General features: G+C 67.6%; 50 protein-coding genes (1 of these 50 cut by a window edge). 28 read left to right on the top strand and 22 right to left on the bottom strand.

Annotated features, from left to right (window positions below):
• On the bottom strand, positions 1 to 4,430 hold a 4,430-nt coding region (locus ACFFJ7_RS09800; RefSeq protein ID WP_377592043.1), incomplete at its 3' end, for a hypothetical protein.
• 153 nt (positions 4,431 to 4,583) lie between these two features.
• Between ACFFJ7_RS09800 and ACFFJ7_RS09795 the strand changes: the two genes are divergently transcribed.
• Both ACFFJ7_RS09795 and dld read left to right on the top strand, forming a co-directional pair.
• Positions 4,584 to 5,315: a UTRA domain-containing protein gene (locus ACFFJ7_RS09795; RefSeq protein WP_166953328.1), complete on the top strand. Its 732-nt coding sequence runs from the start codon at positions 4,584 to 4,586 to the stop codon at positions 5,313 to 5,315.
• Between the two features lie 172 nt (positions 5,316 to 5,487).
• Positions 5,488 to 7,215, top strand: a complete 1,728-nt coding sequence (gene dld, locus ACFFJ7_RS09790; protein ID WP_377592040.1) for a D-lactate dehydrogenase — start codon at positions 5,488 to 5,490, stop codon at positions 7,213 to 7,215.
• A gap of 42 nt (positions 7,216 to 7,257) precedes the next feature.
• On the opposite strand, the gene ACFFJ7_RS09785 is transcribed toward dld, so the two are convergent.
• Together ACFFJ7_RS09785 and ACFFJ7_RS09780 are read right to left on the bottom strand one after the other, a co-directional pair.
• Positions 7,258 to 7,971, bottom strand: coding sequence for an LrgB family protein (locus ACFFJ7_RS09785; protein ID WP_377592038.1), 714 nt, complete (start codon positions 7,969 to 7,971; stop codon positions 7,258 to 7,260).
• Complete coding sequence (locus ACFFJ7_RS09780; RefSeq protein ID WP_377592034.1) at positions 7,943 to 8,380, bottom strand: CidA/LrgA family protein; 438 nt, start codon at positions 8,378 to 8,380, stop codon at positions 7,943 to 7,945. Before ACFFJ7_RS09780 ends, ACFFJ7_RS09785 begins: the two co-directional genes overlap by 29 nt.
• A gap of 140 nt (positions 8,381 to 8,520) precedes the next feature.
• Between ACFFJ7_RS09780 and ACFFJ7_RS09775 the strand changes: the two genes are divergently transcribed.
• Positions 8,521 to 9,399, top strand: a complete 879-nt coding sequence (locus ACFFJ7_RS09775; protein WP_377592031.1) for a LysR family transcriptional regulator — start codon at positions 8,521 to 8,523, stop codon at positions 9,397 to 9,399.
• Positions 9,400 to 9,438: 39 nt separating this feature from the next.
• Here ACFFJ7_RS09775 and ACFFJ7_RS09770 read toward each other — a convergent pair whose 3' ends face one another.
• Entirely contained in the window at positions 9,439 to 10,404 is a 966-nt protein-coding gene (locus tag ACFFJ7_RS09770; RefSeq protein WP_166953318.1) for an AraC family transcriptional regulator, read from the bottom strand.
• 142 nt (positions 10,405 to 10,546) lie between these two features.
• Here ACFFJ7_RS09770 and ACFFJ7_RS09765 point away from each other — a divergent pair, with 142 nt between their 5' ends.
• Together ACFFJ7_RS09765 and ACFFJ7_RS09760 are read left to right on the top strand one after the other, a co-directional pair.
• Positions 10,547 to 11,764 (top strand): MFS transporter, encoded by a 1,218-nt coding sequence (locus ACFFJ7_RS09765; protein WP_377592028.1) that lies wholly within the window; start codon positions 10,547 to 10,549, stop codon positions 11,762 to 11,764.
• Positions 11,765 to 11,830: 66 nt separating this feature from the next.
• A complete protein-coding gene (locus tag ACFFJ7_RS09760; protein WP_377592026.1) occupies positions 11,831 to 12,232 on the top strand; it encodes a VOC family protein in 402 nt (133 codons plus the stop codon).
• Between the two features lie 31 nt (positions 12,233 to 12,263).
• Here ACFFJ7_RS09760 and ACFFJ7_RS09755 read toward each other — a convergent pair whose 3' ends face one another.
• Complete coding sequence (locus ACFFJ7_RS09755) at positions 12,264 to 14,540, bottom strand: mechanosensitive ion channel family protein (protein WP_377592024.1); 2,277 nt, start codon at positions 14,538 to 14,540, stop codon at positions 12,264 to 12,266.
• A 344-nt stretch (positions 14,541 to 14,884) separates the two neighbouring features.
• Here ACFFJ7_RS09755 and ACFFJ7_RS09750 point away from each other — a divergent pair, with 344 nt between their 5' ends.
• From ACFFJ7_RS09750 to msrA, 6 genes are all read left to right on the top strand, one after another.
• Positions 14,885 to 15,373, top strand: coding sequence for a hypothetical protein (locus tag ACFFJ7_RS09750; RefSeq protein WP_166953305.1), 489 nt, complete (start codon positions 14,885 to 14,887; stop codon positions 15,371 to 15,373).
• 16 nt (positions 15,374 to 15,389) lie between these two features.
• Positions 15,390 to 16,061, top strand: a complete 672-nt coding sequence (locus ACFFJ7_RS09745; RefSeq protein ID WP_377592021.1) for a L,D-transpeptidase — start codon at positions 15,390 to 15,392, stop codon at positions 16,059 to 16,061.
• 43 nt (positions 16,062 to 16,104) lie between these two features.
• Positions 16,105 to 17,154: an amino acid ABC transporter substrate-binding protein gene (locus ACFFJ7_RS09740; protein ID WP_377592019.1), complete on the top strand. Its 1,050-nt coding sequence runs from the start codon at positions 16,105 to 16,107 to the stop codon at positions 17,152 to 17,154.
• A gap of 104 nt (positions 17,155 to 17,258) precedes the next feature.
• Complete coding sequence (msrB, locus tag ACFFJ7_RS09735; protein ID WP_377592017.1) at positions 17,259 to 17,759, top strand: peptide-methionine (R)-S-oxide reductase MsrB; 501 nt, start codon at positions 17,259 to 17,261, stop codon at positions 17,757 to 17,759.
• A gap of 10 nt (positions 17,760 to 17,769) precedes the next feature.
• Positions 17,770 to 19,644 (top strand): cytochrome c biogenesis protein DipZ, encoded by a 1,875-nt coding sequence (locus ACFFJ7_RS09730; RefSeq protein ID WP_377592014.1) that lies wholly within the window; start codon positions 17,770 to 17,772, stop codon positions 19,642 to 19,644.
• A 14-nt stretch (positions 19,645 to 19,658) separates the two neighbouring features.
• Entirely contained in the window at positions 19,659 to 20,360 is a 702-nt protein-coding gene (gene msrA / locus ACFFJ7_RS09725; protein ID WP_377592010.1) for a peptide-methionine (S)-S-oxide reductase MsrA, read from the top strand.
• A gap of 4 nt (positions 20,361 to 20,364) precedes the next feature.
• Here msrA and ACFFJ7_RS09720 read toward each other — a convergent pair whose 3' ends face one another.
• The 3 genes from ACFFJ7_RS09720 to ACFFJ7_RS09710 are packed head-to-tail and all read right to left on the bottom strand — an operon-like array spanning position 20,365 to position 23,917.
• On the bottom strand, positions 20,365 to 21,297 hold the full coding sequence (locus ACFFJ7_RS09720; protein WP_377592006.1) for a putative B6 ABC transporter permease subunit 1: 933 nt from the start codon (positions 21,295 to 21,297) through the stop codon (positions 20,365 to 20,367).
• Between the two features lie 2 nt (positions 21,298 to 21,299).
• Entirely contained in the window at positions 21,300 to 22,355 is a 1,056-nt protein-coding gene (locus ACFFJ7_RS09715; RefSeq protein WP_377592004.1) for a putative B6 ABC transporter permease subunit 2, read from the bottom strand.
• The gene (locus tag ACFFJ7_RS09710) at positions 22,352 to 23,917 is read right to left on the bottom strand and encodes a putative B6 ABC transporter ATP-binding protein (protein WP_377592001.1); all 1,566 of its coding nucleotides are present in this window, start codon (positions 23,915 to 23,917) and stop codon (positions 22,352 to 22,354) included. The genes ACFFJ7_RS09715 and ACFFJ7_RS09710 overlap by 4 nt, the downstream gene beginning before the upstream one ends.
• Before the next feature lie 142 nt (positions 23,918 to 24,059).
• Between ACFFJ7_RS09710 and ACFFJ7_RS09705 the strand changes: the two genes are divergently transcribed.
• Positions 24,060 to 24,500, top strand: coding sequence for a hypothetical protein (locus ACFFJ7_RS09705; protein WP_377591999.1), 441 nt, complete (start codon positions 24,060 to 24,062; stop codon positions 24,498 to 24,500).
• Between the two features lie 17 nt (positions 24,501 to 24,517).
• Here ACFFJ7_RS09705 and pstB read toward each other — a convergent pair whose 3' ends face one another.
• From pstB to ACFFJ7_RS09680, 5 genes are all read right to left on the bottom strand, one after another.
• The gene (gene pstB / locus ACFFJ7_RS09700; protein ID WP_166953263.1) at positions 24,518 to 25,387 is read right to left on the bottom strand and encodes a phosphate ABC transporter ATP-binding protein PstB; all 870 of its coding nucleotides are present in this window, start codon (positions 25,385 to 25,387) and stop codon (positions 24,518 to 24,520) included.
• A complete protein-coding gene (pstA, locus tag ACFFJ7_RS09695) occupies positions 25,384 to 26,748 on the bottom strand; it encodes a phosphate ABC transporter permease PstA (RefSeq protein ID WP_377591996.1) in 1,365 nt (454 codons plus the stop codon). The genes pstB and pstA overlap by 4 nt, the downstream gene beginning before the upstream one ends.
• A gap of 1 nt (position 26,749) precedes the next feature.
• The gene (gene pstC, locus ACFFJ7_RS09690; RefSeq protein WP_377592126.1) at positions 26,750 to 28,120 is read right to left on the bottom strand and encodes a phosphate ABC transporter permease subunit PstC; all 1,371 of its coding nucleotides are present in this window, start codon (positions 28,118 to 28,120) and stop codon (positions 26,750 to 26,752) included.
• Positions 28,121 to 28,200: 80 nt separating this feature from the next.
• Positions 28,201 to 29,232, bottom strand: a complete 1,032-nt coding sequence (locus ACFFJ7_RS09685) for a substrate-binding domain-containing protein (RefSeq protein ID WP_377591994.1) — start codon at positions 29,230 to 29,232, stop codon at positions 28,201 to 28,203.
• Between the two features lie 433 nt (positions 29,233 to 29,665).
• Positions 29,666 to 30,229 carry a cysteine hydrolase family protein gene (locus ACFFJ7_RS09680; RefSeq protein ID WP_166953256.1) on the bottom strand — a complete coding sequence of 188 codons (564 nt, stop codon included), beginning with the start codon at positions 30,227 to 30,229 and terminating at the stop codon, positions 29,666 to 29,668.
• 113 nt (positions 30,230 to 30,342) lie between these two features.
• Here ACFFJ7_RS09680 and ACFFJ7_RS09675 point away from each other — a divergent pair, with 113 nt between their 5' ends.
• Together ACFFJ7_RS09675 and ACFFJ7_RS09670 are read left to right on the top strand one after the other, a co-directional pair.
• Complete coding sequence (locus ACFFJ7_RS09675) at positions 30,343 to 31,476, top strand: GlxA family transcriptional regulator (protein WP_377591990.1); 1,134 nt, start codon at positions 30,343 to 30,345, stop codon at positions 31,474 to 31,476.
• Complete coding sequence (locus ACFFJ7_RS09670; RefSeq protein WP_377591988.1) at positions 31,473 to 31,967, top strand: cupin domain-containing protein; 495 nt, start codon at positions 31,473 to 31,475, stop codon at positions 31,965 to 31,967. The genes ACFFJ7_RS09675 and ACFFJ7_RS09670 overlap by 4 nt, the downstream gene beginning before the upstream one ends.
• A gap of 10 nt (positions 31,968 to 31,977) precedes the next feature.
• Here ACFFJ7_RS09670 and pdxR read toward each other — a convergent pair whose 3' ends face one another.
• Positions 31,978 to 33,426: a MocR-like pyridoxine biosynthesis transcription factor PdxR gene (gene pdxR / locus ACFFJ7_RS09665; protein ID WP_377591986.1), complete on the bottom strand. Its 1,449-nt coding sequence runs from the start codon at positions 33,424 to 33,426 to the stop codon at positions 31,978 to 31,980.
• A 126-nt stretch (positions 33,427 to 33,552) separates the two neighbouring features.
• Between pdxR and ACFFJ7_RS09660 the strand changes: the two genes are divergently transcribed.
• Positions 33,553 to 34,257 (top strand): glutamine amidotransferase, encoded by a 705-nt coding sequence (locus tag ACFFJ7_RS09660; protein ID WP_377591984.1) that lies wholly within the window; start codon positions 33,553 to 33,555, stop codon positions 34,255 to 34,257.
• A gap of 11 nt (positions 34,258 to 34,268) precedes the next feature.
• Positions 34,269 to 35,015, top strand: coding sequence for a YggS family pyridoxal phosphate-dependent enzyme (locus ACFFJ7_RS09655; RefSeq protein WP_377591982.1), 747 nt, complete (start codon positions 34,269 to 34,271; stop codon positions 35,013 to 35,015).
• Here ACFFJ7_RS09655 and bioB read toward each other — a convergent pair.
• The 4 genes from bioB to ACFFJ7_RS09635 all read right to left on the bottom strand — a co-directional run bounded on the left by bioB (position 34,985) and on the right by ACFFJ7_RS09635 (position 37,990).
• Complete coding sequence (gene bioB / locus ACFFJ7_RS09650; protein WP_377591980.1) at positions 34,985 to 36,025, bottom strand: biotin synthase BioB; 1,041 nt, start codon at positions 36,023 to 36,025, stop codon at positions 34,985 to 34,987. The two genes, ACFFJ7_RS09655 and bioB, sit on opposite strands and share 31 nt — an antisense overlap.
• Positions 36,022 to 36,588, bottom strand: a complete 567-nt coding sequence (locus ACFFJ7_RS09645; RefSeq protein WP_377591978.1) for a biotin transporter BioY — start codon at positions 36,586 to 36,588, stop codon at positions 36,022 to 36,024. Before ACFFJ7_RS09645 ends, bioB begins: the two co-directional genes overlap by 4 nt.
• Before the next feature lie 94 nt (positions 36,589 to 36,682).
• On the bottom strand, positions 36,683 to 37,366 hold the full coding sequence (locus ACFFJ7_RS09640) for a GntR family transcriptional regulator (protein ID WP_166953240.1): 684 nt from the start codon (positions 37,364 to 37,366) through the stop codon (positions 36,683 to 36,685).
• A gap of 3 nt (positions 37,367 to 37,369) precedes the next feature.
• A complete protein-coding gene (locus tag ACFFJ7_RS09635; protein WP_377591974.1) occupies positions 37,370 to 37,990 on the bottom strand; it encodes a TetR/AcrR family transcriptional regulator in 621 nt (206 codons plus the stop codon).
• Between the two features lie 76 nt (positions 37,991 to 38,066).
• Here ACFFJ7_RS09635 and ACFFJ7_RS09630 point away from each other — a divergent pair, with 76 nt between their 5' ends.
• The 3 genes from ACFFJ7_RS09630 to ACFFJ7_RS09620 are packed head-to-tail and all read left to right on the top strand — an operon-like array spanning position 38,067 to position 40,544.
• Positions 38,067 to 38,990 carry an alpha/beta hydrolase family protein gene (locus ACFFJ7_RS09630; protein WP_377591972.1) on the top strand — a complete coding sequence of 308 codons (924 nt, stop codon included), beginning with the start codon at positions 38,067 to 38,069 and terminating at the stop codon, positions 38,988 to 38,990.
• Between the two features lie 25 nt (positions 38,991 to 39,015).
• On the top strand, positions 39,016 to 39,663 hold the full coding sequence (locus ACFFJ7_RS09625; RefSeq protein WP_377591970.1) for a glutathione S-transferase family protein: 648 nt from the start codon (positions 39,016 to 39,018) through the stop codon (positions 39,661 to 39,663).
• The gene (locus tag ACFFJ7_RS09620; protein WP_377591968.1) at positions 39,660 to 40,544 is read left to right on the top strand and encodes a DMT family transporter; all 885 of its coding nucleotides are present in this window, start codon (positions 39,660 to 39,662) and stop codon (positions 40,542 to 40,544) included. Before ACFFJ7_RS09625 ends, ACFFJ7_RS09620 begins: the two co-directional genes overlap by 4 nt.
• A 104-nt stretch (positions 40,545 to 40,648) precedes the next feature.
• Here ACFFJ7_RS09620 and ACFFJ7_RS09615 read toward each other — a convergent pair whose 3' ends face one another.
• Positions 40,649 to 41,563 carry a LysR family transcriptional regulator gene (locus ACFFJ7_RS09615; protein ID WP_377592125.1) on the bottom strand — a complete coding sequence of 305 codons (915 nt, stop codon included), beginning with the start codon at positions 41,561 to 41,563 and terminating at the stop codon, positions 40,649 to 40,651.
• Positions 41,564 to 41,663: 100 nt separating this feature from the next.
• Between ACFFJ7_RS09615 and ACFFJ7_RS09610 the strand changes: the two genes are divergently transcribed.
• From ACFFJ7_RS09610 to ACFFJ7_RS09575, 8 genes are all read left to right on the top strand, one after another.
• Positions 41,664 to 42,416 carry a sulfite exporter TauE/SafE family protein gene (locus ACFFJ7_RS09610; RefSeq protein ID WP_377591967.1) on the top strand — a complete coding sequence of 251 codons (753 nt, stop codon included), beginning with the start codon at positions 41,664 to 41,666 and terminating at the stop codon, positions 42,414 to 42,416.
• Between the two features lie 255 nt (positions 42,417 to 42,671).
• Positions 42,672 to 42,980, top strand: coding sequence for a DUF485 domain-containing protein (locus ACFFJ7_RS09605; RefSeq protein ID WP_166953228.1), 309 nt, complete (start codon positions 42,672 to 42,674; stop codon positions 42,978 to 42,980).
• Positions 42,977 to 44,704, top strand: coding sequence for a cation acetate symporter (locus tag ACFFJ7_RS09600; RefSeq protein ID WP_166953226.1), 1,728 nt, complete (start codon positions 42,977 to 42,979; stop codon positions 44,702 to 44,704). Before ACFFJ7_RS09605 ends, ACFFJ7_RS09600 begins: the two co-directional genes overlap by 4 nt.
• Positions 44,679 to 46,208, top strand: coding sequence for a putative nucleotidyltransferase substrate binding domain-containing protein (locus ACFFJ7_RS09595; RefSeq protein ID WP_377591966.1), 1,530 nt, complete (start codon positions 44,679 to 44,681; stop codon positions 46,206 to 46,208). Before ACFFJ7_RS09600 ends, ACFFJ7_RS09595 begins: the two co-directional genes overlap by 26 nt.
• Before the next feature lie 8 nt (positions 46,209 to 46,216).
• The gene (locus ACFFJ7_RS09590; protein ID WP_166953222.1) at positions 46,217 to 46,426 is read left to right on the top strand and encodes a hypothetical protein; all 210 of its coding nucleotides are present in this window, start codon (positions 46,217 to 46,219) and stop codon (positions 46,424 to 46,426) included.
• 5 nt (positions 46,427 to 46,431) lie between these two features.
• Positions 46,432 to 49,113 (top strand): ATP-binding protein, encoded by a 2,682-nt coding sequence (locus ACFFJ7_RS09585; RefSeq protein ID WP_377591965.1) that lies wholly within the window; start codon positions 46,432 to 46,434, stop codon positions 49,111 to 49,113.
• Entirely contained in the window at positions 49,110 to 49,475 is a 366-nt protein-coding gene (locus ACFFJ7_RS09580) for a response regulator transcription factor (protein WP_166953218.1), read from the top strand. Before ACFFJ7_RS09585 ends, ACFFJ7_RS09580 begins: the two co-directional genes overlap by 4 nt.
• Positions 49,472 to 51,574 carry a 3'-5' exonuclease gene (locus tag ACFFJ7_RS09575; RefSeq protein WP_377591963.1) on the top strand — a complete coding sequence of 701 codons (2,103 nt, stop codon included), beginning with the start codon at positions 49,472 to 49,474 and terminating at the stop codon, positions 51,572 to 51,574. The genes ACFFJ7_RS09580 and ACFFJ7_RS09575 overlap by 4 nt, the downstream gene beginning before the upstream one ends.
• Positions 51,575 to 51,600: 26 nt before the next feature.
• Here ACFFJ7_RS09575 and ACFFJ7_RS09570 read toward each other — a convergent pair whose 3' ends face one another.
• The 3 genes from ACFFJ7_RS09570 to ACFFJ7_RS09560 form a co-directional block, all read right to left on the bottom strand.
• Entirely contained in the window at positions 51,601 to 53,109 is a 1,509-nt protein-coding gene (locus ACFFJ7_RS09570; RefSeq protein ID WP_377591962.1) for an L-aspartate oxidase, read from the bottom strand.
• Positions 53,110 to 53,122: 13 nt separating this feature from the next.
• On the bottom strand, positions 53,123 to 54,175 hold the full coding sequence (gene nadA, locus ACFFJ7_RS09565; protein WP_377591961.1) for a quinolinate synthase NadA: 1,053 nt from the start codon (positions 54,173 to 54,175) through the stop codon (positions 53,123 to 53,125).
• A 260-nt stretch (positions 54,176 to 54,435) separates the two neighbouring features.
• Positions 54,436 to 55,407 (bottom strand): NUDIX hydrolase, encoded by a 972-nt coding sequence (locus ACFFJ7_RS09560; protein WP_377591960.1) that lies wholly within the window; start codon positions 55,405 to 55,407, stop codon positions 54,436 to 54,438.
• Between the two features lie 108 nt (positions 55,408 to 55,515).
• On the opposite strand from ACFFJ7_RS09560, the gene ACFFJ7_RS09555 reads away from it, so the two are divergent.
• A protein-coding gene (locus ACFFJ7_RS09555) for an aldo/keto reductase (RefSeq protein WP_377591959.1) crosses the window boundary here: on the top strand, positions 55,516 to 55,828 show its start. The gene runs 524 nt beyond the window's last position; only the first 313 of its 837 coding nucleotides appear in the window; its start codon is at positions 55,516 to 55,518; its stop codon lies beyond the right edge, outside the window.

The following is a 55,828-nucleotide window of genomic DNA, read 5'->3' as shown; positions in this document are numbered from 1 at the left end:
ATGTTGAAGTCGGTGACGAGGTCGATCTGGCGCGCGCCGGACTGGTCGGCGGCATCGAACAGGAAGGTATCGGCGCCCTTGCCGCCGGTCATGACGTCGCGGCCGGCACCACCCCGGATGACGTTGTCGAAGGCGTTGCCGGTGAGCGTGTTGTCGCCCGCGCCGCCGAAGAGGCTGCTGTCCTTCGCGGCGTCGAGGAGGGTGCCCTGCTCGATGTTGTCGGGCAGGACGACGGTGGCCTTCTCGCCGTCGTAGAACACGCGGTCGATGGCGTTCGTGCCGAGGTCGGCAACCAGTGCGTCGGCATCGTAGAGGTAGATGTCGTTGCCGCCGAACTGGTTCTTGACGATCTCATAAGGCGACAGGACCTGATGCGCGGCCGAGACGTCCGACCAGGCAAGGGCGTTGCCGGCGGCGTCGGTGATGGCGACGTCCTGCGCAAGAGCGAGCGCGAGCGAACCGCGGCCGACGACGCCGGTGACGGTGACGGTCCAGGTGCTGCCCTCGCCCTCGACCTTGTCGATGGCGTAGCCGTCCTTGAGGCCGGTGGCGATGAGCGCGAAGTCGGCCGCGTCGACGTCCTTCACGGCCTCGTCGAAGGTGACCTCGAACACCACCGTGTCCGCACCCACGTCATCGGTGAGCGCGCGGATGCCGGCAATCGTCGGCGGCGTCGTGTCGACCGGGACGTCCTTGAGGCTGACGACCTTGACGTCGTCATAGGACAGCCCGTTCGCCGCGCCCCAGTTGTAGAGGGCGATGGTACCGTGGTCGAGGGAGCGATCCTCGATCACGTTGGCGAAGATCTTCTCGCCGTCGATGGTGACGGTGATGACGTGATCCTCGATATCGACCCGCACCAGCGTATCCTGCTGCCGGGAGATATGACCGCCCGTCCGGCCGAGGATGGTTTCGATACCGTCCACGAGCCGGGTGATCTGGATGAGCTGGTTTTCCTTGTTGATGTCGAGCTTGTAGTAGTTGTTTTCATCCTGATAGTAGAACAGGACACCGGTCGACTTGCCCTGACCGACGTTCAGCAGCGTTTCGACGGAGTAGTCCTGCCACTGGCTCGCACCCGCGCCCTCGTAGACCGCGTACGTGCCCTTGCGCAGGATGTAGTCGCCGTCGCCCAGCGGGCTCCAGCCACGATCCCAGAGGTTGGAGGAGGTGGCGTTCCAGCCGCTGGTCAACTGGCGGGAGTACACGTTCGCGTCCTGCACCAGCTCGCCGTTCGTCACGCGCCAGTTGGCGTCCGCATTGTACTCGCCCTCGTCGACGAAGCGCCAACCGGCCGTGCCGGCGCTGAAGTCTTCCTGAAGCAGGATATCCTTCTGCGCGGCGATGTCGACCAGGACCTTGTCGCTCGCCCAGTTTCCGGCGGCGTCGCGGACCTCAAGCGTGATGTCGGCGGCATTGACGGGCAACGTGACGACAGCGTTCTTGCCGGTGGCGACGACCTTGTCACCAAGCACCCAGCGATACTCGACGATTTCGCGCGGGCCAAAGCTGGAGACCGCCGAAACGGACACCTGCACGTTGCCGTCGCCATCCGAGTCGAGCACGCGCGCGCCGGTCTCGCCATGTGCCGTGAGAGCGACCTTGTTGACGAGAACGTTGTCGAACGACGCCGTGTCCTGCGCGGAGGAGTAGACGCCAACGGTGCCGCCGGCCAGCGGCGCGCTGTCCGTGACGGGGCCGCCGAAGATGTCGTGGTTGTCGAGCAGCACGCGGATCTCGTTGCCGATGACCGCCACGCGCAGCTCGGCGTCGGCATCCATGACGATGCCCTTCTCGACCTGCGCCAGAACAGTCGTCTGGCCGTTCTGCACCTTGACGAGCGAGCGGGCGTTGCCGTTGATGTCGAACGTGACGCGGTAGTAGTTGCTCTGGTCCTGATAGCGGAAGACGACGCCGATCTGGCCGGAGTTGTCGTTCGTCCTCAGCGTGAGGTCGTAGACGTAGTCATTCCACTGCTTCGCCTCGACGTTGTTCCACACCAGGATGTTGGTGCCGCCGTTGGTGAGGTCCTTCAGGGTGCCCTCGCCGTCGGTCTCGCCGGACTTGACCGTACCCACGACCTTCAGCGGAGAGCTGACGACGACGTCCGGAACGTTCAGCGTGCCGGTGCCGAAGGTGGCGCTGAGCTTGCCGTTCGTGAAGTCGAACTGCGTCGCGCCGGCAATGGCCTGGGAGGAGATGCCGCCGGCTGAAGCCTTGCCGAAGGAGGTGATTTCCTGCTGGCTCAGCGCGTGGTCGGCGAACAGGAAGCTGTTGATATAGCCGCCGGTGGTGTCCGAGTCGTCATCGGTGAACAGCAGCACGCCCTTGGTGGGGTCGATATCGAAGCGCCCGCCACGGTAGCTGTCGGTCTGCTGGCCGACGTACTGGCCCTCGATATACTTCTTGATGATGTAGCTGCTGTCCGTCTGCTTCTCGAAAGTGAAGGCAACGCGCTGCCAGGAGCCGTATTTGAAATCGCCCTGATAGACGCTGCTGATGCCGAGGCTGCCCGTGCCGTCGTTGTCGTTGCGCAGGTAGAATTCGGCGTCGGAGTTGTTCGTGACGTCAGTCTGGAACAGCGACCACCAGCCGCCGGAGTTGGTGGGCAGCAGGACGTCGAACGCGAAGGTGTAGGACGTCACGAGGCCGTTTGCCGGCACGTTCGCCAGTTCCGGCTTGAACAGCAGGTGTTGTTGCTTCGTGTACTTGGGGAACTTCAGGATCTCGGCCTCGCCGCCGGTCATTTCGGGCAGGCCGAAATCGGACGGGGCGCCCAGTTCCGCGAGCTTGATGTCGGTCGGCGCGGACCAGCCGTTGGTGTTGCCGTCGTTGAAGTTGTCGGAGAGCAGCGTGTTCTTGCCGATGACCGTGACGCGGACGTCGTCGGCGCTGGTGTAGCCGTTCGCGTCCGTCACCTCAAGGGTCAGGACGCGCGAGCCGGCTTCCTGATAGATGAAGGGGTTGCGGCCGGTGGCGACGACGGTGCCCTCGGAGTCCTTCCACACGTAGCTGACATCGGCGTCGGCGGGCAGGATCGTCTGGGAGGCATCGAGCCTGAAGTGGGCGACATCGCCGGTGGCTTCGACGAAGAGGTCCTTGCCGGCCTTGGCGACGGGCACGTCCAGCGGCGTGGACAGGTCGACACCCGTGAAGGTTTCCTGGTGGCCGGCGTAATACCCCGTCAGGCCGTCGCGATCCAGCTCCGGCTTGCCGCGGTAGCCATCGAGATAGTCGTCGAATTCCGTGAAGTAGGTCTCGGTGTAGACGGCGTCGTTCTCGGGGTCGATGGTGATCAGGCGGATGGCGCCATTGCCGCCGTTGCTGCCATTGGCCTCGTTACCGTTGCCGGTGGTCTCCGCCGCGACGCCGTTCTGGTAGTTGACCATCATCTGGAAGACGGGCTGGCCGCCGGCGCCGTAGCTGATCTGCGTCTGCGCGCCGTCGATGAAGTTGTGGCCGGAGAACGTGAAGGCGACGTTCGGATACTTGCTGACGAGCTTCTCCCAGATGCCGTCGCCGTCCGAGGAGCCGCGCTCGTCGTTGCCGACGCCATAGGCCGGGCCGGCGTTCTCGCCGGTGAGCTGGGGCGTCATGGAGCCGACGCGCTCGTCGCCCGCCATGTAGCCATGCGTCGTGACGATGACGCGGTGGTCGAGATGCCCTTCGATGACCTCGGCCGCCCAGCGCAGCACGTCATCGCGGGGGCCGAATTCGAGCGACAGGTTGAGCCACTTCGTGCCGTCCGGGGCGGTGAAGGTGTGGTAGCTGTTCCAGAAGCTCTCCGGCTCCTTGTCATAGACGCCGCCGAAACCCGGGAGCTTCGACTGTTCCGCGACCGTGAAGTACTTGCTGAGGTTGTCCAGCGTGCGCGAACCCGCGCTGCCGCCGGAGGCGAGGTCGTGGTTGCCGGGCAGGATGGAGTAGGGGAGCTTGCCGTCCAGGATGCGCAGGGACTCCTCCGCGCGCTGCCATTCCGCGTCCGTGTTGTGATAGGTCACGTCGCCGACGTGGGTCACGAACTGGATGTTGAGGCTTTCCTTGTTGTCGACCAGCCACTGCGTCATCCGGCTGAAGATCGACGGGGAAGCGTAGTTGGCGGTGTAGTCCTGCGTGTCGGGAATCACCGCGATGGTGTAGGCGTTCTCGCCCGCAACGCGGACGCGGAAATCGTCGACAATCGCCGAGCCGTCGGAGGCGGTCGCGGTGATGCGGATGTCGGAATGGCCGTAATCGCCGAACGAAAGCTTCAGGAGGCCGTTGGCGTCGACGGTGGCCGCCACGCTATCGCCGTTCGACGTCTGGACGGAAAAAGTGTAGCCGGTGCCAAACTTTCCGTTCAGATCGATAACTTGCGGTTCTTCGCCCTTCCTGACAAGGAAGGCGTTCACGGGCGTCGCGATTGCGGCGTCTTGAGGGGATGCTGCCATGATTGAACACTCCAGCAGGGGGTCGTTAGCGATATGAAATTTAACTTATTGATATGATTGACATATTTTTATGTGGACTAGTCCACCTGCAGACTATAGTCGTGCTCTTTGAATGCCGGATGACAAGTCGTCGTTTTCCTGCCGGAGTTGCTGATGAGCAGAGTTGGGGTGAGGGGTGAAATCCGCGGCCGTCTCGGGGCCGTACAGCTTGAAGTTCGTAAGCGCATTCAGAAGCAGCTCTACGGACCGGGGCAGCGTCTGCCTTCCGAGCGGGAGTTGAGCAACGAGTTCGAGATGCCGCGCGTGTCGTTGCACGAATGTCTCGTGCAACTGGAGGCGGAGGGCCTGATCTACCGGGAGACGAACCGGGGATGGTACGTGTCGCCGCCGCGCTTTCTCTATAACCCGCAGTCACGGGGGCATTTCACACAGTCCGCCGTGGAGCAGGGGCGGCGGCCCAGCACGCGGGTCATCGACAAGCGCCTCACGCCCGCGCCTCAGCAGGTGTCGGAACTGCTGGAGCTTGCAGCGGAAACGGAACTCGCCTGCATCCGCCGCGTGCGCTCCATCGACGGCCGGCCGGTGCTTTACGTCGAGCACTATTTCAGCCCCACCGTGTTTCCCGATCTGTTCGAGCAGGATCTGTCGGGCTCGCTGACGGAGCTGTACCGCGACAGATACGGCTTCCACTACGGGCGCATGCGGTATCAGATCATTCCGACGGCGGTGCGGAACGATGCCGCCAAGGTGCTCCGCCTCGCGAACGGTGGCCCAGCGCTGCTGGTGCGGCGCGTCAACCACGAAGCAAGCGGCCGCGCGAAGGACTGCGACCTAGAATACTGGCGCCACGACGCAGTTCTGGTGGAAGTCGAGGTCGAGAACTGACGGGAGCGGATCCAGGCACGGTTCCCGGCCTTGCCTGAAAACGTTCCAATGTTGCCGCGGGCGTGTGGCCAAGCCGGCCGGGCTGTGCCAGAAAGATGAAACGTTGCCGGACGCCGGGCCTGAGCCGCGCCGGCGCCTCGCGTGCCGGAAGGGCGATACAGGACAAGGTCTCATGAGCACATCCGCCGTCAGCAACCAGGCGCTTCTGGAAAAGTTCGGGAGCATCGTCGGCAGCAGCAACGTCCTCACCGGCGCGCGGCAGACGCGGCGCTTCCGCAAGGGCTACCGCTTCGGCGAGGGCGATGTCCTCGCGGTGGTGCGACCCGGCACGCTCGTCGAGCAGTGGCGCGTCCTGCAGGCGGCGGTCGCGGCCGGCAAGATCGTCCTCATGCAGGCAGCCAATACGGGCCTGACCGGCGGCTCCACGCCGGACGGCAACACCTATGACCGCGAGATCGTGCTGATCAGCACCCAGCGGCTTACCGGGATTCAGGTGATCGACGAGGGGCGGCAGGTCATCTGCCTGCCTGGCGCGACTCTTGACAACCTGGAAAAGACACTGAAGCCGCTGGGACGCGAGCCGCATTCTGTCATTGGCTCGTCGTGCATCGGTGCGTCGGTTCTGGGCGGCGTGTGCAACAATTCGGGCGGCGCGCTGGTGCGGCGCGGCCCCGCCTTCACGCAACTCGCGCTCTATGCGCGGGTGGACGAGAGCGGCGCGCTCGGCCTCGTCAACCATCTCGGCGTGGCGCTCGGCGACGCGCCGGAGGAAATCCTCGAACGGCTGGAGAAGGGCGATTACCGCCCGGAAGATATCGTTCACGACGACGGGCTCGCCGCATCCGACCACGGTTACGGCGATCACGTGCGGCAGGTCGATGCCGACACGCCGGCGCGCTTCAATGCCGATCCCGGCCGGCTTTTCGAGGCTTCCGGCTCGGCCGGGAAGCTCGCGCTGCTCGCCGTGCGGCTCGATACGTTTCCGATGGAGAAGAGCCGGGTCTTCTACATCGGCGCCAACGACACACGCAGCCTCACCGGCGTGCGCCGCCACATGCTGACGGCCTTCTCGACGCTGCCGGTCTCCGGCGAGTACATCCACCGCGACGCCTTCGACATCGGCGAGACCTACGGCAAGGACATCTTCCTGATCATCGACCGGTTGGGGACGGAATACATGCCACGCGCCTTCGCGCTGAAAAGCCGGATGGACGCCTTCTTCGAGGGCATCGGCCTGCGCGGCTTCACCGACAAGGTCCTGCAGGCGGCGGTGTCGCTGCTGCCCGGCCATCTGCCGGCGCGGATGAAGGAATTCCGCGACCGCTACGAACACCACCTGCTGCTCCGGGTCTCGCTGGACACTGCCGACGGGACGCGGGACTTTCTGAAAACCTTCTTCGCCACAAACGACGGCGACTTCTTCGAGTGCGACGACAGTGAGGGCCGCAAGGCGTTCCTGCACCGCTTCGCCGTGGCGAGCGCCGCGATCCGCTATCGCGAAACGCACAGGAGCACGGTCGAGGATATCGTCGCACTCGACATCGCCCTGCGGCGCAACGACCAGGACTGGTTCGAACAACTTCCCGCGGACATCGAGGACAAGCTCGTCAGCAAACTCTATTACGGGCACTTCTTCTGCCACGTCTTCCATCAGGACTACATCGTCCGGAAGGGGCACGATCCGCTGCAGATCGAGCACGGGATGTGGAAGCTGCTCGACGGGCGCGGCGCAGAATACCCGGCGGAGCACAACGTCGGGCATCTCTATCACGCGAAGCCGGCGCTGAAGGCGTTCTACCGCGGCCTCGACCCCTGCAACGTCTTCAACCCCGGCATCGGCCACACTTCGAAGTTCTTCTGCTGGGCCGAGGACGCGCAGACGGCGGAAGCAGGGCGCTGACGCCAGGCGCCGAAAGAAAGGGAGGCCGCGTCGGCCTCCCGATCACTGGAACGCATGGACGAGAACCGGCGCGATGAGGACGTTGAGCAGGCCCACCAGCACCATGATGAGGCCGGCGACGGCACCTTCCTCCGCGCCGACCTCGTAGGCCCTCGCTGTTCCCGCGCCGTGCGCACCCATGCCGAACAGAGAGCCGCGCGCGATGCTCGACCGCAGCGGCAGCCATGACAGCAGGACGCCGCCGATGGCCGCCCCCGCCACGCCGGTCGCGACGACGAACACCGCCGTCAGGTCCGGGATGCCGCCGATCTCGCTCGACACCGTCATGGCGAATGGCGTGCTGATGGAGCGCGGCAGCAGGCTGAGCCGCAGGGCGCCGTCAAGCCCCAACACCGTGGCGATGGCCCACGACGACGCCAGCGCCGTCATGCTGCCCACGACCATGCCGAGCGCCAGCACGGGCCAGTGACGCCTGATCAGCGCCCGACGCTGGTAGATCGGCACCGCGAAAGCGACGACCGTCGGGCCGAGCAGAGCCATGAGCCAGTGCGTGCCGCGAATGTAGTCGGCATAGCTGGCGTCGAGCAGAAGCATGGCGACGACGAGCAGCGCCGGCGTGGAGCCCATCGGCAGCAGCCACCAGCGTGGCCAGCGGCGATAGAGCGCTTTCGTGAACAGGTAGAAGACGATGGTCGTCACAGACCAGAACGCCGCCCGGGCGAGGGGATCACTCCACAACTGCGTCGCGATGTTCATGGCGGGAAATCCAGCGGTAGGACAGGTCCACGGTCAGCGCGGTCACGATCATCACGGTCACGGTGCTGGCGAGGATGACGACAAGCACCTTCACGCCGAGCAGGCTCAGGAACTCGCGGTGATCCATGATGGCGAGCACGGCCGGCACGAAGAACAGAAGCATGTCCGACAGGAAGCACTCCGCCCCGCGCTGCACGCGCGACAGCCGCAGCCAGCCGGTCGACAGCAGCACGAGCAGCGCCGTGAGACCGAGAAGACTGCCCGGCAGCGGTATCGGCAGCAGGCGGACGGCGCCTTCCCCCGCCAGCCAGAAGGCAACGAGAACGGCCGCCTGCGCCCACCTGTTTTCAGGCAGGCCGCGGCGCACGAAGGACATGGCGTTGCTGGCGGCGGCGTTGAAGGCGGACATAATGGACACTCGACCGGGGAAATGCGAAACGGAATGAAACGGCTGCTTGACAGAAGGTAGGTGACGGCAAATCATTCTTCAAATGAATTAAAGGACTTCTGGAAATTCCAACCCGGAATGAAGAGAGCTGAAAGCGCACCATGGAACTGCGTGTCCTGCATGCATTCGTCGAGGTCGTCCGGCAAGGTGGCTTTTCCCGGGCGGCAAAGACGGTCTTTTCCACGCAGTCGACGGTCAGCAAGGCCGTGCGGCGGCTGGAGGACGAAGTCGGCGCGCCGCTCTTCGACCGCGTCGGCCATCGCAGCGTGCTGACGGAGACGGGCGAGATCGTCTATCGCCGCGCCCAGCGCATTCTGGCGGAGCGGGACGACATGTTCGCCGAGATCGGCGAACTGCGCGGGCTGAACAGCGGCACCCTGCGGCTCGGCCTGCCGCGCATCGGCAGCAGCATCCTGTTCGCGCCGCTTTTCGCCCGCTATCGCCAGCTCTATCCGGGGATCGACATCAGGCTTGTCGAGCAAGGCAGCGACAGGCTTGAGGAAATCCTGCTCTCGGGCGAGATCGATCTGGCGGCATCCCTGTTGCCTGTTTCCGACGATTTCGAATGGCAGAGCGTGCGGATCGAGCCGCTGATGGCCCTTGTCCCCGCGAACCATGAACTCGCACGATCGCCTGCGATCGATGTCGACATCCTGCGTCGGCAGTCGTTCATCCTGTTCGAAAGCGGTTTCGGCCTGAACCGCATCATCATGGACTTCTTCAAGCGCAACGACATCGCGCCCACCATCGCGGCGCGCAGCAGCCAGATAGACTTCATCGTCGGCCTCGTCGCCGCCGGTCTCGGCGTCGCCTTCCTGCCGCGCATGATCGCCGGCCAGCGCCCCCATGCGCAGGTCAAGGCGGTGCCGCTGCAGGACCCGCTGACGGACTGGCACATGGCCCTGATCTGGCGGCACGGCGCCTATCTCTCCCACAGCTCGCGGGCATGGCTTGAGATCGCGCGGCAGGAAGCCGCGTGAGGCGTTCCCGCCCGGCGGCGATGCGCCGGCATGGCGGCCTCAGGACGGGACGGCGGATCGTTCCTCTTCGAGCGCCGGGTCGCCGGCGCGCCGCAACTGCCCGGGCGAGGTGCCGGTCGCCCGTTTGTAGGCCCGGCTGAATGCGGCGCGCGAGCCGTAGCCGAGACGCCGCGCGGCGCCATCGATCGACAGGCCGTCGTTACCGATCCACCGGGCGGCGAGGCGCATCCGCAGCGCGAGCAGGTAGCGGGACGGCGTGGTCCCGGTGACGGCGACGAACCGCTCCGCGAACACCGAGCGCGAACTGCCCATCTCCGCAGCCATTTCCTCGATCGTCCAGTCATGGCCGGGCTTGCGGTGCAGCGCCGCGATCACGCGGCCGAGGCGCGGATCGCGCAGCGCCTCGACCCAGCCCGTGGCATCGCCGCAACCGCCCTCGACCCAACCGCGGACGATGCTCGCCGCCACCACATCCGCGAGCCGCGCCAGAATGCCCGCAGCGCCGGCGCGCTCGGCCGCCATCTCCCGCTCCATCGCCGCGAGCAGGGGGTGGAGTTCCGGCTGGCGGCCCGTCAGCGCACGCACCGACAGAACCTGCGGCATCAGGCTGACCAGCGGATGCAGCGTATCCAGCTCGAACTGCATCCGGCCGGAGAAGATCAGCGTCTCGCCGTTCTCGCACGCCTTTTGCGCGAGATCGTCGATCATGCAGATGTTGCTGCAGAGGGGAACGGTCTCGTAGCTGTCGAAGGGGCGAACCCTCGCGCCCGGCGCCGAAACGAGGGCGTGTGCATCGCCGCGCGGCAGCAGCACGGCGTCGCCGCAGCTCAGACCGGTCATCTCGCCGTCCGCCGGGCGCAAGCGGAGCGTACCGGTCGCAACGAAGTGGAAATGCGCGTCGTCCGTGGGTGCGAAGCCGATGCCGAAGGGCGGCGCCAGCCGCAGCTTGCTGTAGCTCGCGCCGCGAAGGCGCATGCCCGACAGCAGCTCGCTCACAAGATCCATGGGGTGGGGCTCCTCCTCGCGACTTCCGGAGTATAGGTTACATAGTCCGGCGAAAATGGCATAGATCGTCCGGAAGCGCCACCCACATGCTCCCCATTCACTCCTCAAGCAAGGGAGCCCGAATGTGGGCAACGCTACAGCAATGAACGACAGTCGCACACCCGAGCCCGAGTACGAGTCCGAGCCGGAGCTTCAGTCCGAACCCGCTTGGGCGGCTGTGGTCTCGATGGGCCTTGGCGTATTCGGCCTCGTGGGGGCCGAGTTCCTCCCGGCGAGCGTGCTGACGCCGATGGCGAGGGACCTCGGGATCACCGAGGGAATGGCCGGGCAGGCCGTGACGGCGACGGCGGTCACCGCCGTCCTCAGCAGCCTGCTGATCGCGGTGCTGACGCGCCGGCTGGACCGGCGCATCGTGCTCATGGGATTTTCGATCCTGCTGATTATTTCGAACCTTGTCGTCGCGCTGTCTCCCAACCTGCCATTGCTGCTTGCGGGGCGCGTCCTGCTCGGCGTGGCGCTGGGCGGTTTCTGGGCGCTGTCGACAGCCACGGTCATGCGGCTGGTGCCGGAGCACCATGTGCCGCGTGCGCTCGCGATGGTCGTGTCCGGCGTCTCCGCGGCCACAATATTCGCCGCGCCGCTGGGCAGCTATTTCGGCGATCTTTGGGGATGGCGGTCCGTGTTCCTCGCGGCGGCGGTTCTCGGCCTCGTCACCGTGATCGTCCAGTTCGCGAGTCTGCCGGCGATGCCTTCGCGCAGCCTCTCGCGATTCGGAACGTTGGGCGAGCTGCTGTCCCGCCGCCACATCGCCATCGCGCTGGTCGCCGCGCTGCTCGTGTTCGGCGGCCATATGGCGATGTTCACCTATGTCAGGCCGTTCCTCGAATCGGTCACCAATACCGACGTGACCGGCATCTCGATCATGCTGTTCGCATTCGGCATCGCGAGCTTCCTCGGCAATTATCTCGGCGGGTGGCTGCTGCAGCACTCCATGCGCCTGACGCTTGCCGCGACGCCGCTCGTCATCGGAGCGCTGGCGTTCACGCTCGTCGGGTACGGCGGCCATGTCGAGACGGACGCGGCGATCATCGCGCTGTGGGGCCTGGCCTTCGGCACGATTCCCGTCGGATGGTCCGCCTGGATCGCCCGCGCGGTGCCCGACGAGGCGGAAACGGCGGGCGGCCTTCTCGTCGCCGCGATCAATCTGGCGATCACCACGGGTGCGGCGGTCGGCGGGCTGATCGTCGACGCGACGGGCGTCGGCACCGTCTTCATGCTGAGCGGCGTCGTGCTCTGCCTGGCGTCGATGACCGTCTTCGCCGGCGTCCGGACAAAGTTCGCCGTGCGCGCGGCCGTGTGACGGTGGCGTTTCCGGCCGGGATGGGGTAAGTGTGCGCCGTTCTCATCCCTGCCGGAGACGATACCTGTGCTGGACCATATCAGTATCATCGTTTCTGATTTCGCCCGCAGCAAACGGTTCTATGAAGCCGTCCTGCATCCGCTCGGCTACCGGTTGATGACCGAACTGCCGGAAGCGGCGGGCTTCGGCGTGTCGGACGGGGAGGGGAAGTCCGGCGATCCCGGCGGGGATTTCTGGATTGCCCAGGGCAAGCCGGTTCCGCCGCTCGTCCATGTGGCATTCAACGCCGCCAGCAGCGACGCCGTGGATGCCTTCCACGCAGCGGCGCTGGCGGCCGGCGGCAGGGACAACGGCGCGCCGGGGCTAAGACCTCAGTATCATGCCCGCTACTACGCGGCTTTCGTTTTCGACCCGGACGGCTACAACATCGAAGCCGTCTGCCACGCCGGCGCATCCCGGAGCGAATGAACCCGGCGCGCGTCGGGATGCCGCGCGCGGGTCAAGCCTCGCGTTCCCGCGCGGCGGCGAGGCTGTCGCGTATCTGCCCCGCAGCGGCCGTGGCCGCATCGCCGTTACCGGCCGGGCCGTTGCCGGCCACGTGCACCTGCGGCAGCGCGAAGCGGATGCCGGCCTCATCGAAAGCCTGCTTGATCTGTCGCAGCGCCATGCGGCGGATCATGAACTGCTCGCCCGGCCGCGTCATGATCTTGCATTTGATCTGAATGCCGTATTCGCCGAACTGCTCGACACCCTGCATCTTGAGCGGCTGCAGGATGTTGGCCGCGTGCTCCGGATCTTCCGCGAGCTGCTGGCCGATGTTCTTGATGATCTTGCGCGCCTTTTCCAGATCGGTGTCGTAGGCGACATTGATGGTGAACTTGTCCATCACCCAGTCGCGGCTCATGTTTTGCACCGCGCCGAGCTGGCCGAAGGGCACGGTGTAGACGGGACCGCGATGGTGGCGCAGCTTGACGGAGCGCAGCGAGAAGGACTCGACCGTGCCCTTGTAGCTGCCGCTCTGGATGTATTCGCCGACCCTGAAGGCATCGTCGAGCAGGTAGAAGATGCCGCTGATCACGTCCTTGACCAGCGTTTGCGAGCCGAAGCCGACGGCGACGCCTACGACGCCCGCGCCCGCTATCAGCGGCCCGATCTCGATGCCGAGCCCGGAGAGCGCCATCAGAATGGCGATCACCGCGATAACCACCAGCAGGATATTGCGGAAGATCGGCAGCAGCGTGCGCAGGCGCGCCTGCCGCACAGGATCGTCGCCATGGCCGATGCCGGTCTCGCCCGCGGCAACCAGCGCATCCTCGCCATGCGCACCCGGCGGCCCCGCCTGCGCCAACCGCGCATCGATGGCCGCCTTGATCAGCTGCCACAGGAAATCCGCAAGGAAGAGCGTGATGACGGCGTTCAGGATGCCCCGCATCAGCCGTTTCAGGGGCGTGGTCTGGTCGGTGAGGGCGATGAGATCGATGTGCCACACCTGGGACATCCAGTAGACCGCGCCGACCACCAGCACCAGCCGCGCGCCGCGATTGAGGCAGACTTCGAGCACGCCGGCATACCCCGCCTGGACGCCGCCCGCCGGGCGAAGCAGGCGCTTGACGCGCCAGTCTATGGCCTTGATCGTGACCGGCAGCACGACGGCGAAGGTCAGCAGCCAGAACAGCCCGCTGAACCTCACCGCCGAAAGCCACCACAAAACGACACCCAGCACGGTCAGCAGGATGTTGACGGTGCGCTTTCCAAGCTGTTTCCTGACTTCGCCCGCCGGACGCCGCCAGACGGCCTCCAGACCGATCGCCAGCTGGACAAGGCCGAGCAGATAGGCGCACGCCTGCACCGAAACACGCGGCACTTCCAGCACGTCCAGGGTTTCGATGGTGGCGGCGGCGAGCACGAACCAGCCGATGAACAGCACCAGCCGGCGATGCCAGAACACAGCCTTCGCCAGCTCACCGTTGACCGGCCCGGCCATTGCCGGAGCGGCGAGGGCGGCTTCCTCGCCGCTACCGGCCTCGGCCGCCGGCTGCGGTTGCGGCGCCGGATTGATGAGCAGCACCCGCAGCACGTGATAGGCGAGCAGAATGGCGACGACCGCGAGCGCATAGGCGATCACGACGGTCTTCAGCACCGGCGGCCATTCGAACAGCATGAGCGCGATCAGGACGCCCGCCGTGAAGGCCAGGGCGGGCAGGGCGGCGATCAGCAGCCGCAGGCCGAGCCGCCCAAGCCGGATCAGGGGATCGGGATGGGCTTGCTGCCACGCGCGCGTCGCGTTGCTCCCCAGTCTGCGCGTGGCGAACGCGCCTGCCGCGCCGAGGGCGAACGCCAGCAACGCAAGTTCGCCGCCGTGCTCGGTGTCGCTGCCGTGGACAGCCTCGGCCAGCCGGTCGCCGGCCTCCGCCATCCGCGCCGGCAGATGCGGCAGCGCCGCCACGATCTCCCGTACGTGCGCACGGGAGCGGGCAATGCGCTCCGCAAGGCTGGCGGACGTGCTGATGCTGGCGGGCGGGTTCTGCCGCGGTTCGGCAACCGCCGCCGGTGCCGCCGGCGCGGCCGTTTCCCGGGCCTGCCGCAGCCAGTCCTGCACCGCAGGGTCGGCCAGCAGGTCAAGCAACGCGCGCACCTGCACCGGCTGGCCTGCGGCCTCATGCGCCGGCGCGGCCGGCGGCGTCCCGCCTTGCGCGACGGCGTGGCCGCAGAACATCAGCAATAGCAGCAGCAACCCGGCGATTCTGGCGACACCTGCAGACACAGCCTCCACCATGACCAAGCCCCTTCGACCAAGTCCTCTCGACCAAGTTCCCTCGACCATGTCTCTTCCGGCTTCTTGCCGGATGCCGACAGTTTCATCTCTCTGTATGAGGCGGTGCCGTCACGGCGTCAACGGCGCGCAGGCGATGCACGCTGCTATTGCAGGCGCGAAGAACGGCAGTCTAGCCGCTCTCTTTGTTGCACGGAATTTATATTTAATCTGTACAACCGTGTTCAGGACTGGTCCGGCGCGTTGACACGACGCAACTCGACTATATAGTCGCCGGTGCCGGATGCGGATGGGAGGCGCTGCGCAGCGCCCTGCCGCACAAGAATGCCAACGATGCGGGAGGGGCGATGGGAGACGCAGTTTTGTGGCGTGGAACGCAAGGGCATCTCGGCAAGGCGGCCATGGCCGCGGGATGTCTGGTTTCGCTCCTGCTCGCCGGTTGCGGTGGCGGCTCGATGTCGCGGAACACGGGGCCGGCTCCGGCCCAGTTGCCGCGTGAGGCGATCGTCGGCAGCTGGGGCATCGCCTCCTTCCACAACGAGAAGGACCGCAAGCGGACCGAGGCAGAGGCGCGTGCGCAGTGCCGCCAGCCCTACGTCATCAGCCTGGGACCGACCGACGGCGTGATGATGCATGTCGCGGACGACGCCAAGATCTATGAGCTGCGGCTGAAGGCCGGTGCCGACGGCACGACCTATATCGGCTTCGAGGCGCCCGCCGGCGATCCGCAGGACCGGCAGATCCTTTCAGCCACCGATACCGAGCTGATCATGCGCTTCGTCGATCCGGACGCGCACCGGCGCTACGGCACCTTCGTCTTTATCCGCTGCAGCTAAACGAGACCGAACAGGCATGACCGCGACCTGCAAGACTTTCCCATGGACGGCGTTTTCGAGGACGGCATTCGCGGGGGCTGCATGCCTCGGCGTGGCGCTGACGCTCGCCGTCGCCGCCACGGGCGCCGCGCGCGCCCAGCCGGCGGCGGCCGCGCAGCCGCCGTTCGAGGAAACAATGGACATCAGCGACGAGCCGGGCCGCGTCTCGACGGAGGAAGTCATCATCACGGAAGGGCCGTATGCCCGCCAGATGGTGTTGTTCCGCTCCAGCGAGGCGCCGGGCACGGTCGTCATCCATACGTCGGAGCGCTTCCTCTACGTGGTGCAGGGCAACAACCGCGCCCTGCGTTACGGCATCGGTGTCGGCCGCGACGGCTTTCAGTGGTCGGGGCTCGTCAAGGTCAGCCGCAAGTCCGAGTGGCCGGACTGGCGTCCGCCGCCGGAAATGCTGCAGCGCCAGCCCTATCTGCCGCGTTTCATGGCCGGCGGCCCAGGCAATCCAATGGGTGCGCGCGCACTTTATCTCGGCTCCACGGTGTTCCGCATACACGGCACCAACCAGCCGGAGACGATCGGAGAGGCCATCTCGTCCGGTTGCTTCCGCCTCGCCAACGGCGATGTGATCGATCTTTACGAGCGCGTTCCTGTCGGAACGAAGGTCATCATCCGGCACAAGGCGACGCTGTAAAAGCGACCGCAGGCCGCACTTCGAAACAGGGAGCCCGAGGGGCATGAACGAGACCGCCGGAAACCGCCTTCGCCGCCCGCACAGCCGCCTTGCCTTCGGGCTGGCCGGCGTCCTTTCCCTTGCGCTCGCGGCGCCGGCACTGGCCGGCACGCTCGACACCGTGAAGCAACGCGGCACGCTCAACTGCGGCGTCAGTGAAGGGATCAGCGGCTTTTCCGATCAGGATACGCAGGGGCACTGGTCGGGCTTTGACGTCGATTTCTGCCGCGCCGTCGCGGCCGCCACCCTCGGCGATCCGGAAAAGGTCGCGTTCACGCCGCTTTCGGCGAGCGCGCGCTTCGAGGCGCTGAAGAGCGGCAAGGTCGATCTGCTGTCGCGCAACTCGACGTGGACTCTCGGCCGCGAGGCGGAACTCGGGCTCGCCTTCGCCGGCATCACCTACCACGACGGGCAGGGATTCCTGGCGAACCGCGCGCTCGGCGTCGACGGTGCGCTCGAACTCGACAAGGCGAAAATCTGCGTCGAGAGCGGCACGACGACGCAACTCAACCTGGCCGACTTCTTCCGCGCCAATTCGATCACGTATGAGGAGAAAGCCTTCCCCAACGCGGCAGAGGCTTTCGCCGCGTTCGAGTCCGGCACCTGCGACGTGCTCACCCGCGACCAGTCGGCCCTCTACGGCGAGCGCCTGCGTCTCGCGCGGCCGGCGGACGCGGTGGTGCTGCCGGACGTGATCTCGAAGGAGCCGCTCGGCCCCGTCGTACGCAACGACGATTTTGCCTGGTTCAACGTCGTCAAGTGGGTGAACTTCGCGCTGGTCAACGCAGAGGAACTCGGCATCTCCTCGGCGGACATCGACGAGGCGCTGAAGTCGCAGAAGCCCGACGTGCGCCGCTTCACGGGGGCGGAGGGCGATTTCGGCAAGGCGCTCGGCCTCGCTCCGGACTGGGCCATCCGCGCCGTGAAGGCCACCGGCAACTATGCGGAAATCTACGAACGCAACCTCGGCACGGGCTCGAAGCTCGCCATTCCGCGCGGCCTCAACCAACTCTGGAACATGGGCGGCATCCTCTACGTTCCCGCCGTGCGCTGAGGCACGCCATCGACACGGACTTGTTACAATTTGCCTGAGGACTTCCGGACCCGCCCATGCCAACATCTGCGCGGGTTCGGGAGGCGGGCCTCAGGAGTCGGGTCATGGCCATTTCCAGAAGGTATCTCCTCGGAGCGGCGGCGGTCCTCGGCGGAGCGGCGGTTTCATGGCGCCTGACGGCGCCGACCGTCGCGCGAACGCCAGAGGAAGCCTTTCCTTTCAGTCTGCCGGACGCGCAGTGGCGCGCCCGCCTGTCGGCGGCGCAGTATAGCATCCTGCGCGGGCATGGCACCGAACAGGCCTTCACCAGCCCGCTCAACGACGAGCATCGGGAAGGCGCGTTCAATTGCGCGGGTTGCGATGTGCCGCTTTTTTCCTCCACGACGAAATTCGACAGCCACACCGGCTGGCCGAGCTTCTGGCAGCCGCTGGAGCAGGCGGTTGGCACGCGCCTCGACACCAGCTACGGCATGGTGCGCACGGAGGTGCACTGCCGGCGATGCGGTGGCCATCTGGGCCATGTCTTCAACGACGGCCCGCCGCCCACCGGCCTGCGCTACTGCATCAACGGCCTCGCGCTGACGTTCGCCCCCGCCGGGGCGTGAGGAGAGCCGCATGCTGGTTCTGTTGTCGTATCTCGGCGGTGTCCTCACCATCGCGAGCCCCTGCATCCTGCCCGTGCTGCCTTTCGTGTTCGCGGGAACGGGGCGTTCCTTCGCGCGGTTCCAGTTGCCGATGCTCGCGGGCATGGCGCTGGCCTTCGCCGCCGTCGCGTCGCTCGCCGCCGTCGCCGGCGGATGGGCGGTGGAGGCGAATACCTGGGGCCGGCGGATCGCGCTGCTTCTGATGGCGCTGTTCGGGCTCGCGCTACTCGTTCCGTCGCTGGGCGATCGGCTGATGGCTCCCTTCGTGGCCGCCGGCGACCGGCTGAACCGGCGCGCGGGGCAGGGCGACAGCATCGGCGGCGCGCTCCTGCTCGGCGTGGCGACGGGCCTGCTGTGGGCGCCCTGCGCGGGGCCTATCCTGGGGCTCATCCTCACCGGCGCGGCCCTTCAGGGCGCGAACGCGCAGACCTCGCTGCTGCTCGTCGCCTATGCGGCTGGCGCTGCGACTTCCCTCGCTGTGGCGCTGCTTGCGGGCGGGCGCCTTCTGGCGGCGCTCCGGGCGCGCATGGGCACGCTGGAAGGGCTGCGGCGCGGCGCGGGCGTCGCCGTGCTCGTGGCCGTCGCCGCAATCTCGATGGGGCTCGACACCGGCGTTCTCGCCCGCGTCTCGACGGCCAGCACGACGCGCATCGAGGAAGCGCTGATGAACGGCCTCGGCCTCGGCGGGCGCGGAGAAGGGGACACGGCGTCAGCGCCCGGCAACGCCATGATGCAAGGCGGTGCAATGATGCAGGGCAACGCCATGATGGCGGGCGGCGCGATGATGCAGGGCGGGGCGATGATGGCGGCCTCCGGCAGCGCCATGATGGCGGCACCCGGCGCCATGCAGCCTCAGGGCCGCGAGGCTTCCGGCCTGCCGGTGGAAGGGCGCATTCCCTCGTTCTCCGGCGCTGTCGCTTGGCTGAACAGCGAACCGCTGACGCCGCTGCAACTGCGCGGCAAGGTGGTGTTGCTGGACGTCTGGACCTATTCCTGCATCAACTGCCTGCGCACGCTGCCCTACGTGAAGGCGTGGGAGGAGAAGTACCGGGACCGCGGGCTCGTCGTCATCGGCATCCACGCGCCGGAGTTCGCCTTCGAGAAGGACATCGGCAACGTCCGCGCGGCGGTGCGCCAGCTCGGCATCGCCTATCCCGTGGCCATCGACAACGACTACGCCATCTGGCGCGCGCTGGAGAACCGCTACTGGCCCGCCCATTATTTCATCGACGGGCAAGGCAACATTCGCCACCATCACTTCGGTGAGGGCGATTATGCGAAGTCGGAGGAGGTTATCCGGCAACTGCTGGCCGAAACAGGCACCGTGCCGCCGGCGCAGGACGCGACTGTGTCGCCGGCGCAGGGCGGAGTGATGCAGGCGGCGGACTGGAGCAATATCCGCTCGCCTGAAACCTATCTCGGCTACGCACGCATGGATCATTTCGCCTCGGCCGAGCCGGTGGCGAGGGACGGCAGCGCCGCCTACACGAAGCCGGGCCAGCTCGCCCTCAACCAGTGGGCGCTGGACGGACGCTGGACAGTGGGGCCAGAGGCCGCGCAGACCGGGGCGCCCGGCGGACGGATCGTATTCCGCTTCCATGCACGCGATCTCAACCTCGTGCTCGGCAGCGAGGGCGACGATCGGCCCGTGCAGTTCCGGGTGCGCGTCGACGGCAACCCGCCTGGCGCCGACCACGGCCTCGACGTCGACGACGAGGGCAACGGCACCGTGCGCCAGCAGCGGCTTTACCAACTCGTGCGCACAACGGGCGAGGTTCGCGAACGCACGTTCGAGATCGAGTTTCTGGCACCGGGCGCGAGCGCCTACGCATTCACCTTCGGATGAGGGAGGAGAGGACCATGGCAAGCAGGAAAGCAGGCAGGAAGTGGCCGGCGCTGGCAGCGCTGGGGTTCCTGCTCCTCGCGGGGCCGGCGCTGGCGGCGGAGCAGGCCTTCCGGATCGACCCGCCGGCGCAGGACCTGCCGGCAGCGGAGATGCAGTCCGCGAGCATCGTGCTCGCGGGAGGCTGCTTCTGGGGTGTGCAGGGCGTGTTCCAGCACGTGAAGGGTGTGACATCCGCCGTGTCGGGATACGCGGGCGGCAATGCCCGGACGGCGAGCTACACGCTGGTGTCGACCGGGCAGACCGAACACGCCGAAGCCGTCGAGGTGACCTACGATCCCCGCCAGATCAGCCTCGGGCGCATCCTGCAGATCTTCTTCTCCGTCGCGCACGATCCCACCCAGCTCATGCGCCAGGGGCCGGACGTGGGTCCGCAGTACCGTTCCGCCATCTTCCCCGCCAACGAGGCCCAGCGCAAGGTCGTGGCGGCCTATATCGCGCAGCTCGACGCCTCGGGCGCGTACAGGAAGCCCGTCGCGACGAAGGTGGAAGCCCTGAACGGATTTTTCCCCGCCGAGGACTATCATCAGGATTACATGACGCGAAACCCGCGCCAGCCCTATATCGTCATCAACGACGCACCGAAGGTCGACAACCTGTCGAAGCTGTTTTCCGACCTGTACCGGGAGAAGCCCGTGCTCGTCTTCGCAGGCGGGTAAACCGTCAGCGCGCGCCGCGTTCGTAACTCGACCCGAGCGCCGGCGGCAGGCTGGCGCGGCGGCCGGCGACGACCAGCACGAGCATTACCGTGGCGAAGGGCAGCATCTGGATGACGTCCGTCGGCACGTCGACGCCAGCCACCTGCAGCGCCGTCGTCAGGGACAGGCAGACGCCGAACAGCAGCGCCCCGCCCAGCACCCGCAGCGGCCTGCCGCGCGCCAGCATGGCGAGCACGATGCCGATGAAGCCGTTTCCATGCGTCATGAAGGGAACGAAGACGCCGCTGGCGACGATGGACATGAAGGCGCCGGCAAGCCCGGCGAACAGGCCCGTGCACAGAACGGCGACGGTGCGCGTGCCGACGACATCGACACCGGCGGCATCGAGCGCGGCAGGCCTGTCGCCCGCCGCCTGAAGCGCGATGCCGAGATAGGTGCACCGGTAGACGTAGATCATGATGCCGACGAGCAGCACCGTCAGATAGACGACCGCCGGCCGGTCGAAAAGCGCCGGGCCGACCACGGGAATGCGCGACAGCACGGGGATTGCCAGCGTCTCCGGCGCATCGAGCCGCGGATAGGTTGTCGCGAACCGCACATTGTGCAGAAGCGCCGTGATGCCCTCGGCGCCCAGCGTCAGCGCGATGCCGATAACGATCTGGTTGAGGCCGAGGCGGACGCACAGCACCGCCATGAGGGCCGCCACGGCCATGCCGCCCGCCGCGCCGGCGAGGAAGCCGGACGCCGCCGATCCCGTCTCGTAGGCCAGCACGAAGCCGGCATAGGCTCCGATCAGCATCATGCCTTCGAGGCCGATGTTGAGAACGCCGGCCTTCTCCGACAATTGCTCCCCAAGCCCCGCAAGCAGCAGGGGAACGCCCGCGACGACAGCGCCGAGCACGAGCGAGGCGACGAAGGCTTCGGTGAACAGGCCCATGCTCAGTCCTCCGCCTTCCGCTGGCGGCGCTGGTCGAGATACTCGGCGAGGCCCAGCACGACCAGCAGGATCGCGACGATGACAAGGGAGAAGTAGCCCGGCACGCCGAGCCGCCGCGCCGCGCTCTCGCCGCCGATCGACAGCACGGAAAACAGGAAGACGAAGGCGATGGTGCCGAAGCCGTTGAAACGCGCCAGAAAGACGAGGGGTACCACGGTCAGGCTGTAGGCGGGATTCCAGTCTGCCCGCACATTGCCCTGCGTGCCGAGGACGTCGACAGCGCCCGCGAGGCCGGCGAGGGCGGCGGAAATGCCGAAAACGACAACGGTGAGCATGGGCACCGGCAGGCCCGCGTGCAACGCCGCGCCCGGATTGGCGCCGACGGTGCGCAGCTTCAGCCCGAATGCCGTACGGGTCATGACGAGATGCACCGCCACGACGGCGACAAGGCCGATCAGCAGGCCGGAGGAGACGGTGGTGTCGAACAGGCGCGGCAGCCTGTCCGCCACCGGCAGCGTGCGCGTCTGCGGCACGGTCGTCGCGGGATCGCGGAAAACGAGCTTGATGAGGACATTGGCGAGCGACACGCCAAGGAACGTCATCATCAGCGTGGTGATGATCTCGTTGATTCCCTGAAAGGCGCGCAGCAGCGCCGGCAGCAGGGACCAGAGCGCCGCCACGGCGGCGCCCAGCACCAGGCAGGCGGGCAGCACGAGCCAGACCGGCGCATGAGCCGCCAGCGCAGGCGCGGCGGCGGCAGCCGACACGGCGGCGAGCAGGAACTGTCCGTCTCCACCGAGATTCCAGATGCCCGCCCGGAAGGCGACGATCAGGCTCGCCGCGATCAACAGCAGCGGCCCCATGCGCATGAGCGTCGCCTGCAGGCCAGAGGGGGAAAGCAGTCCACGGCCAGCCACATAGCCGTAGTAGGCCAGCGGATCGACGCCCATGGCGAGCAGCAGCAGAGCGCCGGCGAGAAGCGCCACAGCGACCGGCCCGAGCGCGAACAACGCCGCGCGCGCCCATGCGGCGGATCGGGTCGTCCGTTCCACGTTCATTGCGCCGTCCCGCTCATGAGTTCGCCGATCCTGCGGCGCGCGTCCGCGTCGTTGTCGACCGTGCCGACGATGCGGCCCCGGGACATGACGGCGATCCGGTCGGCCAGTTCGAGCAGTTCCCCGATGTCGGTCGAGATGAGCAGCACGGCGCATCCGGCCTCAGCCGCCCCGCGAATGCGTCCGCGGGTGGCGTGGGTGTTCCGCACGTCGAGGCCGTAGGTCGGCTTGGCGAAAACAACGGCCTCCGCCGTGCCCGACAGCTCCCGGGCGAGAAGCACCTTCTGGATGTTGCCGCCCGACAGCCGCGCCACCGGCGTGCCGACGCCGGGCGTGCGCACGTCGAACGCGCCGACGCGGCGGCGGGCGTGATCGGCAATCGCGGCTGGCTGCTCGACACCCTTGCGCCAGAAGGGCGCCTCGCCGATCTGCTTCAGCACCAGATTGGTGGCGACGGAAAACGGACCGACCGTGCCTTCGCCCAACCGGTCGTCAGTGACGTAGCGCAAACCGAGGGCGCGGCGCTCGCCGACGCCGGCCCTGTCGATGGGACGGCCGTTCAGGGTGAGGGAGCCGGCGCGAATCGGCCGCTGGCCGGCGAGCGCCTCGGCGAGCTGCTTCTGCCCGTTGCCATCGATGCCAGCGATGCCGAGGATTTCTCCCGCCCGGATCGTGAAGCCGACGCCGGAGACCGGCACGGCATCGTCATCGATGGCGAGATCGCCGGCCGCCAGCACGACGGGCCCCGCGGGCGTCGCGCGCCGCCGGCCTTCCGGGCCGCGCCTCCCGTCGGCCGCGTCGGCGCCGAACATGGTGCGGACGAGCCCGGCGGTGACAGCCGCGACATCCCCCGCCTTCAGGTCCTCCGGCCCCAGGGAAGCGACGTTGCGGCCACGCCGCAGGACCGATATCCTGTCGCCCCAGGCAATTGCCTCGTCGAGCTTGTGCGTGATGAAGACGACGGCAAGGCCGCCTGCCGCAAGACGGCGCATCAGCGCGCCAAGCTGCTCGGCGTCGCGCGGGGTCAGCATGGCCGTCGCCTCGTCGAGAATCAGGCAGCGGTTGCCGCGCATGAGCGCGCGGACGATCTCCGCCTGCTGCCGCTCGCCCAGCGAGAGCGAGCCCGCGAGTGCGAACGGATCGAGCCGCACCCCGATGCTCTCGGCCCGCACGCGCATACGCTCCGCCGCGCCGGCGCGGTCCGGCCGCTTCCACCATGGGCCACCGAGGATGAAGTTGTCGACGAGCGACAGCGAGGGCACCAGCATGGAATGCTGGAACACCGTGCCGATGCCGAGATCGAGCGCCTTGCGCGGCGAGGAGATGTCGATCGGCTCGCCACCGACGACGATACCGCCCTCGTCCGGCCGCTGCAGGCCGGCGAGCATGGCAACGAGCGTTGACTTGCCCGCGCCGTTCTCGCCGAGCAGGACGTGAACCTCACCCGGCCGGAAATCGATGCTGACGCGATCGTTCGCCACGACGCCGGGAAAACGCTTCGTCACCCCGCGCAGGGAAACGACCGCCTCCCGCGCCGTGGCGCCTGAAACGGAACTGCCCACCATACCCCTCGAACTCTGTATCCTGCCCGGAAAGCGCTCAAAATAAAGAATCTAGAACCTGTCCTTTTTCAACGTAAACAGGACAGGTTCTAGGTGAATCGTCGGACAGAAGATAAGAAATTTTCTGTTTTTCCGGAGGTGTCGGATGCAGTTTTCTCCCGTTCCGCCGCTTGCGGCCGCGTTTGCAGTCATGCTTGCGGGCGGGGCCGTTGCAGAGGAAGGTCGCCCGGCGCCTCGCGGCCGCGAGGGGCTCACGCGCGTGCCGATGACATTCGCCAACGCCGGCCCGGCCTCCATGGCCTGCGCGAGCGCCATCGCGCACTGGCATTCGCTCGATCTCGGCCGGGCGGAGACAGGCGGCAGCATCGCCTTCGATCTCTGGGCGGATACGGCGAGCGGCGCGATCTTCCTGCTGAACGGCAGCGAGGACCGCATGCCCGTGGAGTCGCTGTGGTGCGGCATCGCCGGCAGGTCGTGGGAGACGCGCGCGACCATCGCACTGGCGCGACGGGCAGGCGTATTGCCGCCGCCGGGTGACTTCCTCTGCCGGCAGGCGGAAGATCGCGTCATCTGCGAGGCGCGCTGAGGCAGGCGCGCGATTCCTCACCCGATGCGGCCGGTTATGTAGTCCTGCGTCTTCTTCGCCTGCGGATGCCGGAGGATCACTTCGGTCGGACCTTCCTCGACCAGCCGCCCGAGATGGAAGAACGCCGTCCGCTGGCTGACGCGCGCCGCCTGCTGCATGGAGTGGGTGACGATGATGATGGTGTACAGCAGGCGCAGTTCGTCGATCAGCTCCTCGATCACGGCGGTTGCGATCGGGTCGAGCGCCGAGCAGGGCTCGTCCATCAGGATCACCTCCGGGCTGACGGCGATGGCCCGCGCGATGCACAGGCGCTGCTGCTGCCCGCCGGAAAGGCCGGTGCCGGGCTCGCGCAGGCGGTCCTTGACCTCCTCCCACAGCCCGGCTCTCCTGAGGCTCGCGACGACGATATCCTCAAGCTCGGCCCGGGAGCGCGCCAGTCCGTGAATGCGGGGACCGTAGGCGACGTTCTCGTAGACCGATTTCGGGAACGGATTGGGCTTCTGGAACACCATGCCGACGCGGGAGCGCAACTCGACGACGTCGAGGGACGGGTCGTAGATGTTCTGGCCGTCCAGTGTGATCTCGCCGGTGACACGGCAATCCTCGATGGTGTCGTTCATACGGTTGACGCAGCGCAGGAAGGTCGTCTTCCCGCAGCCGGAAGGGCCGATCAGCGAGGTGACGGCCTTTTCCGGAATGTCCAGCGAGACATCGAACAGCGCCTGCTTGTCGCCGTAGAAGACGTCGACGTGCCGGGCCCGGAGCCGGACGTCGCGCGGCACGGTGTCCGGTGTGCGCACGGTCTCGCCGTATGCCGGCCCTGCCGCGCTCGCGGAAACCGGCGCGTGGGGCGCGCCGGTGTTGTCAGGCGGAATCGAAACGGTCATACGCGACGCTCCAGTCGTGTGCGCAGGAAGATGGCGAGCGCGTTCAGGGTGATCATCAGGCCGAGGAGCACCATGATGGCCGCCGAGGTGCGGGCCTCGAAGAAATTGCGGTTCTCGTTGCCCTGCCACAGATAAATCTGCGCCGGCAGGGCGCTGGACTGGTCGAACGGCGTCGCCGGAATGGAGGCCACGAAGGCGTTCATGCCGATCAGGAGCAGCGGCGCCGTCTCGCCCAGCGCCTGCGCCACGCCGATGATGGCGGAGGTGAGGATCGCCGGGAAGGTGACCGGCAGCACATGGTGAAACACCGTCTGCGTGGGCGACGCGCCGACAGCGAGCGCCGCCTGCCGCAGGGAGAGCGGCACGGCCCGCAGCGCCGAGCGGGTGGCGATGATGATGGTGGGCAGCGTCATCAGCGTCAGCACCAGCCCGCCGACGACGGGCGCGGACATGGGCAGGCCGAAGTAGCGGATGAACACCGCCGCGCCCAGCAGACCGAAGACGATGGAGGGGACCGCGGCCAGATTGTTGATGTTGACCTCGATGAGATCGGTGACGCGGTGCCGGAGCGCGAATTCCTCAAGGTAGATGGCGCTCGCGACGCCGATCGGCACGGCGAGGGCGATGACGATCAGCATCATGTAGAGCGAGCCGACGAACGCCCCCGCAAGCCCGGCCGCCGCCGGCGCGGAACGCGAATCCGTGTTGGTGAAGAGGTGCCACGCGAACGCGAAGCGGATCTTGCCTTCCGCGAGCAGGGTGTCGGCGAGCGTGCGCGTCTGCCGGGAAAGCTGCTGGCGCGAGTCCGGCAACGCCCGGTTGATGGTGCCCTTGAGCCAGTTGTCCGTATTGGCGGAGGCCAGCATGTCGACCCGCACCGTCTGTCCGAGCAGGCCGGGATCGGCCACGAACATGTCGCGCAGCCGGTGTCGCTCGTTGGTCTCGACCAGCGCGAGCGCGCCTCGCCTGTCGATCTCGAAGCCCGGAGGCGCGGCGTTGCGCACGGCAGTCTCGACGATGGCGCTCCAGTTCGCGAGCGTCACCTGCCGCTGCCAGACGAGCATGGCGGCCCGATAGTCGGCCTCGGATTGCCCGGCAGCGCGCGCGGGAGGCGGCGCGACGGTGATGACCGCGGGATCGAAGGTGACGTCGAGCGACAGCGTGGCCTGCATGAAGGCGGGCGCGCCCTTGGAGGCCATCATCCCGAAAAGGGTCGCCACGAGGCCCAGCGCGATGACGATGGCGGTGAGGCCCCCGGCCCGGAACAGGCGCTCGATGAGATGCCGGCGGGAAAGGCTGGCCCTGACGCACAGGCGCCGGCGGTTGGCCAGCTCGGCTATATCGACGGCGATATCGGCCATTTTACTCGTATTGCTCCCGGAAACGGCGGACGATGTAAAGAGCGACCATGTTGAGCAGCAGCGTCATCACGAAGAGGGTGAGGCCGAGCGCGAAGGCGACAAGCGACTGCGGACCGGCGAAATCGGCGTCGCCCGTCAACTGGTTGACGATCGTGACGGTGATGGTGGAAACCGGCTCCGCCGGATTGAAACGCAGGACCGGGCTGTTGCCGGCCGCGAGCACGACGATCATCGTCTCGCCGATAGCCCGGCTGATCGCCAGAAGCAGCGCCCCGACGATACCGGGAAGCGCAGCGGGCAGCAACACCCGGCGGATGGTTTCTGATTCCGTTGCGCCAAGCCCCAGCGAGCCGTCGCGCAGCGACAGCGGCACCTGGCGCATGATGTCGTCCGACAGCGAAGAGACGAAGGGGATGATCATGATCCCCATCACGAGCCCCGCTGTCAGGGCGCTGGTAGCGCGGATGTCGAGGCCGATGGCGGCGCCCGTGTCAGACAGGAACGGCCCCACCGTCACCAGCGCAAAAAAGCCGTAGACGATGGTGGGGATGCCCGCGAGCACCTCGACGATCGGCTTCGCCACGTTCCGCAGGCGGGTGGAGGCATATTGCGACAGGTAGATTGCCGTCATGAGCCCGACGGGGATGGCGACGAGCATGGCGATGATCGCGATCATCACCGTGCCCCACAGCAGCGGCAGCAGGCCGTATTCCCCGATCGCCGCCGTGCCGGTAGTGGCAAAGCCCGGATTCCAGACCGTGCCGAAGAAGAAATCCGCCGGCGCGACGAAACTGAAGAAGCGGAACGCCTCGTTGAAGAGCGAAACCACGATGCCGACCGTGGTGAGGATCGCGAGGGCGGAACAGGCGAGCAGCAGCACCCTGACCACGGACTCGACCTTGTTGCGCGCCCGCAGCGTGGGCGAAATGCGCCGCAGCGCCGCCAGCAGGCCGAGAATGCCGACGCCGGCAGCGGCGGCCATGACGACCAGAAGCGCGAAGGTATGGAACCGGCGCACCGCCTCGCCGGCTGCCGCCTCATACGGCTGCACCTGCCCGGCGACGCCGAAGCCCGAGGCAATGGCCTCGATACGCCGGACAGCGGTGAGGAATGCGGGCTCGTCCAGGGCCGCGACGTCCGGCGGTAGTTGCGCGACGATGAAGGCGCGCGTCATCCCCGGCCCGAACAGCACCCACAGCCCGAGGACGAGGAGCGCGGGCAGGAGACACCGAATGGCGACGAGGGAGCCGTGGTAGGCGGGGCGCGAATGCAGACGCACGCCCGTCGCGGCGATCGCCCGGCTGCGCGAGAAGCCCTGCGTGTAGGCGATACCCATGAGAACGAGAAGCAGCGCGGCGACGAGGAGGGGGATCACGTTCTTGTCTTTTCGTTCTTGTCTTTTCGTGCGCGGTGGGAAGGCGGCGGAGGATATCCGCCGCCTCCGGGAATGACTCAGAGGTCGGAAGCCTTGAGGCTCTTGCCCGCCTTGAATGATGCGAGGAACCCGGCGGTCTCCGCGGCCGGAGCCGGGATCAGGCCGGCGGACTCGAGGCGGCCGCCAACGCCGGCGATCTCCGGCGACAGGAAGAACGCGACGTATTCGTCGATGCCGGGCACGACGCCGATGTGCTCGCCCTTGACATAGAAGAAGAGAGGACGCGACACGGGATACTTGCCGGCGGCGATGGTTTCCAGTGTCGGCTCGATGCCGGAGACGGTGGCGACCTTCAGCGTGTCGCGGTTCTGGTCATAGAACGACAGGCCGAAAACGCCGACCGTGTTGGGGTCGGACTGCAGGCGCGCCAGCGTCTCGGTGTAGTCGCCGGCGATCTCGATGACCACGTCCTTGCGGAAAGCGGTCTGCGCATCTTTAGGCGCATCCTTCGGCGGGTTGCTCGCCTTGAAGCCGGCGGCGATCACGCGCTCCTCGAACACCTCGCGGGTGCCGTGATTGGAGGCGGGAATGGCAAGCGCGATCGGCTGGTCGGGAAGCGAGGCGTCGACCTGCTTCCAGCTCTTGTAGGGGTTGGGAACCCACTTGCCGTCGATGTAGAGCTGGGCCGCGATGGCCTTGTAGACGTGGACCGGCTCAAGCTTGAAATCGCCCTTGTTGATCGAGACGGCGAAGACGATGCCGTCATAGCCGATCTGGACTTCGCGGATGTCGTTGACGCCGTTCTTGTTGCACGTCTCGACCTCGCCGGCGCGGATGCGGCGCGAGGCGTTGGCGATGTCGATGGTGCTGGGGCTCACGCCCTCGCAGAACTGGCGCAGGCCGCCGCCCGTGCCGCCGGAGGCGACGACGGGCGTCTTGAACTGCGGGAAGGCCGCGCTGAATTCCTCGGCGACGATCGACGCGAAAGGCAGAACAGTAGACGACCCTGCGATCTGGATGGTGTCCCGGCTCTGGGCCAGGGCGCCGTTAGCAACAAACACGCCGGCAACGGCAAGAGCGGCAAGGCTCGCCCGAAATGCGTTCTTCATGATCGTTTTTCCATCTTAGAAGCGGTTGGACGTTGCGAAGCTCCCGACGAGCCGGCGATATCGCAAGAACCGGCCGGCTTTTCTTCGCGGGCGCCGCCGCACAGCTCTCGGAGGCGGCTGTCAATATTTCTATGTCATTTAAGTGACATCTGTGAGACACGAATAGATCATTTACAGGTAATGTAATACGTGAGAAAATATAAAATTTTCCTTATTGTCTTGATTTATATCAAAAATCGCTCGGCGCGGAATTGAAATACAACGACCTGAAAATTCAAACAGGCAAGCTATAAATTACTGCAATATAGAGAAAAGTCGGATTCGGTCGCGTGCGGAAAGAGCTTGCCTTCCGGGCCGGGGGGTGCGGAAAAACAGATGCGCCCGGCTCGATGGCCGGGCGCATCCAGATTGTCAGCCAGCAGCGATGGTCGCGTCAGGCCGCCGGGCTTTCGGCAGTCAAGTATTCGTCGGTCGACCGCAGGGTGGCGTAGGCGAAGCCCAGTGCCGCCATGGAGGCGGCATGAACCTGCGCCGCCGGAATGGTCGTGTCGTTGAAGTTCAGGTCCCGCGTGGCGACCGCATCGTGAACGACCGTGGTGGTATAGCCGTAGTCGGCGGCGGCGCGCGCGGCTGCCTCGACGCACATATGACTCATCGCACCCGCAATCGTCACGTCGCTGACGCCGTTACGGTCGAGCACGTCCTTCAGGTCCGTGCCGCGAAATGCGTTGACCGCGTGCTTGAGCACGACGGTCTCGCCATCGCCGGGCTCCACGGCCGTGTTGATCGTCGCACCTTCGGAACCCGGCGCGAAGAAGGGCGCGTCCGCCGATGCGAACTCATGGCGCACATGCACCACGAGGTCGCCGCCAGCGCGCGCGGCGTCCAGCAGCCGCGCCGCATTGGCGGCAGCGGCGTCGATGTTTTCCAGCGGAAACCGGCCTTCCGGAAAATAGTCGTTCTGCAGATCGATGAGAATGAGAGCACGTCTGGTCATGAATGCCTCCTTGCATACGCGCTGTGGCGCGTTCCTCCACGCTTGTAGGGATAGGCGAGCCATGGCAGGATGCCTATTGGCGATCCTGACAAAGAACGAGGCGTTTTCGACAAATGGCATCAGCAGACCGCGCCCGGCATATCGGCATACTGATTTACCCGGGCGCGCAGATGTCCGCCGTCCTCGGGCTGACCGATCTGTTCGTCACGGCGGATCGCCTTGCATGCGGCCGCCTCGGCGCGACCAAGCCGCTGCTGCGGGTGAGCCACCTCGCCCCCGCGCCGGACGGCGAGGCGGTTGAAACGGTGCTCGACATGCATCCGGATGGAGAGGGCCGTCCCGACGTCATCATCTTGCCGCCGAGCCTGGGCGACCCGCCGCTTGCGAGCGGCCCGCCGTCGGGCGCCGGCCTCGGGTCGCTGCTCGACTGGCTGCGGGAGAGACATGCCGACGGCACGATCCTCGCCTCCGTCTGTGCCGGCGCGTTCCTGCTCGCCGAAACCGGGCTGCTCGCGGGGCGGACGGCAACCACGCACTGGATCTATGCCGAGCCCTTCGCTGCGCACTTCCCGGCGGTGCACGTCGACGCCGGAAAGCTGCTGATCGATGACGGCGACATCGTCACCGCCGGCGGGCTGATGGCGTGGACCGATCTCGGCCTGCATCTCCTCGACCGGCTCCTGGATTCCGCTGCTATGTTCGAGACGGCGCGCCTGCTGGTCGTCGATCCGCCGGGACGCGAGCAACGTTACTACACTGCCTTCTCACCGCGCCTCGACCACGGCGACGGGCCGATCCTGAAGGTGCAGCGCTGGCTGCGGGAGAACGGCACGCGGGCGATCACCGTCGGCGACATGGCGGCGCGGGCCGGCCTTGAGGAGCGGACCTTTCTGCGGCGCTTCAGCGCCGCCACGGGCCTGCGGCCGATCGAATACTGCCAGCACCTGCGTATCGGCAAGGCCCGCGAACTGCTGGAAAACACGAACACCGCCATCGACCGGATCGGCTGGGACGTCGGTTACGGCGATCCGGCCTCGTTCCGCAAGCTGTTCCTGAAGCTCACGGGCCTGACGCCCGGTGCCTACCGCCGCCGCTTCGGCGCCTTCCATGGCGACACGCGCGACGGCGATCGGGCGTGTCCGCGGTCGCCGGTTTCCGGCGGGGCGGATGCGGCTGCCATTTCGCCCGAAGCGGGAAGGGGCCCTTACTCCCGCAGGCCCATCGTCAACCGGGATGCCGCCGCATGAGACCCGTTGTCCGCCTCGACGAACTTGCTCTCGCCACCCAGTCCCACGGCGCTTCCTTCGAGGCGCATTTCGCGTCGGTCGCGGCGCCGCTCGGCGCGCGCAGGCTCGGCGCCCGTTACGTCGAGGTGCCGCCCGGCAAGAAGGCATGGCCCTATCACGCGCACCACGCGAACGACGAACTTTTCGTCATCCTCAGTGGCTCCGGCACGGTGCGTTTCGGCGGGGAGGTCTATCCGGTAGGCGCGGGCGATGTCGTCGTCTGCCCGTCAGGCGGCCCGGAAACGGCTCACCAGCTCATCGCTTCCGACGATGAACCGCTGAGATATCTCGCGGTCAGCACCATGCACGAGCCGGATGTGATGGAGTATCCCGACAGCGGCAAGCTGACGGTCTTCGCCGGCGCACCGCCCGGCGGCAACAAGGCCGCAAGGCGCGTCGACCTCACCGTGCGCGCGGACAGCCGTGTCGACTACTGGGACGGCGAGGACTGACCGCCGGTGGTCACGCCCGGTGCGCGGCTTTAACGAACAGCTCGACGGCGCGGGCAAGTTCGGCTTCGTCCAGACCGGCGAAGCCGAGGCGGAAGGCTTCCGGCGGGCGGGCGACATCAAGCGCGAAGCGGACGCCCGGCAGGACGGAAAGGCCAAGGCGCGCCGCGTTAGCGGCCCAGCTTTCCGCCGTCGGGGTTTCCGCGTTTTGCCGCAGCCGCAGCCAGATGGCGAGCCCGCCCGCCGGCAGCGTGAACGCGGCTGAACCGCCGAGGCGCTCCGTCAGCAGCGCCGCCAGGCTGTCGCGGCGGGCATGGTAGATCCGCCGCGCCTTTCGGGCATGCCGCGCGAGGGTGCCATCGGCGATGATTCCGGCGAGAGCCTGCTCCAGCGGCACATCGCCCTGCCGGTCTATGGCTTCGCGCCGGTCGGCCATTCGCCGCAGGAGAGCGGCGGGCGCGACCGCATAGCCGATGCGGATACCGGGAGCGATGAGCTTCGACAGCGAGCCGAGATGGATCGCGGGGACGTCTGGCTCCGCCCGCGCAGCCAGCGGCAGCACCGGCCGCCCCTCGAAACGGTACTCGTGGTCGTAGTCGTCCTCGATGACGGTGAGGCGAAAGCGCCGCGCGATCCCCATGAGCCGCAGCCGCCGTGCCGCGCCGAGCGTGACCGTGGTCGGATATTGATGATGCGGCGTGACGTAAACAGCCTTCAGTCGCGGCTCGCGCTCCGCCAGCCGTTCGAGCGCGTCGGGCACGATCCCGCCTTCGTCCACCGGCACGCCGACGATGCGCGCACCGGCGGCGCGGAAGGCCGCCCACGCAAGCGGATAGCCTGGCGTTTCCACGGCGATCGCGAAACCGGGCTCCGCCGCCACGGCGGCAGCGGCGAGGAACAGCGCCATCTGGCTGCCGCGCGTGATCAGAATGTCACCGGCTTGCGTCGTCAGGCCTCGCTCCTCCCTGAGGTAGAGCGAGAGAGCCTCGCGCAGGGCCGGGCTGCCGCGCGGATCGCCATAGCCGCCGCCCGCGAGGAACGACGGGGCGGCCAGCGCGCGGCGGAAGGCCCGCCCGAGCGCGGCCACGGGTGCGAGCCGGGGATCGGGCGCGCCGTCCGACAGGCTCAGCATGGGCCGCGCATCGCAGACGACCTCGGCCTCGGCGGCGGGCATGGCGCGGACTGGTGCCCGTCCGGACTCGGGCAGGTCGCCGGCGACGAAGGTCCCGCGCGACGGCTCGGCCGCGAGCCAGCCTTGCATGACGAGTTCCTGATAGGCGGCATCGACTGTGTTGCGGTTGAGCGAAAGGCTTTTCGACAGGGCGCGAGTGCCTGGCAGCGGATCGCCGGGTTTCAGTCGCCCCCGCTCTATCTCGGCGACGATGGCGCGGGCAAGTGCCAGAAAGACAGGCTCCTTGCCCGCCGGCCTCACCTCGATCGCGAGTGTCGCGCCTTTTCCCACCCGGCCCATCCATTTTTCATAATCCGGCTCTCCACAACAGTCCGGATCGGAGCTATCGCATGAAGGGTCAGCAACGGCAACCCGGCCAATCCGCCGGCGCTGCATAGAGAGGGGAGAGAGGGCGCGATGCTCAAGACCGCGATCGCCATTCGCCATATCCATTTCGAGGGCCTCGGCACTTTCGAGGCCGTGCTGTCGGGCGCGGGCTTCAAGCTGCATTATCACGATGTGGGCGCGGCGGATTTCGCGGCGCTCGACCCGCTGGAGCCCGATCTGCTCGCCGTGCTCGGCGGGCCGGTCGGGGTCTACGAGGCGGACGCCTATCCCTTTCTGGCCGGGGAACGGGCGCTGATCGCCCGTCGACTCGATGCCGGGCGCCCGCTTTTCGGCATTTGTCTCGGCGCGCAGCAGATCGCCGCCACCCTCGGCGCGGCGGTGGCGCCGGGCGGCGCCAAGGAAATCGGCTTTTCACCACTGACGCTAACGGACGCAGGCCGGCAGAGCCCGCTGCGCCATCTCGATGGCGTGGCGGTGCTGCACTGGCACGGCGATGCCTTCGCCATTCCGGAGGGCAGCGTCAACCTGGCCTCGACACCGGCCTGCGCGACGCAGGCCTTCTCCCGTGGGCCGAACGTGCTCGGCGTGCAGTTCCATCCCGAAGCCGACGCCTGCGCGGGGTTGGAACCCTGGCTCATCGGCCACGCCTGCGAGCTTGCGGCTGCGGGGATAGATCCACGTGCCATCCGCGACGATGCGCGCCGTCGCGGCCCGGCCCTGCGGGAGGCCGGCCGCGCCATGTTCGCGGAATGGCTGGAGCAGTTGCAGCCATGAGTACCGCAATCATGAGTACCGTAACCATGGGTGTCGCGGCCAATCTCGCGGATGCGCATGCCCGTATTGCGGCGGCGGCGCTGCGCTCGGGACGGAGCGCGCAGGCGGTGCGCCTCCTGCTCGTCACCAAGACGGTCGCGCCCGAGCGCGTACGGGAGGCCGTGCGCGCCGGCCAGACCGATCTCGGCGAGAATAAGGTACAGGAAGGCCGCCAGAAGGCGGAGGCGCTGGCCGGAGAGGCCGTCCGCTGGTCGATGATCGGCCATTTGCAGAGCAACAAGGTGAAGGACGTGCTGCGTTTCGCCGGCGAGGTGCAGTCGCTGGACCGCCTCTCGCTGGCGGTGGCACTGGAGAAGCGCCTGCAGTTTCTCGGTACCGGCCTCGATGTGTTCGTGCAGGTGAACACGTCGAACGAGGCCAGCAAATACGGGCTCACCCCGGAGGAAACGCCTGCGTTCCTGAAGGAACTCGCCGCCCTCCACGCGCTACGCCCGAAGGGATTCATGACGTTGGCGACTTTTACCCCGGACGAGGCGGAGGTGCGGCGATGTTTCCGGTGCCTGCGCGATATTCGGGATCGCGCCCGCAACGACGCGCCGCAGGGGGCAGTGCTGGCCGAACTCTCCATGGGCATGTCGGGCGACTACGAGTGGGCCGTCGAGGAGGGCGCGACGGTCGTACGGGTCGGGCAGGCGGTGTTCGGCCCGCGACCGCTTCCCGACTCCCACTACTGGCCCGGCGCGGCCGGGGCCGGCTGACGGCCGCCTCGGCACGCTCCTTCCGGAGCCCGGGGCGCCGCTGTCCGCATGCCCAGCCGGGCGATGAGCACGGCGTCGCGGTCGCGTGCCGGATTGCCGGTCGTCAGCAGCATGTCACCGGTAAAGATGGAGTTCGCGCCGGCGAGGAAGCAGAGTGCCTGCATCTCGTCGCTCATGGCGTGGCGGCCTGCGGAGAGCCGCACCACGCTTTCCGGCATCAGGATGCGGGCGAGCGCGACGAGCCGGACGAAGGCAACGGCGTCGGTGGGTTCCGCCTTCTCCATCACCGGCGTGCCCGCGATGGCGTTCCACATGTTGATCGGCACGCTTTCGGGCGGCACGTCGAGATTGGCGAGCGTCACCAGCATGGAGATGCGGTCCTCCACCGTTTCGCCCATGCCGACGATGCCGCCGCAACAGACTTTGATGCCGCCGGCGCGGACATGGGCGAGCGTCTCCAGCCGGTCGTCCATCGTCCGTGTGGTGACGATCTCGGGATAATAGGCGCGCGAGGTGTCGATGTTGTGGTTATAGTAATCGAGCCCAGCCTCGCCCAGGCGCTCCACCTGCAACGGGGTCAGCATGCCGAGGGTCACGCAGGTTTCCATCCCCAGCGCCTTCACACCCTCGATCATGGCGCAGACCCTGTCGAGATCGCGGTCCTTCGGACTGCGCCAGGCCGCGCCCATGCAGAAGCGCGTGGCGCCGCCCTCCCTGGCTCGCCGCGCCTGCGCGAGCACGGCGTCGACGTCCATCAGCTTCGATGCCGCGACGCCCGTCTTGTGGTGAGCGCTCTGCGAGCAGTAGCCGCAGTCTTCCGGACAGCCGCCCGTCTTGATGGACAACAGCGTCGCGGTCTCGATCTCCGTTGGGTCGAAATGCCGGCGGTGGAGGGTCTGCGCCCGGAACAGCAGCTCCGGGAAGGGAAGGCCGTGGATGGCGCGCGCTTCTTCCTCCGTCCAGCATACGCGCGGGGCGGGCCGGGTGGCAGCCGGGATCGCGGCGCTCATCGGCCGATCTTCCCGAGAAGATGCGCCGGAACGAACACCGCGGCGACGGCGACCACCGCGATTTTCAGGAGATCGCCAAGAATGAATGGCGTGAAGCCGAGCGCGACGATCCGCCCCGCCGGCACGTAGAACGCGAGCCAGAGCAGCCCCGCGGCATAGATGACAGCAAGGCCCGCGAGCATGGCGAGCACGCGGCCGATGACACCGCGCCCTTGTGCAAGCGCGCCGGTGATCCAGCTCGCGGCGAGATAGCCGAGCAGGTAGCCGCCCGTGGGCCCCACCATGTACGCCACGCCGATCCCGCGCTCCGGCGTGCCGGAAAAGACGGGGAATCCGGCCGCGCCCGCTGCGAGATAGGCAAGGAAGGTCGCGGTGGCGAGGCGCGGCCCGGCGGCGACGGCAATCGCCATCACGGCGAGCGTGTGCAGGGTCATCGGCGTCGGCCAGAAGGGAATCTGGATCTTCGCGGCAAGAGTGATCAGCGCGACGCCGAGAGCGACGAAGGCGACTGTCCTTAAGCCGGAACGCAGGCCCGGGCCCGCCAGGACGAGGTTTTGACTCATGCTATCGCTCCTTCATAATTATAGATAATTCGTGATTTCATCTATAATGAATCCACATGAGCGGGTGAGTCGCAACATAATTATAGATAATTCATCAGCCGACGATGGCAAACGCCTTCCGCTGCCGGCCGCCAGCGGCGGAAACGGGCCGGTGCCCGATCCATTGGACATGCCGTGCGAGCGTGGCACAGGCGGCTTCCGTATCGCCCTTGCGCAGCGCGGCGAGAATGGCGCGGTGATCGTGATCGGTGCGCGCCTCCCAGTCCGATCGCCAGGCGGCGAAGAGGAAGCGGGCGGAGGCCGCGTGGAGATCGTCGATGGACGCGAGCAGCCGGGGCATGCCGCAGGGTTCGAGGATCAGCCGATGAAAGCGCCGGTTCGCGGCCTCCCACGAGCGGACATCGCGGGAAGCGTCGCCGGCCTTCGTGGCTTCCTCGGCCTCGTCGAGCACGGCATGCGTCAGGTGCGGGGCGGCGTGGCGAAGGGCCAGCACCTCCAGCGCCGCGCGCATCTCCGCCACCTCCCGGACCTCCGACAGTTCGAAGGATGCCACCCGCACGCCCTTGCGCGGTTCGCTCACTGCAAGGCCTTGCGCCTCCAGGCGGCGGAACGCCTCGCGTACCGGCACGTGGCTGGCGCCGAATTCCCCGGCGATATGGTCCTGCCGCAGCCGCGTCCCCGGTTCGATCTCGCCGGCGATGATGCGCTCCGCCAGCGTGCGGCTGATGCGGACGGCCAATGTGTCTTCCTTCAACGTCTCTTCTTTCTGCGCGCGCATGTTTTATAGATAATCGGGAACGGGCAGCCTGTCGATTGCGGCGCTGCCGGGCAGGGCGGTGCGGATGAGGCGCGACGCCGCGTCGGCGGCTGCCTCCATGTAGGACGGATCGCGGTGCAGCAGCACCACCGCGAAGGAGCCGTCGAGCAGCAGGATAACCTGGCGCGCGAGCTGCAGCGCGTTCTCGCCGACGCCTGCCTCTGTGAAGACCGAAAAGAGCCAGTCCTCGACCCGTTTCTTGTGCGCGCGTCCGATGGTGATGGCCGGGTGGCCCGGCAGGTTGACGAGTTCCACGGAGGTGCGCAGGAAGCCGCATCCCTTCCATTCGGGATGGCGGGCGGCGCGGGCGAGGTTGCTGAAGAGGCTTGCGACCTTGTCCGCCACGTCGCCCTCCGTCTCGGCGAACCATCGCTGGAACAGGGCGAGATTCGGCTGGTCGCGGGTGTCGAGATAGGCGGCGATCAGGTCGTCCTTGCTGCGGAAATGGTAGTAGAGCGTCCGCTTGGTGACGCCGGCCTTCTCGGCCACGGCATCGACACTGACGGCGCGGATGCCCTCGCCGTGGAACAGCTTGCCGGCGGCCCGGATGATGCGTTCACGTGTGGGGAGCGTACTGCTGGTCATAAGCATGTATCGCACGGGCTGATGTATACTGACCAGTGAATATACACGACGGCGCTCTTCTTTTATCGTCGCCGGCATGAACGAGAACATCCGCACCGTACCCGACATGGATGGCAGGGCCGTCGCAATCGCCTGCCGCGACGGCGTGACGCTCGGCGGCCACGTGTGGGCCGCTCCGGGCGGCGGCGCGGCCGGCACGGTCATCGTCAACCCCGCGACCGGTGTCGCAGCGCGCTATTATCACCGTTACGCGCGCTTTCTGGTGCGGCACGGCTTCGACGTTCTCACCTACGACTATCGCGGCATCGGCCTGTCGCGGCCGGCGCGCCTGAGAGGGTGCCGCTATCGCTGGCGGGACTGGGGCGAGCTGGATTTCGACGCCGCTGTCCGCTTCATGCGCGACCGCCGGAAAGACGGGCCGCTGCTGGTGGTCGGCCACAGCATCGGCGGCTTCCTGCCCGGACTTGCCGAAAGCGCGACGCTGGTCGACAGGATGCTGACGGTGGGCGCGCAATATGCGTGGTGGGGCGATTATGCCCCGCACCGGCGGCTCGGCCTGCTCCTGAAATGGCACGTCGCCATGCCGGCCGCCACGGCGTTCTGCGGCTATTTTCCGGGCCGCCGGTTCGGCTGGCTGGAAGACCTGCCGGCCGGCGTCGCCAACGAGTGGAGCTTTCGCGGCCGCCGCTTCGAGCGCAGCCATCCGCGCCATGAGCGGGCGAAGGCGCTTTGCCGCATGGCGGCGGTGAAGGCGCCCATCCTTGCCGTCGCCGTGGCCGACGACGAACTCGGCACGGTGCCGGCCATCCGGCGCGCGCTCCGCTACTACACAGGCGCGTCGCGGCAGGCCGTGCTGCTCGCACCGGCCGATTACGACCGCGAGGCCATCGGCCACTTCAGCCTTTTCCACGACAGCCACGCCAGCGGTTTCTGGATCGATACGCTGTTATGGCTCCGGGAAAGCCGCAACCCGTGGCCAAGCCGCCTCATCGGCCCCTGAAATCCAATCACCGGGAGTTCGTCTCGTGCATCGCTTCTACCATTCGCCGGGCGCCTGTTCGCTCGCCGTCCACATCGTGCTTGAGGAAACCGGCGCGCCCTACGAGGCGGAGGTGCGCTCCGCCCGCAACGGCGAGGGCACTTCCACGCCCGACTATCTGGCGCTCAATCCGAAGGGCCGTGTGCCGGCGCTGGCAGGCGTCGGCGACGAGTCCGGGCTGCTGACCGAGGCTGTCGCCATCCTCCTTTATCTCGCCCGCAGCCATCCCGGAGCGGGGCTGCTGCCTGCCGACCCCGCCGGAGAGGCGCGCTGTCTCGAATGGCTGTCGTGGCTGTCGGTGGATCTGCACGGCGTCGGCTACGGCCAGCTCTGGCGTCCGCACCGCTTTGTCGGCGATCCGGCGCTGCATGCCGCCGTGGTCGAACGGGGGCGGGACAACATCCGCCGCGTCTACGATCACATAGAGCGCATCCTCGGCGACGGACGTGACTGGGCCGTGCCGGGCGGATACACCGTTGTCGATCCCTATCTGCTTGTATTCTGGCTGTGGGGCAGGCACGCCGGCTTCGACATGGAGGCGGAATGGCCGCTGTGGGCGGGCCTGATGGGCAAGGTGCTGACGCGCCCGGCCGTCCGGCGGGCGCTCACGCAGGAGGGGCTGGCCCAGCCATGAGACAGCCGTCCGGGGTGCGCGCGCAGGGCGTTGCCTATGGCTGCGCGGTCGTCGCACTGTTCGCGGGCTTCGTGATCGTATCCCGCCTCGGGCTTTCGGCCTCGCTCGCGCCATCGGATGTCGCAGCGTTGCGCTTCGGCATCGCCGGCCTTCTGCTGTCGCCGATCCTGATGAAACACGGGCTCAGCGGCCTGGGCGCCACCGAGGCCGCCGTTCTCTCGGTCTCGGGCGGGCTCGGCTTTGCGCTCTTCGTCTATGCCGGCTTCGCGCTCGCGCCGGCGGCGCACGGCACGGTGCTGCTCCATGGCACGCTGCCGCTGACCACGGCCGTGCTGATGCGGACGTTCGCGAGCGCCAAAGCGCCGGAGGGGCGAGGGACGGGGCTCGCCCTCATCGCGCTGGGCGTCCTCGCCATGGCGTGGGACGGCCTGTCCCACGCATCGCCGATGCTGCTCGCCGGCGACCTCTGCCTGCTCCTTGCCTCCTTCTGCTGGTCCGGCTACGGGCTTTACGTGCGGCGCCTCGGCCTGCCGGCGACGCGCGCCGCCGCCATCGTCACCGGCCTTTCGGCCCTGACTTTCCTGCCGGTCTACGCACTTCTGCCGGGAAAGGCGCTGTTCCACACACCGTGGCGCGACCTGCTGGTGCAGGGGATTTTTCAGGGCGCCGTCATCGGCGTCGCGTCTATCGTCATTTACACGCGGGCCATCGTGCTGCTCGGCGCCACCCGGCTTGCCTTCTTCACCGCCGCCGTGCCGGCTCTGACGACGCTGGCGGGCATTCCCCTTCTCGGGGAAACGCCCGGCGTCGCGGCCGGGCTCGGCGTCGGACTCGTTACCGCCGGCATGATCGCCGGCCTGCGGCAGGCCGATCCGGACTAAAGCGTTTTCAAGCAAAGCGGATACCGGTTTTCGTGAAGATAGCGCGTAATATCAAAAACTTATAGCATTTCGGCGTTTCAATGAAATGTCGAAATGCTATAGTATCACTGTCCTGCGGCGGGCTCCGAACACGGCTGGCCGGCCTGCGCCAGATGCGCGAGGAGATCCCGCGCCGGCGGCGTCAGTGCGTCTTCCGGCCGGCAGCAGAGCGACAGCCGCCGCGTCGCCCAGGTGTCGGCGAGGCGGCGGAAGGCGATTCCCGTCGCGGCGCGGCAGCGGCGCGCGGCGGTCTCGGGCACGATGCCGAGACCGACGCCGTCGGCGGCCATGCGGCAGATGCCGTCGAACGTGCGCAGCCGCAGCCGCGTCTTCAGCTTCACGCCCGTCCGCGCGGCCTGCGCGTCGATGTGGTCCTGCAGGGCACCGCCGGCGAGCCCCACGAACTCGCAATGCACCACATCCGCAAACGCGAGGCGCCGGGCCGTCGCAAACGCATGATCACGCGCCATGACGACGACCAGCCTGTCGACAGCAAACGGCACCACGCGCAGGCCGGCGGTGTCGACCGCATCCGAGAGGATGCCGATTTCCGACAAACCGGTCGCGACCATCCGCGCAATCTCCGCACTTTGCCGCTCCTTCAGCTCGACATCGATCCGCGGATGCGCGGCCATCCACGGGCCGAGCCTGCCGGGGAGGAACTCGGTGATGGCGGCCGTGTTGGCGGCGAGCCGGACAGTGGCGCGCAGGCCCCTTGCGTGCTCGCCGAGTTCGCCACGCATCTGCGCCATCTGACGGCCGATCAGGCGCGCATGGTGGGCCAGCGCCTCGCCGGCTGGCGTGGGGGTGACGCCGCGCCGGCCACGTTCGAGCAGCCGGACGCCGCCGGAGACCTCCATGTCGCGCAGGCGCTCGCTGGCCGCCGGCAGAGACAGGCCGACGTCCGACGCCCCCCGTGTGATGCTGCCGGCCTCGACCACGGCAAGGAACAGGCGAAGGTCTGTGAGATCGAAACGCATGCCCGCGAGGATAGCCGAAATGGAGCCTTCGGACCAGCCGAAGCCATGACTTCGGATCATCCGCATTGTGCCTGGCGCGGGATCCCTTATCCCGACAGACATGATGGATATCTCGCTCCTGCTCCTCGTCGCGGTTGCCGCGACCTTTTTCGCCGCCGGCATCGTCAAGGGTGTGACCGGCATGGGCCTGCCGACCGTGGCCATGGGCGTGCTCGGCGCGCTCGTCTCGCCGCTCGCGGCGGCCAGCCTGCTGATCGTGCCGTCGTTCGTGACCAACGTCTGGCAGCTCGCCGCCGGCCCAAGCTTCGTGCCGCTCGCGCGCCGGCTCTGGCCGATGATGCTGGCGATCGTCGCCGGGACGCTCGCCGGCACTTCGCTGCTCGCCCACGGCGATACGGCGCTGACAACGGGCGCGCTCGGCGCGGCGCTCGTGTTCTACGCCGCCTTCACGCTCTTGGCCCGCCAGATCCGTGTGCCGGCGGGGCTGGAGCCCTGGCTGTCGCCGGCCGTCGGCGCGATCACCGGCATCGTGACCGGCGCAACGGGGGTCTTCGTCATCCCGGCGGTGCCCTACCTGCAGGCGCTTGGCCTCGACAGGGACGATCTCGTGCAGGCGCTCGGCCTTTCCTTCACCGTCTCGACCGTCGCGCTGGCGCTCGGCCTGGCGTCGCGCGGCGCGTTTCACGCCGACAGCCTCGTCTTGTCCGCGCTGGCAGTCGCCCCCGCGCTCGCGGGCATGTGGGCGGGACAGATTATTCGGCAAAAGATCAGCCCGCAGACTTTCCGCCGCTGGTTCCTGCTCTGTCTGCTCGTCCTCGGCGTGGAAATGCTGCTGCGGCCGCTGGTTTCATAGAGCGGCGCCATTCGCCGGGGCGCCCGCCGGAACTTTCCGCGTATCAGCCAAGAGTATAGGTTGCTAAACCGGCACGCATGAAAGATACCTCATATATTGGCCGATCGGTTTTCTGCATAAGCGGCCGAATGAAAAGAGTGACCGTACGGGGCGGAAAGCTTTCCGCCACGGGCGCAAATAAAAAAGCGGAGCGGAAACACCGCAATCCGCACGGATTCGTTTGAATCTGAAATAGTTTTAAGGAGGATAACCAAGATGGACACGTCCGTGGCCGAGCGCGTTGCGGCCAACCCAACATATCAGTCCCTGAAAGCCACCCGATCCCGGTTCAGTTGGACGCTGACGATCGCTATCCTGATCGTTTACTACGGCTTTATCCTGTTGATCGCGTTCGGCAAGAATTTGCTGGCAACCCCGCTGGGAGACGGCGTCACGACGCTCGGCATCCCGGTCGGCTTCGGCGTGATCATCTTCACCATCGTCATCACCGCCGTCTATGTGCGGCGGGCCAACGGCGAATTCGATGCTCTTTCCGAAACGGTGAAGCGGGAGGTGCTGCAATGAGCAGCCTTGCCAGAAATCTCTTCAGGACTCTGGGCGGCGCGGCCCTTCTGGCCGCCCCGACCGTCGCGCTCGCCGCCGGCGACCTCGGCGGCCAAGCCGAGCAGCAGCCGACTAACTGGACGGCGATCATCATGTTCGCCGTCTTCGTGATCGGCACGCTCTTCATCACGAAATGGGCGGCCGCGCGCACCAAGTCCGCGGCGGACTTCTACACGGCGGGCGGCGGCATCACCGGTTTCCAGAACGGCCTTGCCATCGCCGGCGACTACATGTCCGCCGCCTCGTTCCTCGGCATTTCGGCGGCGGTGATGGCCTCGGGCTTCGACGGCCTCATCTACTCGATCGGCTTCCTCGTCGGCTGGCCGGTCATCACCTTCCTGATGGCGGAGCGGCTGCGCAACCTCGGCAAGTTCACCTTCGCCGACGTCGCCGCCTTCCGCTTCGCGCAGACGCCGGTGCGCATCTTCGCGGCCTCGGGCACGCTCGTCGTCGTTGCCTTCTACCTGATCGCGCAGATGGTCGGCGCGGGCCAGCTCATCAAGCTGCTGTTCGGGCTTGAATACTGGATCGCGGTCGTGATCGTCGGCGCGCTGATGATGATCTACGTGCTGTTCGGCGGCATGACCGCGACGACGTGGGTGCAGATCATCAAGGCCTGCCTGCTGCTGGGCGGCGCGAGCTTCATGGCCTTCATGGTGATGTGGAACTACGGCTTCAGCCCCGAGCGGCTTTTCGCCAGCGCCGTCGACGTGAAGGCGGGAATCGCCTCTGCGGGTGGCGCCGCGCCGGAGCAGGCGCGCCAGAGCGGCCTGTCGATCATGGCGCCAGGTAACTTCATCACCGATCCGATCTCGGCCATCTCGTTCGGCATGGCGCTGATGTTCGGCACGGCCGGCCTGCCGCACATCCTGATGCGCTTCTTCACCGTGCCCAGCGCCAAGGAAGCGCGCAAGTCGGTGATGTGGGCCACGGGGTGGATCGGCTACTTCTACCTGCTCACCTTCATCATCGGCTTCGGCGCCATCACCTTCGTGCTGACGGACCCGTCGTTCCTCGACCCGCGCGGCGGCCTTATCGGCGGCAGCAACATGGCGGCGGTACATCTGGCGCATGCCGTGGGCGGCAACATCTTCCTCGGCTTCATCTCGGCCGTGGCGTTCGCAACCATCCTCGCCGTGGTGGCCGGGCTCACGCTCTCGGGCGCGTCCGCCGTGTCGCACGACATCTACTCCACCATCCTGAAGGACGGCAAGGCGGACAGCGCTTCGGAACTGCGCGTCTCACGCATCACCACCGTGGCGCTCGGCATCCTGGCGGTCGCGCTCGGCATCGCGTTCGAGAAGCAGAACATCGCCTTCATGGTGTCGCTCGCCTTCGCCATCGCGGCGTCGGCGAACTTCCCGGTGCTGTTCCTGTCGATCCTGTGGAAGGACACGACGACCTGGGGCGCGGTGATCGGCGGCTTCCTCGGCCTCATCTCCTCGGTGGTGCTGACGGTGCTCTCGCCCTCCGTGTGGGAAGCGACGCTTGGCTACGCAAAGGGCTCGGCGCCGTTCCCCTATACCTCGCCGGCGCTGTTCTCGATGACGATCGGCTTCGTCGGGATCTGGCTGTTCTCGGTACTCGACAGGAGCCGCCGGGCGCAGATCGACCGCGATGGCTTCCTGGCGCAGCAGGTGCGCTCGGAGACCGGCATCGGTGCCGCGAAAGCCTCCTCTCACTAACGACAGCTTCCTCCCGCCGGACACGCCGGCGGGAGGCCCCGCTCCGGGCGACGATGCCGGTCCTCCCTCCACGGGGCGGATCGGCATCGCGCGCGAACGGCGGGAGCTGGTATCGCTGATGACAGCACGGGTGGGCGATGCCCGCGTCCGCGAGCCTCTTGTCGTGGATGGCGGCACCGATCTCGTCAGCCTGTGCCGCCTGCTGTCCGCGCGCGGGCTGGGCGACGCGCTGGTGCGGGACGGCGAGCGCCTCGGCATCTTCACCACCACCAACCTGCGCGATGCGCTGCTGCGGCCGGAGCCGCCCGCGAGCCTGCCGGTGAGGGCCGTCTCGACCTTCGAGACGATCTCCGTCTCCATCGATGACGAACTCTACCGGGCGCTGATCCTGATGCTGCGCCACCGAATTCACCGCGTCATCGTGATGGACGGCGAAAAGGTCGCCGGGCTGCTCAGCCAGTATGATCTGATGGCCTTCATCACCGGCCATTCGCAGCTCACCGCCCTGCAGGTGGCGCAGGCGCCCGATATCGCCGCGCTGCAAACCGCCGCGCGGCAGGTCGACAGCCTGATTACCGTGCTGCATGAGGACGGCGTGCGCATTGAGGTGATCGCGCGGCTCGTGGGCGCGCTGAACCGCCAGATTTTCGACCGTCTGTGGCAGTTGCTGGCACCAGCCGAGCTGCGTGCCAACAGCTGCCTCATCGTCATGGGGAGCGAGGGGCGCGGCGAGCAGATCGTCAAGACCGATCAGGACAACGCCCTGCTGTTGCGCGACGGCTTTTCCCATCCGGATCTGGAGGCGGTGACGGAGGCATTCACCGCAGCGCTGATCTCGATGGGCTATCCGCCGTGCCCCGGCGGCATCATGCTGAGCCGTCCGCTCTGGCGCCAGCACGTCGGCACCTTCTGCGAGACGCTCCGCCAATGGATCCACGGCGCCGATCCGGAAGGGCCGATGAACCTCGCGATCTTTCTGGATGCGGCGCCGGTGGCGGGCGATCCGACGTTGCTCGACGCGGCGCGTACGCGGGTGGGAGAGCTGATGATGAACGACGACGGCTACTACGCCCGCTTCGCCGCCGCCATCGAGCAGTTCGAGAGCGGGGGCTGGTGGTCGCGGCTGCCGGGCCTCGGCGGCCGTGCCTCCGCGCAGATCGACCTGAAGAAGCGCGGCCTGTTCCCGCTGGTTCACGGTGTCCGGGCGCTCGCGCTGCAATACGGGGTGGGCGAGACGGCGACCGTGGCACGGCTGGCGGCGCTGGAGGCCGACGGCCGCATCGATACGCCCTTCGCCCGCGATCTCGCGGACGCGCTGCATTTCCTGATGGGGATGAAGCTGTCGAGCAATCTGCGGCAGATGGCGGCTGGCCGCGCGCCTGATACGATGGTGCGGCTCGACGAACTCGGCACGCTCGACAAACAGGCGCTGAAGGATTCGCTCGCCATCGTCCGCCGCTTCCGCCAGTGGCTGGAGCGGCATTACAGGCTGGATGTGCTGTGAAGGGAGGCATGCCACACACGCGATTTTCGCTCGGCCTTTGGGCCGCGGCCGCGCTGCTGTTCAATTTTCCGCTGATCCTCATCTGGGATCGCGACGTCACGGTGGCCGGGTTGCCGCTGCTGCCGGTCGCGATGTTCGTCATCTGGGCGCTGCTGATCGTGCTTCTTGCCTTCGTGGCGGAGGCGCGCCCGGCACGCCGGCCGCCCCCTTCCGGCTGAAGCCCATGTCCGCCCCGCTCGTCCTCGGCGTCTCCTTCGGCTATCTGCTGCTGCTGTTCGCGATCGCGGCGCTTGCCAACCGGCGCGCGGCGGAAGGGCGCTCCGTGATCGACAACCCGTTGGTCTATGCGCTGTCGCTCGGCGTCTATTGCTCGGCGTGGACCTATTTCGGCAGTGTCGGCGAGGCGGCGGCGGAGGGCATCTGGTTTCTGCCCATCTATCTCGGCCCCATGCTCGCGATGCTGCTCGCCGGCGTGGTCATCCTGCGCATGATCCGCATCGCGCGTACATACCGCATCACCTCCATCGCGGACTTCATCGCCAGTCGCTATGGCAAGAGCCCGCTTCTCGCCGCGCTGGTGACGCTGATCACCGTGGTGGGCATCGTGCCCTACATCGCGCTGCAGCTGAAGGCCGTGGCGACGGGCTACCAGATCATGACGGCGGCGCCCGCCGACAGCGGCGCGCTGGTGTGGTGGCGGGACAGCACGCTCTATGTCGCGATGGCGCTCGCCGCGTTCACCATCCTTTTCGGCGCCCGCCATCTGGACAGCGCCGAGCGTCACGAGGGGATGGTGGCGGCCATCGCCTTCGAATCCGTGGTGAAGCTCGGCGCCTTTCTCGCGGTGGGCGTCTTCGTCACCTGGGGGCTGTTCGACGGCCCGGCCGACATCTGGGCGCGTGCCGCCGCGCTGCCGGAGTTGCGGGCGCTCGCGCGGCTCGGCAGCGGCACCGGGGAGGGCGGCTTCGGCCATGCGCAATGGTTCGCGCTCGTCGTTCTCGCCATGCTGTCCGTGCTGCTGCTGCCGCGCCAGTTCCAGATGATGGTGGTGGAGTGCGTCGACGAGCGACATCTGAAGCGCGCCGCCTGGGTGTTTCCGGCCTATCTGTTCCTGATCAACGTATTCGTATTGCCCATCGCCATCGGCGGGCGGCTCATTTTCGGCATGGAGACGGTCGATCCCGAAACCTATGTCCTGACGCTGCCGCTGGCCGACGGCGCGCGGGTACTGGCGCTGTTCGTCTATGTCGGCGGGCTGTCGGCGGCGACGGGTATGCTGATCGTCGAGACGATCGCGGTTTCCACCATGGTCTGCAACGATCTCGTCATGCCGGCGCTGTTCCGCGGGCGCGGGTTCGGGGCCTATTCCGGCCGCGATCTCACAGGCCTGCTGCTCAACATCCGCCGGGCCGCGATTCTCGGCATCCTGCTGCTGGGCTATCTCTATTTTCGCATGGCCGGGGATGCCTATGCGCTCGTCAGCATCGGCCTCATCAGCTTCGCGGCGGTGGCGCAGTTCGGCCCGGCGCTGCTCATCGGCATTTACTGGAAGGGCGGCACGCGGCTCGGCGCGCTCGGCGGCCTCATCGGCGGCTTTTCGCTCTGGGCCTATACGCTGATGCTGCCCTCCGTCGCTCGCTCGGGCTGGATTTCGGCGGATTTCGTCACGCACGGGCCTTGGGGGATAGAGATGCTGGCGCCGGAGCGCCTCTTCGGCCTCGCCGGGCTCGACAATCTCACCCATGCGCTGTTCTGGAGCCTGCTGGCCAACGTCGGCCTCTATGTCCGCCTGTCGCTGTGGCGGGCGCCCGGCGCGCGGGAAACGAGCCAGGCGCTGCTGTTCGTCGATATCATGAAGCGTGGCGACGCCGGCGAGGCGCCGGTCTTCTGGCGCGGCCGGGCGCGGATCGCGGACCTTGAAGCGCTGGCCGTCCGCGTGCTGGGCGACGAGCGCGGCCGGCTGCTGTTCGCAGGCGGGCAGGCAGGTCAGTCCACAGGCCACGGCGCCGGCCCGTTGGCGGACGCGCAACTCGTTGACCGGGTGGAGCGGCAGCTTGCGGGTGCCGTGGGCTCGGCCTCGGCGCGGGTGATGGTGGCCTCCGTCGTCGAGGAGGAAGCGCTCGACCTCGATGACGTGATCGCCATTCTCGGCGAGGCGAGCGAATTGCGCGCAGCCAACGAAAAGCTGAAAAGCCTGGACCAGATGAAGGACGATTTCATCTCCTCCGTCACGCACGAACTGCGCACGCCGCTGACCTCCATCCGCGCGCTGAGCGAACTCATGCTGGACACGCCCGACATGGACGAGGCCCAGCGCGCCGAATTCCTGCGCATCGTGGTGGGTGAGAGCGAGCGCCTGAGCCGGCTGGTAAACCAGGTGCTCGACATGGCGAAGATCGAATCCGGCCAGGCCGAATGGCATAACAGCGATGTCGACCTCGGCGCGCTGATCGTCTCCACCACGGGCGGCATGTCGGCGCTGTTCGCCGAGCGCGGCACCGCGATCGCGCTCGATCTGCCGCCAGCTGTGCCGCCGGTGCGCGCCGACGCGGACCGGCTGACGCAGGTGCTGCTGAACCTGCTGTCGAACGCGGCGAAGTTCGTTCCGGAAGGGAGGGGACGGATCGAAGTATCGTTGAAGATCGCCGGCGACAGTCTGGAAGTGCGGGTGCGTGACAACGGTCCCGGCGTGCCTTCGGCGGACCGCGCCCATGTCTTCGATCGTTTCCGCCAGGGCGGTGACGCCCTCACGCGGCCACCGGGCACCGGGCTCGGGCTTCCCATCAGCCGACGGATCGTCAATCATCTGGGGGGAGAAATGTGGCTCGAATCGGAGCCGGGCGAAGGAGCGTGCTTCGGTTTCCGGCTGCCGCTTCCGCCCGCGCCGGAGGGGGAGAAGAAATGAGCGCCACGGTGCTGATCGCCGACGACGAGCCGAACATCGTCATATCGCTCGAATTCATGATGAAGCGCGAGGGGCATCGGGTGCTGGTGGCGCGCGACGGCGCCGAGGCGCTGGAGGCGATCCGCCGCGAGCGGCCGGCGCTGGTGCTGCTCGACGCCACCATGCCGGTGCATTCCGGCTTCGAGGTGTGCGAGGCCGTGCGCGCCGATCCCGCGATACGCGATATCCGCATCCTGATGCTGACCGCCAAGGGCCGCGAGACCGACATGGCGCGCGGGCTCGGGGCCGGTGCCGATGCCTATGTCACCAAGCCGTTCTCGACGCGCGAACTGCTGGAAAAGGTGCGGGAGATGCTGGCGTGAGGGGAGATCGCCGCCTTCTCCTGGCCCTGCTCGCGCCGGGCGTGCTGCTGGCGGCGTGGGAGGCGGTCGCGCTGCTTCTGCTCTTCACCGGCGCGGCGCCCGAGTCACGGACCGGCCTCGGCACCGCGCTCTCGACACAGGCGCCCGTGCTTGCCATCTGGTGGCTCGCGGCCGCGGCCGCTGCGGCCTTCGGCCTCTACCGCCTGCATGCCATCTTCGTGGCTGGCGCAGACCGGCTCGCGGACGCGACGCGCGTACTGGCCGGCGATCCGCAGGCGCCCGCCATTCCGCCTCAGGGCAACGCGACCCTGCGGGCTCTGGCCGAGGCTATCAACACCCTCGCCGACCGGCATCGCACGCTGCGCAGCGACATGGACGAGCGGATCGCGGACGCCAGCGAGGCCGTCGCCTATCAGCGCGACCAGCTCGCGGCGCTGATGGCGGAACTCGAACAGGGTGTGATCGTCTGCAACCTCGACGGCCGCATCCTGCTTTATAACCAACAAAGCAGCCGTCTCTTCGCGTCCTGCGGGGGCACCGTGGGCCTTGGACGGTCCATCGATGCGCTGCTCGACCCCGCGCTCATCGCCCATGCGCGCGAGATGCTCGAACAGCGGGGCGCCGGCGGGGCGCCGGCCCATTTCGTGACCGGGCTTCCCGACGGCCACCTGCTGCGGGTGGGCATGGCAGGCGTGCGCCCGGCGGGCGAAGGCGCCACCGCCGCGCTGACCGGCTTCGTGCTGCTGGTCGACGACATCACCGAGGAGCAGCGCGCGCACGCGAGCCGCGACGCCCGGCTGCTGACGCTCACCGAGGCGAGCCGCGCGTCGCTGGCGGCCATGCAGGCGGCGCTCGACCTGATGGACTATCCCGATCTCGCGGAGGACGAACGCGCGCGCTTCCAGGCGATCGTGCGCGACGAGGTGTCGGCGATGGGCCGGCGGCTTGAGGCGCTCGCCGCCGATACATCCGAGGACCTGAAGGGCCGCTGGCCGCTGCAGGACATGCTGGGCGCGGACCTCCTCGCCGCCGCCGCGCGGCGGATTGCCGCCACGTCGGGGGACGCGGCCGAAACCGACGCCGAGCCCGGGCTGTGGCTGCGGGTGGACAGCTTCGCCGTCATCAGCGCTCTTGCCTTTCTGGCCGGCCGGCACGGCGCGGCGGCGGGCAGGCCGGCGCTGCGGCTGCGGCGCGCGGAGGGGCGGGCGCATCTTGACCTGCTCTGGCGGGGGGAGAGCGCGGAGCCCGCGCCCGGCTGGCAGACGGAGCCGATGCAGGTCGGCGACGAGCGTCTGCCGCTGACGGTGCGCGACGTTGCCGAGCGGCATGGCGGCGAGGTGTGGTTCGGCCGGCAGCGCGAGGGCAGCGACCGCTTCGTGCGCTTCCTGCTGCCGTTGGCGTCGGGCGCGCCGCAGGCGCCCCTCGCGCCCTCCGACAGCCGCCCGGTCTATTACGATTTCGACCTGTTCAGGGCGAGCGCCGAAGGCAGCACGCTCGACGAGCGGCCGCTCACCGGGATCAGCTACACGGTCTTCGATACCGAAACCACCGGGCTCGATCCGGCGGGCGGCGACGAGATCATCCAGATCGGCGCGACGCGGATCGTCAATGGCCGCCTGCTCGCCGGGGAGTGCTTCGACCAGCTCGTCAACCCCGGCCGGCATATTCCGGAAGCCTCGATCCCGATCCACGGCATCCGCCCGGAGATGGTGCGCGGCAAGCCGCCGATCGCGGAGGTGCTGCCGCTGTTCCACGCCTTCGCCGCCGATACCGTGCTCGTAGGCCACAACGTTGCCTTCGACATGCGCTTCCTGCAAATCAAGGAGGCGGTCAGCGGCGTGCGCTTCGAGCAGCCGGTGCTGGATACGCTGCTGCTTGCCTCCATCGTGCATCCGCACGAGACGGAACACGGGCTGGAAGCGACGGCCGCGCGGCTTGGCATCAACCTCGCCGCCCGCCACACGGCCGTCGGTGACGCGCTGACGACCGCCGCCATCTTCCTGAAGCTGCTGCCGCTGCTGGCCCAAAAGGGCGTCACCACGCTGGGCGAGGCGCGGGCAGCCTCGGCCCGGTCCTTCTACGCGCGCCTCAGGTATTGAGGCGGTCGCCGCGCCACGTCTGTCTGTCAGGCTACTTGCCGCGACTGAGGCGCGCCGCACAATTCCGCGGCGAAACGCAGGGTGGCGTCGAGCGTTGTCTCGCTGTGCAGCCCGATGGCATCGGCCGCGGGACAGTCGGCGCGGAAATGCCCGCCGCGGCTTTCCCGGCGCGCGAAGGCACCGGCCGCGACCATCAGCGCCACGAGGGCGCGGTCGTCCGCCGCGACATCGTGAAGCCGGCGGATGACATGGCTGAGCCCGGCGGCATCGCGCGCCACGCCCACCCCGGCGTCCATCAGCGCGCGGATATCGGCAGGCGCGGGCATCGTGCCGCGCGGCGCCGTGCGCGTCTCCGGCGCGCCGGGCAGGGCAAGGTTGCCGCGTATGTCGTCCGCGATCCAGCCCGCGAAGACGAGCGCTTCGAGCAGCGAGTTGCTGGCGAGCCGGTTGGCGCCATGCAGGCCGGTAGATGCCACCTCGCCGCAGGCCCAGAGTCCGGCGACGGTGCTGCGGCCCGCCGCGTCCACCCGGATGCCGCCCATATGGTAATGTGCGGCCGGGCGCACCGGGATAGGCTGGCGCGCGGGATCGAGCCCATGGGCGCGGCAGAGCGCCACGACGCCGGGGAAGCAGCCTTCGAGGCCCTTCAGGCGGGCATCGAGAAACACCTGCCGCCCCGCCGCGATCTCGCTGAAGATGGCGCGCGCCACCACGTCGCGCGCAGCGAGTTCCCGGCCCGGCACGTCTTCCATGAAGCGTTTGCCGCGCTCGTCCAGCAGGATCGCGCCTTCGCCCCTTAAAGCCTCGGTCGCGAGCGGCATCGGATCGGCGCCAACGGCGATTGCCGTGGGATGGAACTGCACGAACTCCATGTCGCGCATTACCGCGCCGGCGCGGGCGGCGAGCGCCAGCCCCGAGCCGACCGCGCCCGGCGGGTTCGTGGTCGAGCCGTAGAGCGCGCCAAGCCCGCCGGTGGCAAGCACCACGGCGCGGGCGGAAAGGGCGACTTCGCCCGAAGGCGCACGTGCCCTGAGCCCGGCAATGCGGCCGTGCGCATCGCGCAGCAGGGCGACGGCGCGCAGATCGTCGGCGATCATGATGTGGGGTGCGCCGCGGGCCGCGCGGATCAGCGTTTCCAGCACGGCAAGGCCGGTCCTGTCCCCACGCGCGTGGACGATGCGGCGGCGGCCGTGGGCGGCTTCGAGGCCGAGCGCCAGCCTGCCTTCCGCATCGCGATCGAACGGAGTTTCGAGCCCGGCGAGCCACGCGACGACCTCGTCGGCCGCTTCCGCGACGCGCCGGGCGACGGCGGCATCGCCGAGGCCCGCGCCGGCCGCGAGCGTGTCGGCGGCATGCAATTCGGGCGCGTCGTCGTCTCCGAGGGCAGCGGCGATGCCACCCTGCGCCAGCGCCGTCGCGGCTCCATGGCCGACGGGGCTGCCGGCGATCAGGGTGACCGGCAGGGGCGCGAGACGTAGCGCCGTGGCAAGCCCGGCGACACCCGCGCCGACCACGAGAATGCAATCCTGCAACATGACATCGGCCCCTTCAACGGACGGCGAGCATGCGCTCGACGGCGGCACGGGCGCGCCCGGCCACCCGCGCGTCGATCTCGACGGCGACGCTCATGGTCTCCAGCGCGCGGCGGATTTTCGGCAACGTGATGCGCCGCATGTGGGGGCACAGGTTGCAGGGCCGCACGAACTCCACTTCCGGGTTATGGACCGAAACGTTGTCGGCCATGGAGCACTCGGTGATCAACACCACGCGGCCCGGCTTGTGGTCGCCGACATAGTCCGCCATCGCGGCCGTGGAGCCGGCGAAATCGGCTTCCGCCACCACTTCCGGCGGGCATTCCGGATGGGCGAGCACCACGATGCCCGGATAGCTCTCGCGCAGGTCGCGGATGTCCTGCGGGGTGAAGCGCTCGTGCACCTCACAATGGCCTTTCCAGGCGATCAGCTCGATCTCCGGAACCTCTTTCTGCACGTTCTGCGCCAGATATTCGTCCGGCAGCATCAGGATGCGGTTGACGCCCCACTCACGCGCGACGTGGCGCACCACCTTCACGGCATTGCCCGACGTGCAGCAATAGTCGCTCTCGGCCTTCACCTCGGCGGAAGTGTTGACGTAGGTGACGACCGGCACGCCGGGATAGCGCTGACGCAGCAGGCGGATGTCCGCGCCGGTGATGGAATCGGCGAGAGAGCAGCCGGCACCGTCGTCCGGAATCAGCACGGTCTTCGACGGATTGAGCAGCTTCGCCGTTTCGGCCATGAAATGCACGCCGGCCAGCACGATGACGTCGGCATCCACATTCACGGCCTCGCGGGCGAGCGCGAGGCTGTCGCCGACGATGTCCGCCACCGTGTTGAAGATCTCGGGCGCCTGATAGTTGTGGCCGAGCACGACGGCGTTGCGCTCTTTCTTCAGGCGCTCGATGGCCTCGACCTCGCGCGCGACCGCCGGCCACTCGCCCGGCAACAGGTGTTTCGACACGCGCGCATAGAGTTGCGGCAGCGGAAAGCCTTCCTCCGGGCGCGCGGCGGCAAGGGAGGCGGGGGCTGTTTCCTCACGGGGTGCGAAGTTGGCGTGGAGCATCGCATCTTCCTTGTGCTCATAATGAGCATAATAGGGGTGCAGAACATACGATCGTTTCACGGAAACGCCGGCATGCTCTAATTCTTTGATTTTGAGCGAATTCTTAGCGATCCAATGATCCCATTCGATCGGAACGCGCCCTTGAAACGCCGGGCAGAATTGCCCGACAGACCGTTATGCTAAAATTGAGCATAAGGCTTTGTCAACTGAATGTCATGAAAATCGCGGAAAATATATTTTTAAGCAATACGAGGATCGCCTCAGCGCCGGCCGCCGGCGACGGGCAGGCGCACGCCCGGCGCGGGGCGCTCCAGCAGCACCTCGCGGCGGAAGCGCACGAGGCGGGCGGGGCGTCCGCCGGTCTCGCCTGTGGCCTCGCCTGTTTCCTCCACGAGACGCTGCTGCTCCACCAGCCGGCGGAAATTCTGCTTGTGCAGCCGCACCCCGCCGAGTGCCTCGACCGTGCGCTGGAGCTGAAGCAGCGTGAAGCTCGGCGGCATCAGCTCGAACACAACGGGCCGATACTTGATCTTGCCGCGCAGGCGGGCGATGGCCAGCGCCAGCATGCGGCGGTGATCGACGGCCATCTCGACGCTGCCAGCGAGCGGGGCGGGGCGGCCGGCGTTCTGCTCGCGCAGCGCTTCGCCCACCAGCCCGGCCTCGTAGAGCAGTTCGTAGCGTTCGAGCGCGCGTTCCTCGTCCCACACGCCGCGCTCCCCGAAGCCGAATGCGAGCGAGAGCCGCTCGCCGCGGGTGGCCCGCACATCCGCGGCCGCCCAGTCACGCAGGACCGGCTCCAGCGCGTCCAGCACCGGCGGACGGCCGTCGCGCCAATCCTCCCAAGGGAAGTAGCGATACCAGCTCTGCCAGGCCGCATCGGCGTCGCCCGCCGGCCGTGCCTCGCGCACCAGAGCGAGGTAGGCGACGGACAGCGCGCGCGTCGCGTTCGCGCCGTCCGTCTCGCTACGGTCGCGGTCGCCGAAGGTGTAGAGCTGCTCGACATAGCCGAGCTTCTGAAGCGTCTGGCGCTCCACCCAGTTCCTCAGGCCGGTTTCCAGCGTGCGATGGCCGCGTTCCAGCGGGCCGGAGGGCAGCGCCTCCCGGCCGCCGCAGTGGCGGACGACCAGCACCTTGGGATCGTCGCCGGTTACCGCCACGATGACGGCACTCAGGCCGATGACGAGATCGGTCTGCTGGCGGACCTCCGGCCGGGAAGGGGTCTGGGTCGACATGCTCTTGCGCGAAACGGGTGGTTCGGAAACGATGCAGCCATCAATAGCACGCTTGCGCGCGCCGCGCGGCAATGGCATTCGCATTGTAACGGCATCGGGAGGTGAATAATGGGCAATCAGGTGGTTCTTCCCGGCGGCGAGGCGGTTCCGGCGCTCGGCATCGGCACGTGGATGATGGGCGAACGGCCCGGCGCATCGCGGGAGGAAGCCGAATCGGTGCGGCTCGGCGTCGAACTTGGCATGACGCTGGTCGACACCGCCGAGATGTACGGCGACGGCGCCTGCGAGACCTTTCTGGGTGAAGCGCTGCAGGGGCTGCGCGACGGCGTGTTCCTCGTCAGCAAGGTCTATCCTCACAACGCCAGCCGCGCGGGCGTGATCGCCGCCTGCGAGCGCAGCCTCAAGCGGCTGCGGACCGACC

It is taken from the genome of Pseudochelatococcus lubricantis, assembly GCF_042432495.1.
GTDB classification, from domain to species: Bacteria; Pseudomonadota; Alphaproteobacteria; order Rhizobiales; family Beijerinckiaceae; genus Pseudochelatococcus; species Pseudochelatococcus lubricantis.
Note: the sequence above shows the minus strand (reverse complement) of the source record. Positions and strands in the feature narration are given on the sequence as shown.

Bases quoted from the DNA above. Each gene is read 5' to 3' on its own strand.
- ACFFJ7_RS09795 (WP_166953328.1), top strand. From the start codon at position 4,584: ATGAGCAGAGTTGGGGTGAGGGGTGAAATCCGCGGCCGTCTCGGGGCC.
- dld (WP_377592040.1), top strand. From the start codon at position 5,488: ATGAGCACATCCGCCGTCAGCAACCAGGCGCTTCTGGAAAAGTTCGGG.
- ACFFJ7_RS09785 (WP_377592038.1), bottom strand. From the start codon at position 7,971: ATGAACATCGCGACGCAGTTGTGGAGTGATCCCCTCGCCCGGGCGGCG.
- ACFFJ7_RS09780 (WP_377592034.1), bottom strand. From the start codon at position 8,380: ATGTCCGCCTTCAACGCCGCCGCCAGCAACGCCATGTCCTTCGTGCGC.
- ACFFJ7_RS09775 (WP_377592031.1), top strand. From the start codon at position 8,521: ATGGAACTGCGTGTCCTGCATGCATTCGTCGAGGTCGTCCGGCAAGGT.
- ACFFJ7_RS09770 (WP_166953318.1), bottom strand. From the start codon at position 10,404: ATGGATCTTGTGAGCGAGCTGCTGTCGGGCATGCGCCTTCGCGGCGCG.
- ACFFJ7_RS09765 (WP_377592028.1), top strand. From the start codon at position 10,547: ATGAACGACAGTCGCACACCCGAGCCCGAGTACGAGTCCGAGCCGGAG.
- ACFFJ7_RS09755 (WP_377592024.1), bottom strand. From the start codon at position 14,540: ATGGTGGAGGCTGTGTCTGCAGGTGTCGCCAGAATCGCCGGGTTGCTG.
- ACFFJ7_RS09750 (WP_166953305.1), top strand. From the start codon at position 14,885: ATGGGAGACGCAGTTTTGTGGCGTGGAACGCAAGGGCATCTCGGCAAG.
- ACFFJ7_RS09745 (WP_377592021.1), top strand. From the start codon at position 15,390: ATGACCGCGACCTGCAAGACTTTCCCATGGACGGCGTTTTCGAGGACG.
- ACFFJ7_RS09740 (WP_377592019.1), top strand. From the start codon at position 16,105: ATGAACGAGACCGCCGGAAACCGCCTTCGCCGCCCGCACAGCCGCCTT.
- msrB (WP_377592017.1), top strand. From the start codon at position 17,259: ATGGCCATTTCCAGAAGGTATCTCCTCGGAGCGGCGGCGGTCCTCGGC.
- ACFFJ7_RS09730 (WP_377592014.1), top strand. From the start codon at position 17,770: ATGCTGGTTCTGTTGTCGTATCTCGGCGGTGTCCTCACCATCGCGAGC.
- msrA (WP_377592010.1), top strand. From the start codon at position 19,659: ATGGCAAGCAGGAAAGCAGGCAGGAAGTGGCCGGCGCTGGCAGCGCTG.
- ACFFJ7_RS09720 (WP_377592006.1), bottom strand. From the start codon at position 21,297: ATGGGCCTGTTCACCGAAGCCTTCGTCGCCTCGCTCGTGCTCGGCGCT.
- ACFFJ7_RS09715 (WP_377592004.1), bottom strand. From the start codon at position 22,355: ATGAACGTGGAACGGACGACCCGATCCGCCGCATGGGCGCGCGCGGCG.
- ACFFJ7_RS09710 (WP_377592001.1), bottom strand. From the start codon at position 23,917: ATGGTGGGCAGTTCCGTTTCAGGCGCCACGGCGCGGGAGGCGGTCGTT.
- ACFFJ7_RS09705 (WP_377591999.1), top strand. From the start codon at position 24,060: ATGCAGTTTTCTCCCGTTCCGCCGCTTGCGGCCGCGTTTGCAGTCATG.
- pstB (WP_166953263.1), bottom strand. From the start codon at position 25,387: ATGACCGTTTCGATTCCGCCTGACAACACCGGCGCGCCCCACGCGCCG.
- pstA (WP_377591996.1), bottom strand. From the start codon at position 26,748: ATGGCCGATATCGCCGTCGATATAGCCGAGCTGGCCAACCGCCGGCGC.
- ACFFJ7_RS09685 (WP_377591994.1), bottom strand. From the start codon at position 29,232: ATGAAGAACGCATTTCGGGCGAGCCTTGCCGCTCTTGCCGTTGCCGGC.
- ACFFJ7_RS09680 (WP_166953256.1), bottom strand. From the start codon at position 30,229: ATGACCAGACGTGCTCTCATTCTCATCGATCTGCAGAACGACTATTTT.
- ACFFJ7_RS09675 (WP_377591990.1), top strand. From the start codon at position 30,343: ATGGCATCAGCAGACCGCGCCCGGCATATCGGCATACTGATTTACCCG.
- ACFFJ7_RS09670 (WP_377591988.1), top strand. From the start codon at position 31,473: ATGAGACCCGTTGTCCGCCTCGACGAACTTGCTCTCGCCACCCAGTCC.
- ACFFJ7_RS09660 (WP_377591984.1), top strand. From the start codon at position 33,553: ATGCTCAAGACCGCGATCGCCATTCGCCATATCCATTTCGAGGGCCTC.
- ACFFJ7_RS09655 (WP_377591982.1), top strand. From the start codon at position 34,269: ATGAGTACCGTAACCATGGGTGTCGCGGCCAATCTCGCGGATGCGCAT.
- bioB (WP_377591980.1), bottom strand. From the start codon at position 36,025: ATGAGCGCCGCGATCCCGGCTGCCACCCGGCCCGCCCCGCGCGTATGC.
- ACFFJ7_RS09645 (WP_377591978.1), bottom strand. From the start codon at position 36,588: ATGAGTCAAAACCTCGTCCTGGCGGGCCCGGGCCTGCGTTCCGGCTTA.
- ACFFJ7_RS09640 (WP_166953240.1), bottom strand. From the start codon at position 37,366: ATGCGCGCGCAGAAAGAAGAGACGTTGAAGGAAGACACATTGGCCGTC.
- ACFFJ7_RS09635 (WP_377591974.1), bottom strand. From the start codon at position 37,990: ATGACCAGCAGTACGCTCCCCACACGTGAACGCATCATCCGGGCCGCC.
- ACFFJ7_RS09630 (WP_377591972.1), top strand. From the start codon at position 38,067: ATGAACGAGAACATCCGCACCGTACCCGACATGGATGGCAGGGCCGTC.
- ACFFJ7_RS09620 (WP_377591968.1), top strand. From the start codon at position 39,660: ATGAGACAGCCGTCCGGGGTGCGCGCGCAGGGCGTTGCCTATGGCTGC.
- ACFFJ7_RS09615 (WP_377592125.1), bottom strand. From the start codon at position 41,563: ATGCGTTTCGATCTCACAGACCTTCGCCTGTTCCTTGCCGTGGTCGAG.
- ACFFJ7_RS09610 (WP_377591967.1), top strand. From the start codon at position 41,664: ATGATGGATATCTCGCTCCTGCTCCTCGTCGCGGTTGCCGCGACCTTT.
- ACFFJ7_RS09605 (WP_166953228.1), top strand. From the start codon at position 42,672: ATGGACACGTCCGTGGCCGAGCGCGTTGCGGCCAACCCAACATATCAG.
- ACFFJ7_RS09600 (WP_166953226.1), top strand. From the start codon at position 42,977: ATGAGCAGCCTTGCCAGAAATCTCTTCAGGACTCTGGGCGGCGCGGCC.
- ACFFJ7_RS09590 (WP_166953222.1), top strand. From the start codon at position 46,217: ATGCCACACACGCGATTTTCGCTCGGCCTTTGGGCCGCGGCCGCGCTG.
- ACFFJ7_RS09585 (WP_377591965.1), top strand. From the start codon at position 46,432: ATGTCCGCCCCGCTCGTCCTCGGCGTCTCCTTCGGCTATCTGCTGCTG.
- ACFFJ7_RS09580 (WP_166953218.1), top strand. From the start codon at position 49,110: ATGAGCGCCACGGTGCTGATCGCCGACGACGAGCCGAACATCGTCATA.
- ACFFJ7_RS09570 (WP_377591962.1), bottom strand. From the start codon at position 53,109: ATGTTGCAGGATTGCATTCTCGTGGTCGGCGCGGGTGTCGCCGGGCTT.
- nadA (WP_377591961.1), bottom strand. From the start codon at position 54,175: ATGCTCCACGCCAACTTCGCACCCCGTGAGGAAACAGCCCCCGCCTCC.
- ACFFJ7_RS09560 (WP_377591960.1), bottom strand. From the start codon at position 55,407: ATGTCGACCCAGACCCCTTCCCGGCCGGAGGTCCGCCAGCAGACCGAT.